Origin of the sequence: Nocardiopsis tropica (assembly GCF_042660575.1) — a bacterium.
GTDB classification, from domain to species: domain Bacteria; phylum Actinomycetota; class Actinomycetes; order Streptosporangiales; family Streptosporangiaceae; genus Nocardiopsis; species Nocardiopsis tropica.
The window spans coordinates 113880-169914 of record NZ_JBHSUF010000008.1 but is presented as its reverse complement, the minus strand read 5'-3'; the positions used below and the strand labels follow the sequence as shown (position 1 = coordinate 169914).

Sequence of the window (56035 nt, the reverse complement as noted above, 5' to 3'; positions counted from 1 at the left end):
GACCACGCTGTTGCGCACGCCCTTGGACCTGGCGAGGCGCACGTAGTCGCTGTTGAGCACCTCCAGCATCGACGTGCGCTGGTAGCGGCTCCACGCCGCGTAGCTGGTCAGCATCAGGGTGACGGTGGGGAGCACGAGGTGACCGGCGGAGTCGAGGAAGTACTCCCAGTTGGTCATGTTGCCCACCCGGGCCGAGTTCGCCCCGATGGTGAAGAAGAACGAGGTGCCCGTGGACCGGTTGAAGACCAGCCCGCCCTCCCGGATCAGCGCGCCCAGCCAGAACGTCGGCATGGCGAGGGCGAGGAACCCGATGAAGGTGAGGGTGTAGTCCAGCTTGGAGTACTGGCGCATGGCGCTGACGACGCCGGAGATGACCGCCAGTCCGAGGGCGAAGACGAGGGCGGCGGAGACGAGGCGGAGGGTGACGGAGATGCCGGAGGCGAGCTGTTCGCCGATGTCGAAGGCGCCGCCCCGGACCGAGGGTCCGAACTCGCCCTGGAGCAGGCCGATGTCTCCGTTGCCGCCGATCCCCGTCATCCAGAGCCAGTACCGTTCCGGGGTCGACCGGTCCAGGTAGTAGCGGGCCTCCGCGGCGGCGATGGCCTCCTCGCTGGGCGGCGGCTGCGCGAGGCGCATGTCCGCCAGCGGGTCGCCGCTGAGGTCGACCATGAGGAACACGAGAACCGACGCCGCCAGGAGCACTGGGATCGCCACGGCGAGGCGACGCGCGGTGTATACGAGCATGGGAAGGTCCTTCGGTGAGCGCTCCCGGAACGGGGAGGCGGCCCCGCCCGCCGCGGGGGACGGCGGGCGGGGCCCGCCCGGGCCGGGCCGCCGCCGGGACTCTCGTCCCGTCGGCGGTCACCGGTCCGGGCGCGTCTCCCCGCTGTCAGGCACGGAGCGATGCGGGCCGGGAGGTGCGCTAGTTGACCGCGGTCCACTCGTGCTGGTTCCACTGGGCTCGGCGCGACTGGGTGTTGTTGTCCGTGACGTTGCCGAGGTAGTTGGTGTCGTAGAAGTAGAACGACGGGGTGTCCACGAACGGCAGGACGTAGGCTTCCTCGGCCACGAGCGCGGCGGCCTCGTTGGCGAACACGGCGGCCTCCTCGGAGGTGGCGACGTTCTGCGCCTGCTCCGTGAGCTCGTCGACCTCGGGGACGTCCAGCTTGCCGTGGTTGCTCAGGCTCGTGCTGTGCCAGTAGTTGTAGGGCGTGCTGGCGAAGGCCGGGGTGGTGCTCCAGCCGTAGATCATCAGGTCGAAGTCCTGCTCGGCGAGGGTGCCGCCCAGGTCGTCGGTGGTCTCGATCTCGGCGGTGACGCCGATCTCGGCCAGGTCGGCCTGGATCAGCTCGGCGATGATCTCGCGGGCGACGTGGCCGGCGGTGTAGCGCAGGCGCAGGGCCGGGACCGCCTCGCCGTCGAGTTCGAGGGTGTCGCCGTTGAGCTCGTAGCCGGCCTCCTCCAGGAGCTCCAGGGCGGCCTCGGTGTCACCGGTGCCCTGCCCGGTGGGGGTGATGACGTCCTCGTGGTACTCGCTCGAGGAGGAGAAGATGTGGTTCGTGCGGGGCTCGACCTCGGGGAACTTCTCGCCGTAGGTGCGGGTCGCGATGTTCTGGACGTCGATGGCGGTGAAGATGCCCTGGCGCAGCGCCCGGTCGGACAGCGCCTCGTTGTCCAGGTTGACGTCGAGGTGCTCCCAGCTGCCGCCGGACTCGATGCCGAACTCGACGTCGGGGGCGTCCTCGAGCTGCGTGATGACGTCGTCGGACCAGGAGGCCGGGGAGCCGCCCTGGACCTCGCCGTTGGTCAGCGCCGGGACCCAGCTGCCCTCCTCGGTGTTGACCTGCTGGATGATCTCCTGGATCTCCGGGGCCGGGCCGTAGTACTCCTCGTTGACGGTCTTGACGATCCGCCCGTCGAGCTCGGGGGTGCCCTCGAAGATGTACGGGCCGCCGGAGACGGTCACGGGGTTCTCGTTGAACCAGTGGGAGGACTCCAGCATGCCCTCGGGCGTGTCGAGGTCGAAGCCCTCGGCCTCGGCGAGGTGCGACGGGTACAGGCCGTCCATGCCGAAGGTGTACCACTCGGGGAACTGCGTCCCCTCCTCGATGGTCACCGTGACGGTCTTGCCGTCCTCGGAGCCCTCGACGCTCTCGATCAGCACGTCCACGTCGGATCCGCGGGAGTTGCAGATCTCGGCGCAGAGCTCCTCCTTGCCGCTGTTCATCTTCCAGGCCCAGATGAAGTCGTCGGCGTCGATGGGCTCGCCGTCGCTCCAGTTGGCGTCCGGGTTGATCTCGTACTCCCAGACCATGGGGTCTTCGCTGAGCAGCTCGGGAGTGTTGACGATGAGGTCGGAGTTCCACTCCCACTGGCCCTCGGGGTTGTAGAACCCGGTCGGGGGCAGGACGCCGTGGAGCATCTGGATGACGTAGACCGAACCGCCCTCGGGGGCGTTGTGGTTCCAGCCGCCGCCGGCCTGGTTGACGATCCAGGTGACGGAGCTTCCATCACCGCCACCGCCACTGTCCTCGGGGGGCGAGCAGGCGCCCAGCACCAGGGCAGCCGAGACGCCGACAGCGGCGGCGGCCAGCAATTTCCTACGATTCTCCATCAGTCACACCCTTGATCACTAATACGAGCCGGACCGCGCGGGTTTGTGTGGTTCGCACACAGCCAGCCGAGCCTAGGCGATTAGTCGATCAGAAGACCATTGAGCGAAATGTCTGTATAGCCCTACTGGCAGATTCGTGACCCATCCGCAACCGGTTCGCGCCCATCGACCTTGGACGTCGACACAAACCCTCAATACAGCGGTAACACGACCAGTTCACGCAGGTCAGAGGCGACCGCACACGACACGCCCCAGACATCAGATTCGGACAAGCCAGAAATGAATTGCTGGACATTGATGCCAGTCAACAATGTTGACGATAAAGTAAACGACGTTTAACTACAACTTGCTCGCGCATGATTACCGAGAGAAAAACGGACACAAGACACCAAAATCCCCATCGAGGACGAAAGACTCACTTTTCTTTCGTCGCAAACGCCACCCCAGTGGACACCCCGGCATCTTCGAGTGATTCGTGGGATGACATGATGTTAATCAGATAAATGCGTCAAAAGGAGCCGGTGACACCAAAGCACGCATACCCGAGACCTAACCCCTCGGCAGAGCTGTCCGAAACCACCGTTCGCATGCCCGCGGAGCCGATAGGGTCGGGAACGGCGACCGCCGTCATCCCACCGCAGCACCCAGCGAGAGAGGCATCTGCCGTGTCCGAAACAGTCCGCATGGTCTGCCCCGTAGGCCGTAAACACGTGGAGCTGTGGGCAGGTTACGCGCTGGTGGTACTCGGCGTCGTGGTGGTCGCGATCGACCCCGGGCACTGGGCCCACATCACCCTCGGCCTGCTCCTCGCCCTCGGGGGCGCCGGCCTGGCCGCGCACGGCCACATGATCAAGGCCCCCGTCCTGGAGGTCTCCGACGGCGAGTTCCGCTACCAGCGGGGCCGCTACATCGTGCGCGTCCCCTTCCACGACATCGGCTCCTACTACGTCCTGCCGGGTCGCATCCGCTCCCTGGGCCTGTGCGACTCCACCGGGCGCCCCAAGCGCTTCCCCTCGCTCCAGAGCCGCCGCGCCGCGCGCACGTACCTGCCGCTCACCGGGATGACCAGCCCCGCCAAGGTCGAGTCGTTCATGGCGGTGGCCGGCATTCCGCCGCGCAAGCGCTCCCTGACGTCCTGACCGTCCGGGTCCCCCTGGGACGACTCTGGACACATCAGACAATTACCCACCACGCGCCCCACAGACATACCGCTGCAAGCCGGTGTCATCTACCCTCGATGACGTGAAGCAGTCCAGAATCACCGCCATCCTGACCGTAGCGGGGATGCTCGCGGCCATGTGGGTTCTCGAGATCCTCGACAGCTTCGTCCTCCGGGGAGCGCTCGACCACGGGTTCGGCCTGCGCGCCTGGAACTTCGACCAGCCCTGGACCGTGCTGACCGCGCCCTTCATGCACGGCAACCTCGAACACCTCATCGGCAACTCGCTGCCGTTCCTGGTGCTCGGCTCCCTCGTGGCGTTCAGCGGCCTGGGCCGGTTCCTGCTCACCACGCTGATCGTCATCGTCGTCAGCGGGGTCGGGGTCTGGCTGTTCAGCTCGCCCTTCTCCCTCACCGTCGGCGCCAGCGGCCTGGTGTTCGGCTACTTCGGCTACACGGTCCTGCGCGGCATCGTCGAGCGCAAGACGGTCGACATCGTCATCATGATCTGCGTGGTCGTCTTCTACGGGACGATGATCTGGGGCGTCCTCCCCCAGTACCCCGGCGTCTCCTGGCAGGCCCACCTCTTCGGCTTCCTCGGCGGCCTGCTCGCGGCGTACCTGCTCCCCAGGAGGGAGCGGGCCCGCCAGCTCAACCAGGGCTACGGCGGCGCCCAGGGCGGCTACTACGCCCCCTGACCCCCCGACGACACGAACGGGCCGCCCCCTCGGGGGCGGCCCGTTCACGCTTCCCGCCGCGGGCGCGGCGCGCGGCCTCGCGCGCCGCCGGCCCGGCGTGCTAGAACTCCAGGCCCTCGGCGGCCTCGCCCAGGGTGCGCTCCAGGAACTCCGGGTTCTCCGACAGCCAGGTGCGGGCGCCCGCCTGCGGGTCGTCGACGTCCTCGCCGACGGTCAGCACCTCGAGGGAGGCCAGCTCGTCGTCGGTCATCTCCCAGTTCCCGATCCACTCGCTGAGCTCCGGGTACTCCTCGGAGAAGCCGTCACGGCCGACCGCGTGGATCTGCTCGGCGTCGCCCATGAGGCCCTCGGGGTCCTCGAGGTCCTTCAGGTCGTGCTGCGCGTAGGCGGGGTGCGGACGCCACAGGGTGACGACGATGGGCTCCTCCTCGGCGATGGCCGAGTCCAGCTCGGCGAGCATGGCCGCGGTGGAGGACTCGACGAGCTCGAAGTCCTCGTCCAGGCCGTAGCCCGGCATCGCCTCCTCCTTGGTGACCCGGGTCAGGCCGGCGCCCGGGTCGATGCCGATGATCTGGCCGCCCAGCTCCTCGGCGTGGTCGGTCAGGTCGGCGATGCTGTTCACGTCCTCCATGTAGGTGGGGACGGTGATCGTCAGGACGGCGTTGTCGTACCAGACGCCCAGGTCCTCCAGCTGGTCGCCGTAGTCCTCCCAGTAGTCCGAGTGGGTGATCGGCAGCCAGGTGTCGAGGAACAGGTCCACGTCGCCGTTGGCGGCGCCCTGGTACATGGGGGCGACGTCGACGTCGGTGACGGTGACGTCGTAGTCCAGCTCCTCCAGGATCACCTCCCACATGGCGGTGGTGGCGATGCCCTCCTCCCAGGCGATCAGCGCGATGTTGATCTCCTTGTTGTCCCCGCCCTCGCCCTCCGCGGGGCCGGTCAGGTCCTCCCCGCCGCCACCGCAGGCGGTCAGGAGGAGTGCGGCGCTCATGCCGGCGGCGGACAGCGCGGTCATGCGCTTGGGGGTGTACATCGTGGGATTCCTTCCCTAGGTAATTCCGTGTGCGGGGCCGGGTCGGCTCAGGACGCCTGGGCGGAGGCGCGGGCCCGGGGCCCCTTGCGGGTGACGGCCGCGGTGAGGCGGTCGAGGAAGATGGCCAGGATGACCACGGCGATGCCGGCCTCGAAGCCGAGCGCTCCGTCGTTGCGCGTGATGCCCTGGTACACCTGGCTCCCCAGGCCGCCCGCGCCGACCATGCCCGCGATGACGACCATCGACAGGCCGAGCATGATGACCTGGTTGACGCCCGCCATGATGTTCGGGAGGGCCAGCGGCAGCTGGATGCCGGTGAGGATCTTGCGGCTCGGCGCACCGAACGCCTCGCCCGCCTCCACCAGCTCTCGGTCGACCTGGCGGATGCCCAGCTCGGTCAGGCGGACGCCGGGGGGCATCGCGAACACGATGGTCGCGACCACGCCCGGGACGGCGCCGATCGAGAAGAAGAAGATCGCGGGGATCAGGTAGACGAACGCGGGCAGCGTCTGCATCAGGTCGAGGACCGGCTTGGCGATCTTGCTGACCGTGTCGTTGTAGGCCGCGAGGACGCCGATGGGGATCGCGACGACGACGGCGATGGCGCTGGCCACGAGGACGAGGCCCAGGGTGTCCATGGCATTCGTCCACTGGCCGACGGACGCGATCAGGGTGAGGGCGACGAGGGCGAACAGGCCCATCCGCCATCCGGCCACCGAGAGCGCGAGCAGGGCGAGCAGCAGGATCATCAGCAGCGACGCCGGGTTCGTGACCAGCGCCGGCAGCACGAGCCAGCCCAGCACGAGGAGGACGAACCAGCCGCCCGCGACGACGGCGGTCCGGACCCTCGTCGACCGGCCCGTCAGGCCCAGCACGGTGACGGCGATCAGGAACAGCAGCGAGATGCACAGGTAGGCGTCCACGTACTGCTGGTCGAAGAGCGTCATCGCCCACCCGAAGAACGGGCGTCCGAGGAGGTTCACGACGGTGTCGCCGAAGCCGAACTGTCCCTGGAGGACGTAGAGCAGCGAGACGGCGCCGACGATCACGGTCAGCGGCAGCCGCCGGGTCCTCAGCAGCGGGGCCGCGACGATGACCGCGGCGATGAACGCGAGCTGGCCCGCACCCGGTTCGACGAAGAACCCGGACAGGGCGTCGACCGCCCAGCGGATGAACGCGCCGAGCGCGTCGAAGAAGAGGCCGAAGTTGGACTTGAGCCAGCTGTTGAACGCCTCGAAGCCCTCGCCGATCGGCAGGCTCGGTGGGAACTCCACGGGTGTCACGGGGTCTCCTTCCCCGCCGCGAGGGCGGCGAGCACGGAGTTGCGCGTCACCGTGCCGAGGACGCTGCCGTCCTCGGCCACCACGCGGAGGCGTTCGGCGGTGGTCATGTCGGCGTACAGGTCGGCCACCGGCGTGCTCGCGGCGACCTGCGGCGCGGACGCGTCGGCCTCGGAGGCGTCGGCGTCCAGGACGGAGGACGCGGTGAGCACGCGGGTCCGGTCGACGTCCTCGATGAACCGCTCGACGTAGTCGTTGGCGGGCTCGCTGAGGATCTCCTGCGCGGTACCGATCTGGGCGACGCGGCCGTCGCGGAGCACGCAGATCCTGTCGCCGAGGCGCATCGCCTCGTTGAGGTCGTGCGTGATGAAGACGATGGTCTTGCCCAGGCTCTCCTGGAGCTCCAGGAGCTGGGTCTGCATGTCCCGCCGGATGAGCGGGTCGAGGGCGCTGAACGCCTCGTCCATGAGGATGATGTCGGTGTCCGCGGCCAGCGCCCTGGCCAGGCCCACGCGCTGCTGCATGCCTCCGGAGAGCTGTTCGGGGAGCTTGTCCTCCCAGCCGCCCAGGCCCACCAGTTCGAGGGTCTCCCGCGCCTTGCGGCCGCGCTCGGCACGCGGGACCCCGCGGAGCTCCAGGCCGTAGGCGGCGTTCTCGAGAACCGTGCGGTGGGGCAGGAGCGCGAAGTGCTGGAAGACCATGCTGATCTTCTCGCCCCGGAGGTTCAGGAGTTCCTTCCTGCTCAGGGCGGTGATGTCCACGCCGCCGACCTCGACCGTCCCCGCGGTGGGTTCCAGGAGGCCGTTGAGCATCCGGATCAGGGTCGACTTCCCTGATCCGGACAGGCCCATGACGACGAAGATCTCGCCCGGTTCGACCTCGAAGGACACGTCGATGACGGCTGCCGTCACGTCGAGGTCGGCGATGGTGTCACGGTGGCTGCCGTCCTGGAGCCGCTCGACGGCGGCTCCGGACTGTTTCCCGAACACCTTGTACAAGTGGTCTGCGCGTACTGCTGGCACGGTCTCCTCTATGGGGCTGTCCTGGCCGCGAGGCACACCAGGGCATACTCAGCCCCACTGCCGACCCGCGGTTCCCGCAGGTAGCTGGCTTGCGCAGGGCCCCCATGCGCCCCCTGGTCGGGGCGGTACCGCTACCTGGTTCACGTCGGGTGCAAACCCTACAGAGATACGTACGCACAGTTCAGACGGTTGGTAACCGGCAAATAACATGTTTAACCGACATAAAAACCGTCCGCCGACCTATGACACCGGATGTCGGCACCGCAAGACGTCTATATGTGATCTATGCCACTCTGCTTTTTATGGTGACCCTTGTCACATATGCGAGACAGATGCGTCGCGCGACGGTACGTGTCGATTCATAACCGTAACGTAAGCGTCCGGCCGATTCCAGAGCCGCCGCCGGTCAGGAGGCGTCGGGGCTGATGGGCGTGCGGACGAAGTTCTGGTGCGACCTGGACGGCGTCGGACCGCGCTGCCCCTGGTACCGGGAGCCGTAGCCCACGGAGCCGTACGGGCGCTCCGCCGGGGAGGACAGGCGGAACATGCAGAGCTGGCCGATCTTCATGCCCGGGTACAGCTTGATCGGCAGGGTCGCCACGTTCGACAGTTCGAGGGTGACGTGCCCCGAGAAGCCCGGGTCGATGAAGCCCGCGGTGGAGTGCGTGAGGAGGCCGAGGCGGCCCAGGGAGCTCTTGCCCTCCAGCCGGCTCGCGATGTCCACCGGCAGGCTGACCACCTCGTAGGTGGACGCCAGCACGAACTCGCCCGGGTGGAGGATGAACGCCTCCTCCCCGTCGGTCTCGACCAGGCGGGTGAGGTCGGGCTGTTCGACCGAGGGGTCGATGTGGGGGTACTTGTGGTTCTCGAAGACCCTGAAGAAACGGTCCAGCCGCACGTCGATGCTGGAGGGCTGGACGAGGCCGGGGTCGTAGGGGTCGATCCGGACCCGCCCGGCATCGATTTCGGACTTGATATCGCGATCGGAGAGCAGCACGGTCCGAACCTACCGCCTGCGACAACGCACCATAGGCGGGACGGCCGGACCGCGGTTGCCGCGCCGAGTTGCCCATGGGGGGCGGAGTTGGGCTAGGATGGCGTGCGTCGACAACCGGACTTCCGGCGGTCACACGCGGATGTAGTTCAATGGCAGAACTTCAGCTTCCCAAGCTGATAGCGCGGGTTCGATTCCCGTCATCCGCTCCAGCACGAGAACGGCCAGGTCGCTCGGTGAGAACCGAACACCTGGCCGTTCCGCTTTCCCGGGGCAGGACCCCCGAGGCCGTGCCACACACGTGCCACACGCCCGTCAGGGCGACTCCGCGGCGAAGTCACCGGACGTCGATCACCTCGATGGCACCGGTGGCTTTGTTCGTGCGTCGAAGGGACACCGGGCGGATGCACACGCCGTGGTCGGCGGCGACCTGTTCGGCCACCTCCCGGGCCAGATGTTGCGCGGGCCGTTCGGCCCTCGTTGATTCACCGGTGGGCGTCGGCACCGGCCCGCCCCGTATCGAAGGAGTTCGAGACGGTATGAGCGCCACACCCAACCCGGAGAGGTTCTTTCTCCCCATGGTCGCCGTCATGTTCACGCTGATGTTGGCGGTCTCGTTGCCGCTCGCACTCCTGACGAGTTGGCCCACGTGGCTCACGACCCTCATCGGGAGCGGCGCCAGCGGTCTGGTGAGCCCCCTCGTCGTCCGCTGGATCCTCGACCGGCGCGAACGCGTCCGGAGCCGCCCCTCACGTAGCGCCGAGGAATAGCCCCCCTGTGCACGGCGACGACGCTCGTCGACCCACGCATCCCCGCGAACTCAGGGCGGGAGACCTCCACCGGATGAGTGCCCCTGCGCAACCGGCCCGCCGACCGGTCGTCTTCACCGCTCTCCTCACCGGAGTCGGAGTGCAATGGGTGGTACTGGAATGGCTGACCGAAGGGCGGGTCAGCGGTGCGGCTCTGGCTTCGACCGCTTTCTGGTCGGTGCTTCTGGCCAGGGCCGTCAGCACCTACAAGCATGAACGCCGCAACGCCCCCGCACCTCAGGTCGCCTCTTCGGCCGAGGAAGACCCTGCCCCATAGACGTCGGCCACGGCGGTGATGCCGTCGTCGGAGACGTGGGCGGCTCGGCCCCGCACCGGCGCCCACGGGCAGGGACACGAACCCGGCCACCAGGTCGCGCCGCGCACCCACACTTCCCACAAGCCCGCCTCGGAGGAGTTCTCCCAGTTCAGAGGCTCTCCTTGAGGTTCGGGAGGCGCCATCCCCGGTCGGCTCCGGAATCGACGTCTACTCTGTCCTTGATTTCGGAGAGTGCTCACACGATTCGGCACCGTGACGCGGCGCCCTCTCGTGGAGCGCTTCGCGGACCGTCGCGCTCACGCGTCCGCCCACGCCCCCTTCCCCGCCGGCCGCGCCGGTCCGGGTGACGGTCGGCGGGCGGCGGCCCCTGCGGCAGGCGTTCCCCCACCAGGAGACGAGGCGGAACCATGCACGAGCGCGTCGAGCACTCGAACACCCGCGGCACCACATCTTCCCCCGGGCGCGGGGGCGCCGCGGGCGGGACCCCTGCCCCGTCCTCGTCCGCCGTCGTCGCCGGGAGCACGCTCCTGGTCGAGCGGGCGCTCTCGGAGGGCCGGAGGAACTTCGACGCCCTCGGCCGTTCCTGGGACCTGCTGCCCGGGGTGTTCTCGCCCGCGCTCACCTCCAGTACCGGGTTCTACACCCGCCACCTCCCCTTCCCGCAGGGGGGCCGCTTCCTGGAGATCGGCTGCGGCGCCGGGGTGACCGCCGTGCAGGCCGCGCTCTCCGGGTGCGCCGGGGTGACCGCGGTCGACATCGGCCCCGCCGCCGCCGCGAACACCGCCCGCAACGCCCGGCGCCACGGCGTCTCCTCCCGGGTCAGGGTGGTGGTCGGCGACGTGTTCGACGCCGTCCCCGACACCGGGTACGACCTCGTCTTCTGGGCCATCCCCTACGTCGCCATGCCCGAGGGCTACGAGCACCCCTGCGATCTGACCCGCGCGGTCTTCGACGTCGGCCACCACTGCTGCCGCTCCTACCTCGCCGGCGCGCGCGCCGTCCTCGCGCCCCGGGGCCGGCTCTTCCTGGGGTTCGGGGACATCGGCTACCGCGACGCGATGGAGGACCTCGCGGCCGCCCACGGCTGGCGGCCCGAACTCCTGGCCGCCGAACGGGCCGAGCCCGACCACCACATCGAGCACCAGATGTTCGAGCTGCACGACACCACCCGCACGGCGGGGGACGCCTGACCGGACGCCGGCTCGCGGCCGTCGGCCGCCGGGGACCGCGTCACCCGTCGGTGCGGCGGAACCGGTACCACTGCGGGGAGGTACGGTCCATAGGCCACCCCAGGCCGGCGGTGTCCGCGTCCTCGGCGGCGAGGAGCTCCCACCCCGGGAACGCCGTCTCGACGTCCGCCCGCGAGACTCCCTCGACGAGTCGGCTGTACCGCGACGGCCCGAACGCGAGCAGCAGCAGGGCGGCCCCCGGCGCGGCGAGCGCCGTCACGCCCCGCCCCTCCGCGGCCCGCTGGTCCGGGTCGAGGCCCTGGAAGCAGCCGACGTCGAGGAAGAGGTCGAACGCGCCCAGGCCGGCCGTCTCCAGGGCGGTCGCGTCGCCCACGGCGTAGGAGACGTCCGCAGGACCCTTGCGCCGGGCCGCCGCGATCGCCGCCGGGACGATGTCGACGCCCACCGCCTCCCACCCGCGCCGGGCGAGCTCGGGGGTGAACTGTCCGCGTCCGCAGCCGATGTCCAGCGCCCGTCCGGGGCCGGTCGGGCGCTCCCGCGCCTCGCGGTCGAGGAGGGAGCCGAGCTGGGCCCCGCCCGCGGCGCCGTAGCGCTCCCAGGGCGTGAGGCCGAGACGATACATCCACGCGTATTTCGTCATGGTCCCAACGTAGGCCTGTCCTCCGGAGCGGTCCGGCCAACCCCCTTGAACCGCCTCCGGGGCAGCGGATCCGCACGTCGGGGGTCCGGGCTCCGCCGCCGGGAGCGGCGGATCCGACCGTTCCGGCGGCGCGAGCGGGGCGGGACCGCTGCTCCCCTGTCAGGGCTGCCGCGCCCGGCCCCGGCAGGAGCGCCGGTGGCCGGTCTCCGGGGCCTGGACCCCGCAGGCCCGGCTCCGCCTTCCCCTGCCTCTTCCGCGCGCCCGTACGCGGCGCCGTGTCGTCTATGGTTGGCGCGAGTAGATCCCTGATGAGACAGGGGTTCCGGGCGCGCCAGCGCCGGTTCCCCCGCTCTGTGGCGTGAACCCCCTTGCAGCGAGGTAGAGACCCCTATGACCGACAACTCGTCCCCGTCCACCCCCGACAGCTCCGGCCGGCCGCCGCAGATCGACACCACGCGGACCCACTCGGCCCGCATCTGGAACTACTGGATGGGCGGCAAGGACAACTACCCGGTCGACCGCGAGGCGGGTGACGCGGTGGCCGAGTTCTTCCCGGAGATCAGGGACCTGGCCCGCACGAGCCGTGACTTCCTGATCCGCGTGGTCACCCACCTGGCGGGGGAGGCGGGGATCCGCCAGTTCCTCGACATCGGCACGGGGATGCCCACCGCCAACAACACCCACGAGGTCGCCCAGGCCGTCGCCCCGGAGTCCCGCGTGGTCTACGTGGACAACGACCCCCTCGTGCTCGCGCACGCGCGGGCGCTCCTCGTCGGAACGCCGGAGGGGGCCACCGACTACATCGACGCCGACCTGCGCGATCCCGACAGGATCCTCGAGCAGGCCGCCCAGACCCTCGACTTCGACAAGCCCGTCGCGCTCATGCTCATGGGCATCCTGGGCCACGTGCCCGAGGACGAGATCATGCCGATCGTGGGCCGGCTCATGGACGCCCTGCCGCCCGGGAGCTACCTGGCGAGCTACGACGGCTCCAACACCAGCGAGGCCTACAACCAGGCCATCGAGGTGGGGAACAAGCAGGGCGACGTCCCCTACCTCCTGCGCAGCCCGGAGGTGATCGCCGCCCGCTTCGAGGGCCTGGAGCTGCTGGAGCCCGGCGTGGTCCCGTGCCCCCTGTGGCGTCCCGGCCCCATCGAGGTCGGCACCCGCCGCGGCATGGACCAGTACGGCGGGGTGGCGCGCAAGCCCTGACCGGGACAGCGGTCCCGGGGGCGCCGTCCCGGGCCGGGGCGGCGCCCCCGCCCCGGCCCGAACAGCGCACTAGTCGGGGCGGGCGAAGCGGCGCGCCCCGACGAGCAGGAACACCGCGCCGAAGGCGGTCAGCGCCATCAGCTCCCCGGAGACCGGCGGCCGCACGCCCCACAGTTCCAGGCCGCGGAACATCCCGTCGGCGGCCCCGGCCGGCAGGTGGGCGGCGAGGACGCGCCTGGCCGCGTCGACCGCGTAGGTCAGGGGGTTGAGGGCGGTGAGGGCGACGAGCCAGGACGGCAGCCCGTTGAGCGGGAAGAACGCCCCCGACAGGAACACGAGGGGCCCCAGGAGCAGGCCCGTGGCGGCCTGGAAGCTCTTGGGGCTGGGCACGCAGACCGCCAGCAGCGCCCCGAGGCAGGTCATGGCGAACGACGCCGGCGCCAGTACCGCGACGAACCCTGCGAAGAGGAGCGGGTCGTAGGGCACGCCCGCGAGCCCGGCGAAGAGGAGCAGGATCCCGCCGTGGCACGTGGCGATGGTGGTGCCCGCCAGGACCTTGCCGAGCAGCAGCGACTCCCGGCGCACGGGCGCCACCAGCATCTCCCGCAGGAAGCCGAACTCCCGGTCCCACAGGATGGAGGCGCCGGTGGCGAACGCCGGCGGCTGGATGGCCATCACGAGGACGCCGGGGAAGAGGAACGTCACGTAGCCGACGCCGGAGCCGTCCTCGGGGACCACCGTCCCCAGCCCCACGCCCAGGGCGACGAGGATCAGCAGGGGTTGCAGCAGGCTGACGACGAGGTGCATCCGCTCGCGCTGGAACGTGATCATCTCGCGCTTCCACACCGCGGCCGCCGCGCGTCCCTCGGAGGCCAGGCGCGCGGCCGTCGGCGCGGGGCTCACGCGTCTCCCCCCTCTGCGGGCTCCGAACCGATGCTGCGGCCCGTGTAGTGCAGGAACACGTCGTCCAGGGTGGGCCGGACCAGGGACACCGACGTGACGGAGCCGCCGAGGGCCGCCATGACCGCCGGGAGCACGGCCGCCCCGTCCTCGACCCGCACGACCAGGGCGCCGTCCTCGACGGAGGGGCTCAGCCCCAGGGAGTCGGCCAGCCGCCGCGAGCACTGCCCGGGGTCGGAGGCGACCAGCACGATGCGGTCGCGGCCGATCCGCGAGCGGAGCTCGGCGGGGGTGCCGAGGGCCACGACCCGCCCCCGGTCCAGGATGGCGATCCGGTCGCAGTTGTCGGCCTCGGACAGATGGTGGGTGGTGAGCAGGACGGTGGCCCCCGTCTCGCTCCGCATCCGGTGGACGTGGCGCCAGACCTCGGCCCGGCTGTGCGGGTCGAGGCCGACCGTGGGCTCGTCCAGGAAGAGCACGTGGGGGCGGTGCAGCAGGCCGCGGGCGATCTCCAGGCGGCGCTTCATCCCGCCGGAGAGCGTGCGGACCAGGCTGCGCCGCCGGTCGAGCAGGTCGGCCAGGGTCAGCATGGCCACGACGCGCTCGCGCACCTGGCGGCGGGGGACCCCGTAGAGGGCGGCGTGGATGGCCAGGTTCTCCTCCGACGTCAGCTTGTCGTCCAGGGTTGAGCCCTGGAAGACCACGCCGATGGACCTGCGGACGGCGTCGGGGGAGACGCGGACGTCGTGCCCGGCCACCCACAGTCCGCCGCTGGTGGGCCGGGTGAGCGCGCAGAGCATCGAGATGGTGGTGGACTTGCCCGCCCCGTTGGGTCCCAGGAACCCGAAGATCTCCCCGGGGTGGACGAGGAGGTCGAGTCCCCGGACCGCTTCCACCCCCGGATAGGTCTTGACCAGTGCCTCTGTCCTGATCGCCGCCGGGGGCGAGGATTCGGTCCGATCCCCTGGCGCCTTTGAGGACGTCACTTCGAGCGGAACTCGGGCCTGTGTTCCTGGTTCCAATTCGCTCCTCATGGGGGCAAAACCATCCGGCTCGGGGGCCGAGCCGGGTCATCCCGTCCCACCGGCGTTTTCGCGGGGGGTGGAGGGGGATCACTACCCCTGGCAAGACTACCCAAGGTAGTCGGCCATTAACAAAAAGTTGCTAGATCTGGAGGACTCATGTCCGCACAGGAACTGCCCCGCGACGCCGGATCGCTCGACACCACCGCTCTGATCTCCCTCGGGGCCGAGACCGAGCTCATCTCCGAGCGGCTCAACCTGGAGTGCCGCAACACCTGCGTCTCCGGCTTCACCATCCGCTGCGACGGCTACTCGCTCTAGTCCGGCCCGGACCCGCCCGGGTACCGCCGACCCCCCGAGACGACCGTGACGCACCCCGTCGGGGCGCCGTGAGCACGAGCGCCGGACCTTCCGACGCGGGCCGTCCGGAGACGATCGCCCTCCTCCACCTGTGCCATGAGGGAGCGCTGCCGACCGGGGTGGACGGCAGCGCGGGGCGGCGGTACCGGGACCGGGCCCCCTTCACCCCGCCGCACGCCGGGTTCACCGTGTGACCCCGGCGCGCCGGCCGCGGGGCGGTCGGCCGCTCAGCCGGCCGCCCCGTCTTCGACACCGACGACCACGAGGGAGACCAGGGTGCGGGAGCACACCGGCACACGCACGTGCACGGTCGGCATACGGGAGCGGGCCGTCGAGGCGGGCCGGGTGGTCTCCGACTACGGCCCATGGACCGACGTGGCGCTTCCCGGACTCGACCTTCCGCCCCAGGGGTGGAAGATCCACGTGTCGGCCCGGCCGGTCACCCTCCTGTCCACCGTCGAGCGCGTGCTCCCCCTGCTGCTGCGCACGCCGTGCAGGTTCAAGTTCGCGCGCACCACGGAGGCCATGCGCGAGCTCAACTCCCACCACAACCGCCCCGGGGCCGTCGGCAAGGGCGTCACCGTCTACACCCGCCCGGACGACTTCGCCGGCCTGGCCGAGAAGCTCGCCGCCGAACTCGTCGGGGTGGAGGGGCCCGGGATCCCCAGCGACCGCAGGCTGCGGCCGGACGCGCCGGTCTACTACCGCTACGCGCCGTTCGCCGGCGTCTACGGCATCGACGGCAACGGCGACTTCCAGCTGGTCCTCCACGACGCCGAGGGACGCGAGCGCCCCGGCGCCGCGGACGGGCGCTACCAGCCGCCGGACTGGCTTCCCGATCCGTTCACGGGACACCCCCCCTCCCCCGGCGGGGCCGACCGGGAGCCGGTCCTGCTCGGCGGCCGCTTCCTGGTGCCCGGCGCCATCGCCCACACCGCGGTGGGCGGCGTCTACCGGGGCTCCGACCGGGAGTCGGGCGCGGGGGTGGTCGTCAAGGAGCGCCGCGCGTACACGGGCGAGGACCTCGACGGGTCCCGCGACGCGCGCCACCGGCTGCGCGGCGAGGCCGCCGTGCTGCGCCGCCTGGAGGACGTCGCGGGGGTCCCCCGCGTGGTGGACCACTTCCGGCACGGCGCCGACGAGTTCCTCGTCACCACGGACGTCGGCCCCCGGGACCTGCGCACCGACGTGGCCGAGAACGGCACGTACACCACCCCGGAACGCGACCTGGAGCGCCTGGGCCGCGACCTGCTCGGGCTGCTGGACGCGGTCCACGGGCGCGGCGTCCTCGTGCGCGACCTCGCCCCCAAGAACATCGTGCTGGCCGACGACGGCGCCCCCTCCCTGGTGGACTTCGAGATCAGCAGCCTCGACGGCGACCAGGTGCACGGCTGGACCCCGGGGTACTCCTCCCCCGCCCAGGAACGCGGCGAACCGGCGTGCGAGGAGGACGACCTCTACTCGCTGGGGGCCACCCTGCTGTACGCCGCCACCGGCACCGAGCCGGCCGCCCGCTCCACCCGGGCGGTGCCCGACGACGGGCGCGCCCGCACCCTCCTGGCCTCGCTGGGCGACGGCGTCCCGCCCTGCGCCCGCGCGGTGCCGGGGCTGATGTCCCCCGACCCCGCCGAGCGCAGGGCGGCGGCCGACCTGCTCCGCAGGGGCGGGGACCATCCGCCGCTCCGGGCCGAACCGCGCTACACCGTCACCCCGCACTCCCTTCCCGCACTGGTCGCGAGCGCCCTGGAGCAGACACGCGGTGTGGCGCGCGACCTGCTGTCCGGACGCGGCGGCTCGCCGGGAGGACGTCCCAGCCCCACCAACCTGTACCGGGGCGCGGCGGGCGTGGGCACGGAGCTGCTGCGCCAGGGGGACGCCGAGTCCCGCGGCCTGGCCCGCGCACTGGCGCACTGGACCGCGGGTTTCCTCACGCTGCGCCGGTCGCTGCCCGGCCTCCAGGACGGCGAGGCGGGCACCGCCCTCTTCCTGGCCGCGGCGGCCCGCGAACTGGACGAGCCGACCCTGGCCGACGCGGTGCGCCCCCTGGCGCGGACCGCCCCGGAGTCGGTCCCCGAGACCGACTACTCGTCGGGGCTGGCGGGGATCGGCCTGGCCCAGCTCCAGCTGTGGCGTCTCTGCGGGGACGGGTCCCGGCTCGACCTGGCGCAGGGCTGCGCGGAGCGGCTCGTGGCCTCGGCCCCCGCGGAGGGGCTGCGCGCCTGCCCGCCCGACCTGCGCGACCACGAGGAGGTGACGACGCGGCTGGGGTTCGCGCACGGCGTCGCGGGCGTCGCCCACTTCCTCCTGTGCCTGGAGGCCGCCACCGGCGACACGGCCGCGGGTGCGGAGGCCGCGGCCTGCCTGGAGGTGCTGGCCGGGTTCGTCCCGGGGCTGGTCTCGGCCGCCTCCGCGCCCGAGGCCCGGCCCATGGCCGCCTCCTTCTGCCAGGGGCTCACCGGGATCGGCGGGGTGCTGCTCCGGGCCGGCGCGGTGCGGGGCGAGCCCCGCTACACCGGGCTCGCGGAGACGACCGCGTCGCACTGCCGCGCCCTCGCCCCGAAGATGCAGGTCGCCTGCCAGTGCTGTGGGCTGGCGGGGGTCGGTGAGTTCCTCCTCGACACCGCCGGGCTCACGGGCGGGGCGGCGTACCGGGACGCGGCCGTGGACGTCGCCGGGCTGGTGCTGGTGCGCTCCGCCGGGACCCCGGAGGCCCCGGTCTTCCTCGACCACACCCGTGAGCCGGGCGGCGGGTGGGCGACGGGGGTCTCCGGGGTCCTGTCCTTCCTGCGCCGGCTCGACCGTGGCGGTCCCCGGGACTGGCTCGGGGACGAACTCCTGGCCGCCCGCCGCTGACCGCCCGGTCCGCGCGGCGTCCCGGCCCCGCACCCCCGCGGGGGTCGTCGCCGGCGGCGGCGCGGTGCGGCCCCTCGGCCACGCGCGGTAAGCGGCCGACGGGGGCCGACGGGGGCCGACGGCCACGGTGTCCGCGGTTCCTCTGCGGCACCGGCTCCCGTGTGTGGCACACGGTGCCCGGGAGGGGTGGGAACACCCTCCTCGGACGAGACGGCCCCGCGGCGACCGACCGCCCCGGGCGCTGTCGGCGCTCTCACCTGCGACGGTTCCGTTACCTTCCCGTGACCGTGTTTTGGGCGTGGTCACCGGGGCAGGGCAGGACGACCCGACGACAGGAGGTGCCCCCAGTGGAAACCGGAACCGTTGTCATCATCGTCATCGCGGCAATCGTCATCATCGCCGTGGGAGTCGCGCTCGCCGCGCGCTCCTCGATCCTCCCGGCCCGGCGCACCGCCCGGCTCAAGAAGCGCTTCGGCGCGGAGTACTACCGCGCCGTGGAGGCCCACGGCGGCAGGGCGGCCGCGGAACGCGAGCTGTCCGAGCGGCTCGACCGCCACAAGGGCATGAGGCTCCGCAGGCTCACCGAGCGCGAGCGCGAGGCGCACGCCGGCACGTGGGCCGCGGTGCAGCAGGAGTTCGTGGACGACCCCGTCAGCGCCGTCCGCAACGCCCGCGGGCTGGTCGAGGGGATCATGTCCGACGTCGGCTACGCCGACCGCGCCCCGGCCGGGGACCGGGGCTTCGAGCAGCGCGCGGGAGACCTGTCGGTGGACCACCCCGCAGCCGTGGCCGAGTTCCACCGCGTGCGCGGCGCCGTGCGCCCGGCCGGGGCCGACCGGGTCGGCACCGAGGGCCTGCGCGAGGAGCTGGTGGCCTTCCGGGGCCTCGTGGAGGCCCTGCTGGGCGGGCTGCCCGAGTCCCCCGGCACGACCCCGACCGAGGCTCCGGGCAGGACCGTGACCGGTCCGGCGCGGAGCGGGACCGATACGGAGGTGGACCGGTGAGAGAGCACGACGAGACCGCCGCACCGGCGGACAGGAAGCAGAGCGGCGTCCGCCGGACCCCGCGGACGCAGGAGCGCGAGGACGCCGGCCGCCGGACGACGCCCGGGACCGCCGGGGTCCAGCGGCCCCCGGCCGAGGAGGTGCCGGAGCAGCGGCGACGCAGCGGGGTCCACGCGGACCCGGCACGGGCGGCGGGGCCCGCCCCGACCGCGCCCCCGCCCCCTGCCCCGGACACAACGCCCGGCGCCGCGCGGGCGGTGGCGGTCGACGCCGAGGTGTCCGACCCCGCCTCCGCCCCCTCTCCCCCTGACGCGCCGGCCCCGGCTCCCGCCGGGTCCGCCGCGCCCTCCGGCCCGCGCGGCGCGGAGGACCCGGCAAGGCGGCTCGGGCCACGCGGCATGGACCCGGGCGACGTGCGGAAGCGCTGGCAGGAGACGCAGGGCGGGTTCGTCGACGATCCGCGGGGAACCGTGCGCGAGGCGGACGTGCTGGCGGCCGAGGTCGCCGACGCCGTGATCGCCGGGATCGAGACGCGCCGGGCCGCGCTCCGCTCCGCGTGGAGCGAGGGCGACGGCTCGGACACCGAGTCCCTGCGCCTGGCCCTGCGCGACTACCGCTCCTTCGTCGAGCACCTGGTCGACGCGGGCAGGTGACGCGGACACGACACGCGGGCCGTGCGGCACCGGGCCGCACGGCCCGCGTGTCCCGACCGTTCCGCTGTACTCGCCCCGGGGCCGGGTCTACCGTCACTGTCATGGGCACCAGGGGAACGGTCACACGGACACGGCTCGTCGACCGCGCACGCGAGCTGCTCGAGGCCCACGGTTACGCCGGAACGGGTCTGGAGCAGGTCCTGGCCGCCAGCGGCGCCCCCCGCGGCTCCCTCTACTTCCACTTCCCGGGAGGGAAGGACGAACTGGTCGCGGCGGCCCTGGAGTCCGCCGGGGCCGAGATCGGGTCCCGCATCCGGGAGCTCTCCGAGGAGGCTCCCGACGCGGCCGCCCTCGTCCGGGGGGTGGTCGACCTCTTCACCGCCAGGATGGAGGGGTCGGCGTTCACCAGGGGCTGTCCCCTGGCCGCCACCGCCCTGGACGTCTCGGCCACCAACGACCTGGTGCACACCGTGTGCAGGAGGGTGTACTCCTCCTGGCAGGCCACACTCGCGCAGCGCCTGGTGGCCGAGGGGCGCGGGGCCGAGGAGGCGGACGCCGACGCCTGGTCCGCGCTCTCCCTCGTGGAGGGGGCGCTCCTGCTCTCCCGCGCCACGCGCGACCGCGGGCCGCTCGACCGGGCCCGGGGCACGGCCTCCCGGCTCTTCGGCGGGGAGTGACCCCCGCCCGCGGCGGCCCGGGTCAGGAACGCGTCCAGACCCCCGAGGTCCCCCTGCGGTGGCTGTCCACCAGGTGGGTGTCGACCATGCCGATCGCCTCCATGAGGGCGAACACGGTCGTCGGACCGGTGAAGGAGAACCCCGCGCGGCGCAGGGCGCCGGCGAGGGCGGCCGACTCCGGCGACTCGGTGGGGATGTCCTCGACCCGCGCGGGGGCCGGGGTCCGCTCGGGCCGGAAGGACCACACCAGGTCGACCAGCCCTCCCGCGCCGCGCAGGGCGACCGCGGCCCGCGCGTTGCGGACCGTGGCGCGGATCTTCCTCTCGTTGCGCACGATGGAGGCATCCCCCATCAGCCTCTCCACGTCCTCCTCGCCGTACCCGGCCACGGTGTCGGGGTCGAAGCCGTCGAAGGCGGTGCGGAAGGCCGGCCTCTTGCGCAGGATGGTGGCCCAGGAGAGTCCCGCCTGGAACGCCTCCAGGCTGATCCGCTCGAAGACGCCGCGCTCGTCGCGGACGGGCATCCCCCACTCGGTGTCGTAGTAGTCGCGCAGCAGCGGGTCCGCCGCCGCCCAGGGCGGCCGCACCAGCCCGTCCTCGCACACCAGCGCGCCGCTCTCCGTGGCGGCGAACCGCGTCTTCCCCGGTTTCTCCGGCATCTCGGATGTCCTCTCCACGGCCTCGGCGCCGACCGGCCCGCCGCGTCCCGTCCGCCACCCCTCGCGCTCCCCCGGCGCGGTCGGGGCGGTCCCCTTGCGCCCTCGACGGTACGCGGTCCGCGCCGCGTGAATCCACGGGAACGCCGCACACGGAAGACGGCCCCGGCCCCCGACGACACGCCGAGGACACCCCGCCGCCACCTTCCGGACACCTTCCGCGCACTCCTGGTGACCGGGCAATGCCACAGCGCCATGGCGGGAGGTCCGACCGGGCCGAGTTCTTTTCGCGGCCGTGCGCACCGGAACCCCGACAGGACAGGGGAACCCGAAAAAAACGGACAACAGCAACGGAGACACCAGCAACAACGGGGATTGACACACGTCACACGGTGATCCAATCTGGTTAACAGTTAACAGTTAACCGAAGGGAAGACATGTCGGAGATCCTGCCCATCAAGCAGCGGGCACTCGGCGAGAAGGTCGCCGGAGAACTCCGGCGCCTGATCGTCACCGGGCGCTACGCGCCCGGGACGTCGCTGGTCGAGGGGCACCTCGCCGAGCAGTTCGACCTGAGCCGCGGACCGATCCGCGACGCCCTCAAGCTCCTCGCCTCCGAGGGGCTCATCGACACCAACCGCCGCAGCGCCACCGTCGTCGGCCTGGGCGGGGACGACATCGACGAGCTCTTCTCCCTGCGCGGATCCCTCGAACAGCTCGCCCTGGAGATCGGCCTGAACCGCGACCGGGCCGGGCTCGCCGAAGGCCTCCGCGCCCCCCTGGAGCAGATGCGCAGGGCCCGCGAGGAGCGCGACCCCGACGCCTTCACCGCCGCCGACGTGCGCTTCCACTCGGTCTTCTACGACGTCGCCGGCCACCGCCGCCTCGCCGACGTGTGGGCGCAGTACCGGCCCACCATCGAGGTGCTCCTCCTGGCCTCCAACGAGCGCTACGAGGACCTCGGCCCCTCCGTCCGCGCCCACGAGGTCCTCGCCGGGCTGGTCGAGTCCGGCGAGCCCGAGGCCGTCCTGGAAGAGCTCCGCGGCCACCTGGACAACGCCAGGCTCAGGCTCAGGGCCCCCTACACCCAGCCCGCGACCCACTGACCCGACGGGACCGCACCGCGTCCCGTCGTCCCTCGGCTCATGTCCCGCGACCGACCCACGGAGCCGATTCCACCGAAACACCGGAGAGCACCATGCGTTCCACCACCTTCCGCCTGACCGCGGCCGCACTCGCGGTCACCGCCCTCACGGCCGGCTGCGCCGACCGGGGCGGCGTCAGCGAGGACGCCGCGGACTACCCCAGCCAGGACATCACCCTCGTCGTCCCCTACGACGCCGGAGGCGCGTCCGACCTCGCGGCCCGCACCCTGGCCGCCCGGATGGAGGACTCCCTGGGGCAGAGCATCATCGTGGAGAACCGCAGCGGCGGCGCCGGCTCCGTGGGACTGGAGAACCTCGCCGGGCGGGCGGCCGACGGCTACAGCATCGGCTACCTGCCGGTCGAGACCGTCATGCTCGGCTACCAGGGCTACGACGTCGACCCGGGCGCCTACGACCTCGTCGGCCAGATGGTGTCGGTCCCCGCCACCATCGCCGTCCCCGAGGACAGCCCCTACGAGACCCTCGACGACCTGGTCGAGGCCGCCCGCTCCGAGCCCGGGGCCCTCTCGGTGTCCAACTCCGGCGCGGGCTCCATCTGGGAGGCCGCCACCACCGAGCTGGGGCGCGCCACGGAGACCGAGTTCCAGCCGGTGCCCTTCGACGGCGGCGCCCCCGCCGTCACCGCCGCCGTCGGCGGCCAGGTGGACGCCGTGGTCGCGGGCATCTCCGAGACCGCCCCCGCCCACGCGGACGGCCGGCTCCGGGTCCTCGCCCTCTTCGACTCCCAGCCCTCCGACTCGCTCCCCGGCGTGGAGACGGCGGCCGAACAGGGCGTGGACGTCGTGATCGGCGGCTGGGGCGGCATCGGCGCGCCGGCCGGCCTCCCCGACGAGGTGCGCACGAAGCTGGAGGAGGCGTTCTCCGAGGCGGCCGACTCCGACGAGTTCAGGACGATCATCGCCGACTCGGGGAACATCCCGGTCAACGTGCCCTCGGAGGAGTTCTCCGAGTTCGTCGACCAGGAGCACACCCGCTTCGGCGCACTGCTCGAGGGCCAGGACTGAGCACCGTGGCCGACACGAGCACGACCCCGGACGCGCCCGCCCCCGGCGGGCCGCGTCCGGGACGCAGACCACGGGACCTGGTCCCCGCCGCCGTCGGCGCCGCGCTCGCCGCGGGCGCCTTCGCCCTGGCCGCACAGATCCCCGAAGGGGCCCGGCTCACCCAGTTCAGCCCGAGGTGGTGGCCGGAGACGCTGGCCGTCCTCCTGCTGGTGCTGAGCGCGTGGCTGGCCGCGGGGGCGCTGTTCCGCCGCTCCGCGACCGCGGAGGAGGACGGGCCCGAGGCCGCGACCCGCCAGGGGGCGTGGCGGCTCACCGCGATGCTCGCGTCGATCGCGGGCTACGGCGTCCTCTGGTACTTCGTCGACTTCCGGGTCTCCACGGCTGTCCTGTTCGCGGCCCTCACCTGGCTCGGCGGAGGCCGCGGGTGGAAGGCGCTGATCCTCTTCCCGATCGCCGTGACGGCGGTCCTCTACCTTCTGTTCGGCGTCCTCCTGAGAGTGCCACTATGAGTCCGATCGTCGAGGGCTTCAGCGCCCTCCTGGACCCCATGGTCCTGCTGTGCATCGCCGCGGGCGCCCTCCTGGGCATGCTCGTCGGCGCCTTCCCCGGCGTGACGGCCACCATGGCGGTCGCCCTGGCCAGCGGTTTCACGCTCTCCCTCGAACCGCTTCCCGGCCTCGCGGTCCTGCTCACGATCTACGTGGCGGCGAACTTCGGCGACCGGGTCCCGGCGATCCTCGTCAACACCCCGGGGACGCCCGCGTCGATCGCCACGACCTTCGACGGCTACGCCATGGCCCGCCAGGGCAGGGCGGGCCTGGCCCTGACCTCGTCCGCCTTCGCCTCCGCGTGGGGGACGCTCGTCGGCGTCGTCCTGCTCATGGTCGCCGCGATCCCGCTGTCCCGGCTGGCCCTGAACTTCGGCCCCGCCGAGATGTTCGCGCTGGTCGTGTTCGGCCTGACGATGATGATCGGGGTGTCGGGCGGCCGGATCGTCAAGGGCCTCATGGCGGGCGGCCTGGGCCTGCTCCTCGGGGCCGTCGGCCGGGACCCCATCACGGGCACGCCGCGGTTCACGTTCGGCCTCCCCGAACTGTCCGACGGCATCCCCTTCATCGCCGCGATCATCGGCCTCTTCGGCATCGCGGAGGTCATGAACCAGATCCTCGTGCACCGCCGGGGCCGGGAGGCGGAGCCGATCAAGGAGTTCGGCCGCTGGTTCCCCAGGCGCTCGGACTGGCGCACCATGCTCAAGCCGATGGCGATCGGCAGCGGCGTCGGCGGCGTGGTCGGCATCGTGCCCGCCACCGGCGGGGACATCGCCGGCATCCTCGGCTGGGACCAGGCCCGCAGGGCGTCCAAGCGGCCCGAGGAGTTCGGCAAGGGGTCGCTGGAGGGCATCACCGCCGCGGACACCTCGTCCAACGCCACCCTCGGCGGGTCCGTGACCACCACCCTGGCGCTGGGTCTGCCCGGCGACTCCGTGATGGCCGTGATGATCGGCTCGATGGTCGTCTGGGGCATCCAGCCGGGCCCGTCGCTGTTCGCGAACCAGCCCGACCTGGTCTACAGCATCGCCGGGATCATGCTCATCGCGACGGTGGTCGCCCTCGTGATCAGCGTGCTGCGCATGCGCGGCGTCGCCAAGCTCCTGGAGCTCCCGCAGCACTTCCTGTGGGCGGTCATCCTCGTGTTCTGCATGGTCGGCACCTACGCCGTGAACAACAGCGTCCTCGACGTCGCCGTGATGCTCGTGTTCGGCCTCGTCGGGCTGTTCCTGAAGCGCTTCGGGATCCCGCCGGGGCCCGTCGTCCTCGGCCTGATCCTGGGCGGCCTGGCCGAGGGCAACCTCCGCCGCGCCCTGGAGATCGGCGGCCCGGAGAACATCCTGACCAGCCCCATCGCACTCGGACTCCTGGCGGTGAGCGCGCTCGCCCTCGTCGTGCCGCCGCTGCGCACGGCGTGGGGCGCCCGCCGCGCCCGCGCCGCCTCCGAGAACACCACCACCCCGGCGCCCTGACCCGGATCCGCCGGCAGCCGCCCCTTCCCCACCCGAGGAGAACCACGCATGTCCGTCCACGCGAAGGTGATCACCGCCCTCCCGACCCCGTTCACCAGGGACGAGGCCCTCGACCCCGACGCCGCCACCGCGCTGTTCACGGCGGTCCGCGACCGGGGCGTCGACGGGGTGTTCGTCGCAGGGACCACCGGAGAGTTCACCGCCCTCGGCGACGACGAGCGGACCGGGGTGATCGGGCTGGCCCTGGACGTCTTCGGCCCGGAGCGGGTCTACGCCCACGTGGGCGCGGCCGCACCCCGACAGGCCGAGTCGCTGGTCCGCGCCGCCGTCGGCGCGGGGGCCACCCGGCTCGCCGCCGTCACGCCCTACTTCCTGCCCGCCCCCGAGGACGCGCTGGTGCGCTACTACGAGCGCCTGGTGGCGGCGGCCGGCGGCGCGGAGGTGCACGCCTACCTGTTCCAGGTGCGCTCCACCACCCCGGCCGCGCCCTCGGTGCTGCGCCGCCTCGCCGACGCCGGCGTCCGCGGGGTGAAGATCAGCGGTGAGAGCGACGCCTCGGTGTCGGCGTACCTGGCCGCGGCGCCCGCGGGGTTCGACGTCCTGTCCGGCAACGACATCGCCTTCGAGGAGTTCGTCCGCGCGGGCGGCCTCGGCGTGGTCTCCGGCGTCTCCTCCGTCTTCCCCCGGCCGTTCGTGGCACTGCGCGACGCCCTGAACAGCGGGGACACCGAAGGCGTGCGCGCGGCCCAGCCCCTGGTGGCCCGCGCGGTGGCCGCGGTCCGCAGCGGCAGCATCCCGCACCTCAAGGCCGGGCTGGAGGTCCAGGGGCTCCCCGCCGGACCCGCGAGGGTCTGCGGCGACGCCGTCTCCGAGGCCGACCTGGAGGTCCTCAGGGAGACCGCGGAGGCCCTGGCCTGACCCCGCGGCCCGGGTCCCGGACCCGGCCGCCCGACGCCCCCGTGGCGTACACACGACCCGCCCCAGGGGGCGGCGGACCGAGAGGCGAGTGAGCGCGGATGGCGCTGAAGAAGATCATCAACCGACCCGAGGACTTCGTCGACGAGGTCACCGAGTCACTGCTCATGGCGCACCCCGACCGCCTGCGGGCGGCGTCCGGCGACCGCAGGGCGCTGGTGCGCGCCGACGCGCCGGTCGAGGGCCGCGTCGGCATCGTGACCGGGGGCGGGTCCGGACACCTGCCGCTGTTCCTCGGCTACGTGGGCCGGGGACTGGCCACGGGCGTGGCCGTGGGGAACGTGTTCTCCTCCCCCTCCGCCGAACAGATCGCCGCGGCGACGCGCGCCTCCCACGGGGGCGCGGGCGTGCTGTACCTGTACGGCAACTACGGCGGGGACGTCTACAACTTCGACCTGGCCGCCGACGTCGTCGCGGCAGAGGGCATCGCGACGGCGACCGTGCTCGGCACCGACGACATCCTCTCCGCGCCCCGCGGCAGGGAGGCCACCCGGCGGGGTGTGGCCGGGCTGTTCTTCGCCTACAAGACGGCGGGAGCCTCCGCCGAGCGCGGCGACGACCTGGAGGCGGTGCGGTCGGTGGCCCGGCGCACGGTGGACGCCACGCGCACGATGGGGGTCGGCCTGTCCCCCACCATCCTCCCCGCCGCGGGCGAACCCACGTTCACGCTCGCCGAGGGGGAGATGGAGGTCGGCATCGGCATCCACGGCGAGCCGGGCAGCCACCGGGGGAAGCTGGAGACGGCCGACGAGATCACCGACCGCTTCCTCGCCGAGATCCTCGGCGAACTGGAGCCCGCGCCCGGCGACCGTGTCGCGGTCCTGGTGAACGGCCTGGGCGCCACCCCCCTGGAGGAGCTGTACCTGGTGTACCGCCGGGTCCACCAGGTGCTGGGCGAGCGCGGCGTGGTCATCCACCGGCGCTACGTGGGCGAGTTCGCGACGAGCCTGGAGATGGCGGGGGCCTCGGTCTCCGTGCTCCTGCTCGACGACGAGCTGGCCGAGCTGATCGACGCCCCCGCCGCGTCCCCGTTCTTCGGCCAGGGGAACACGGAGGCGCCGGAGCCCCGCGCCGCCGGGGTCGGGGCGCCCGGCTCCGCGGCCGTCCGGGGCCCGGCCCCCGCCGTCCGCCGTACCGGCGCCGCCGGTGCGCTGCGCGGCGCGCTGGTCGCGGCCATGGAGCGCATGCCCGCGCACGCGGAGGAGCTGCGGCTGCTGGACTCGCGCCTCGGCGACGGCGACCTGGGCATCACGGTCTCCTCGGGGGCGGAGGCCGTGCGCGAGGCGCTGCTCGCGCTGCCGGAGGACGCCCACCACGCCGACGTGCTGCGCGCGGCGGCGACGGCGTTCGCGTCGGCCAACCCCTCCACGTTCGCCGCGCTGACCGGCGCGGGCGTGCTCGCCGCCGCGGCCGAGTCGGAGGAGCTCGCGTCCGTCTCGGTCCGCGACGCCGCTCGCCTCACCTCCGCCGTGTCCCGCCGGGTGCGGGAGCGGGGCGGTGCCGAGCCCGGCGACAAGACGTTCGTGGACGGGCTCCTCCTGGTGGAGGAGGCCCTGGAAGGGGCCGACGACCCGGTCGCCGCCGTGCGCGCCGCCGCCTCCGCGGCCGGGCGCGCCGTCGAGGAGACCAGCGGGCTGACGTCGGCGAAGGGCCGCGCCGCCTGGGTGGGCGAGCGCGGGGCGGGCGAGCGCGACCCGGGCTCGGTCGCCCTCCTGCGGTTCCTGGAGGAGCTGCGCGACGTCCTCTCCTGAGCGCGGCCCCGTGGCGCCTCTGTGGGGGTCGCGCCACGGGCGCCCCGGCGGACGGGGAGAGGACGGCCGCCGGCGCCGCGGTGCGTACGCGCCGCGGCGCCGGGCCGGGGGCCCGCGAGGTCCGGAAGGACCCGGCCGCCCCCGTGACCGGGGGCGACGTCGGGGGCACGGGCGCCGCGGTGGACACTGGAGGTCCGTCGAGGCAGTCCGCACAGGGGGTAACCGTGTCACGTCCGCTCACAGTCGTCACCGGCGGCAGCCGGGGCATCGGCGCCGCCACCTGCGTCAGGCTGGCCTCCGACGGCCACGACCTGGTACTGGGCTACGCGAGCGACGAGGGGGCGGCCGCCCGGACCGCGGCCGCGGTGCGGGCGGCCGGCGCGCGCTGCGTCACCGTGCGCGCGGACACCTCCTCGGAGGAGGACGTCGAGCGGCTCTTCGACTCGGCCGCCCCGCTGGGGCGGGTCACCGGCCTGGTCAACAACGCCGGTGTCACCGGCCCGCTGGGCAGGCTCGCGGACGCCTCGGCCGACGTCCTGCGCAGGGTGGTCGACGTCAACCTGCTCGGCTACCTGCTGTGCTGCCGCCGGGCCGCCCGGGACATGGCCGCGCACGGCTCGGGTTCCATCGTCAACGTGTCCTCCGCGGCCGCCACGCTCGGCAGCCCCGGCGAGTACGTGCACTACGCCGCGACCAAGGCTGCGGTGGACGCCCTCACCGTGGGCCTGTCGAAGGAGCTGGGCCCCGACGGGGTCCGCGTCAACGCCGTGGCGCCCGGCGTGATCGAGACCGGCATGCACGCGGCGATGGGCGACCCCGACCGCCCGGCCAAGGCCGCCGCCACGCGCATCCCCCTGGGCCGGCCCGGGCAGGACTTCGAGATCGCCGCCGCGGTCTCGTGGCTGCTGTCCCCCGAGGCCGCCTACGCGACGGGCACGGTGCTGCGCGTCTCCGGGGGCCTCTGAGGCGCCCGGCGGCGATCGCGCCCGGCGCGTGCCCGGCAGCGCGCGGCCGGACGGGCGGGCCGACGGCGGGCGCCCGGCGCGAGGGGGTCTGCGGGCGGCGTGCCGGCCCCCGGTTCCGCCGGTGGCAAGGCGAACCCGCGGCCCGCGGCCCGCCCCGTGAGCTGTACCATCGGGGCCGGATTCTCCCCCTCGTCCGCGTGCTCCCCCGGTCCCGGAGAAAGCCGTGCGACAGGGCTTTCACCACAGACGGAAACGGACGTTCATGGACGCTGACGACACCCAGGTCATGACCAGGACCGGCGAGTTCACCACCACCGTGAGCTGGGAGACCCCGGTCCGCGGTCGGGTCGCCGCGGCGGTGGACCGCCTCTCCGGCCCCCTGGCCGACCTGCTGGAGCGCGACGCCAACGACGGCGACACCCGCATGCTCGTCGCCGACTTCTTCAGTGTCGGACTGAATTTCAGCAAGTACCAGGACATGACCACCGAGTACCGCACGAGCGGCGACTCGATCGACTACGCGATCATGCTGGAGGGCAAGCTGTTCGCCCCCGTCGAGGTGCGGCGGATCGGCCAGGAGCTCGACCAGCGCAACATCCAGATGTCGCGGCGCCTGGCGGCGGACGAGGGCGCCGAGTGGGTGATCCTCACCAACGGCCGCCGCTGGCGGGTCTACCACCTGCGCCCCGACGGCGAGGGCGGCAACACCCCGGTCGAGGTCCTCGACGTGGACCTCTTGGACGCGGACGCCTACCACCGCAACATCGACGCCCTGTTCCACCTCACCCGCGAGTCCGTCGACCACGGCCGGCTGGACGCGCTGCGCCAGTGGAAGGAGGCCGTCGAGGCGGCCCCGCTGGCCGAGGTGCTGCGCGGGGACGCCGTGGTCGCGGCGATCCGCGACCAGCTGCTCGCCGCCACGGGGCACCGGGGCCACGCCGGCGACGCCGAGGAGATCCGCCGCGCCCTGACCGACACCGTCGTCGCACGGGGCCTGCTCCCCTCCGGGGAGTGACTCCCCCGGGGCTCCCCGGGACCGGAGGGGTCCCGGGGAGCCCCGGTCACGGCCTTCGTCCGGTTCGCGCCATACTGTCCCCGAACGCATCCGGACGACAGGCGGACCCGGACGGCCCGTGAGCCGGGGCCCGCCGGAGGACCCGTGAACGAGACTCCCCCGACGACCCCGCTCGTGGCCGGCGACCCCGCACAGGTCGGCCCGTATCCCCTGCACGGCCGGATGAACACCGGGGGCTCCGGTGTCACCTACGCCGCCCCGGACGGGCACGGCGGCTGGGCCGCGCTCACCGTGGTCCGCGAGGAGCACGTGGCCGTCCCCGGCTTCCGGTCCCGGTTCGCCCACCACGCCGGCCTGGTCCAGCGGGTGCGCTCACCCCGTGTGGCCCCGCTGCTCGCCGCGGACGGCTCCGCCCCGCGCCCGTGGTTCGCGACCGCGTACGTCCCCGGGCCGACCGTGCGCGACATGGTCGCCACGCACGGGCCGATGCCCGGCGGCCAGGTCCGCGAACTCGCCGCCGGCATCGCGGCGGCGCTGGCCGACGTCCACGCCGCCGGGGCCGTCTACCCGAACCTGACCCCGGCCGGCGTGGTCCTGGGGCCGGACGGCCCGGTGCTGACCGGTTTCGAGGCGCACGTTGCCGCGGCCGACTCGGCGGGCTGGGTCGACCCGGAGTGCTTCACCGGCCGCCTGTCCTCCTCGATCGACATGTTCTCCTGGGGGTCGGTGGTGGCCTTCGCCGCGACCGGCAGGGCTCCGTTCGGCACCGGCGACCCGGACGCGGTGGCGCACCGGCACGAGAACGGACGCCCGGACCTGTTCGGGGTGCCCCGGGACCTGGCCGGCCCGGTCTCGGCCGCGCTGGTGCCGCTGGCGGAGGACCGCCCGGACGCGGCGGGCCTGGCCCGCGCGCTGACCGGTTCCGGCGGGCCCCCGCCGCCCCCCGAGCGGAAGCGGTCCGGGACGGGGCCGGCCGTCGCGCTGGCCGCGGCGGCGCTGGTCCTGGTTCTGCTGGGCGCGGCCCTGGCCCTGTGGGCGCTGGGTCGCGAAGGCGGGCCGGCCGGGGCCGGGGGCTCCGCCGCCGGCGTGGAGCGGGCGGGGACGCAGGTGTCCGGGGCCGGGGGCTGAGCCCGGGCGGGCCGCCCGCCACGCCGGAGGGCTCCCTCCGCCGCGGCGGGGAGACCGCGCCCTCCGGTGCCGTTTACCCCCATTGACAGCAGTGAGCCACGACACAACAATGAGTTTGGGAGCGCTCCCAGACGTGTCGACCGCTCACCCCCCGGCGGAAGGACCCCCACAGTGAGACCGGTACGAAGAAACGCTGCACCGGCCCTCGGCGCCGCCCTGGCGCTCTCGGCGACCCTCCTCGCGGCCTCCCCCGTTCAGGCCGACGAGGAACCCACCGAACACATCGTCAACGGAGGCTTCGACGACGGCGCCACCGGATGGTGGGGCAGCCCCTCCATCGCGCCCGAGGTCACGGAGGACGGGCGGCTGTGCGCCGACATCCCCGGCGGAACCGCCGATCCGTGGGACGTGATCATCGGCCAGGACGGCGTCCCCCTGCGTGCGGGCGAGTCCTACACCTTCTCCTTCACCGCCTCCGGGACCGGGTCGCGGCCCGTCCGCGCGCTCGTCCAGGAACCCGTCGACCCCTGGCGCACCGAACTCGACGAACGCGCGTTCCTCACCGAGGAGGCCTCCGCCCACGCGTTCGTCTTCACGGCGGACGAGGACCGCGACGACGCCCAGGTGGCCTTCCAGGTCGGCGGCGCGGCCGAGCCCTGGACGCTCTGCCTGGACGACGTGTCCCTGCTCGACGGCGCCGAACCCCCCGTGTACGTGCCCGACACCGGCCCGCGCGTGCGCGTCAACCAGCTCGGCTACCTGCCCGAGGGCCCCAAGAACGCCACCGTCGTCACCGACGCCGCCGATCCCCTCCCCTGGACGCTGGCCGACGCGGACGGCGCGGTCGTCGCCGACGGCGACACCGTCCCCCGCGGCCCCGACGCCTCGTCCGGCCAGAGTGTCCACACCGTCGACTTCGGCGGCTTCACCGAACCCGGTGAGGGGTACACGCTGACCGCCGACGGCGAGACGAGCCATCCCTTCGCCGTCTCCGCCGACCTCTACGAGGACCTGGCCGCGGACGCCCTGTCCTTCTACTACCCCCAGCGCAGCGGCATCGGGATCTCGGACGCGATCGCCCCCGGCTACGGACGCGGGGCCGGACACGTCGGCGTCGCGCCCAACCAGGGCGACACCGAGGTCCCCTGCCATCCCGCGACCCCCTGCGACTACACACTGGACGTGTCCGGCGGCTGGTACGACGCGGGCGACCACGGCAAGTACGTGGTCAACGGCGGCATCTCCGTCCATCAGCTGATGAGCGTCCACGAGCGCGCCCTGCACGCGCCGACCGGCAACCCCGATCGCGCGGGCGACTCCACCCTGCGCCTGCCCGAGCGGGACAACGGCGTCCCCGACGTCCTGGACGAGGCCCGCTGGGAGATGGAGTTCCTGATGGCCATGCAGGTGCCCGGGGGAGAACCCCTGGCCGGCATGGCCCACCACAAGGTCCACGACGCGGCGTGGACGGCGATCCCGATGCTGCCCGCCGACGACCCCCAGCCCCGTTACCTGCACCCGCCGTCGACGGCCGCCACCCTCAACCTCGCGGCGACCGCAGCCCAGTGCTCCCGGGTCTTCGAGCCCTACGACGCGGAGTTCGCCGCCTCCTGCCTGGAGTCGGCGGAGACCGCCTGGGCCGCCGCCGCGGCCCACCCCGAGGAGTACGCCCCACCGACCGGCGAGGGCGGCGGCCCCTACGACGACACCGACGTCTCCGACGAGTTCTACTGGGCGGCCGCGGAGCTGTACCTGGCCACGGGCGACGACGGGTACGAGGACGCCGTCACCTCGTCCGGCCTGCACGCCGACCCCGGGGTGTTCGGACCCGGCGGGTTCGACTGGCGCTACACGGCGCCACTGGGGGTCCTCCAGCTGGCCTCGGTGCCCAACGACCTGTCCGACGGGGCCCGGGACGCGCTGGTCGAGGGCGCCGGGCAGTACCTGGACAACATCGGGTCCCACCCGTACGGCCTGGCCTACGCGCCCGAGGACGGGGTCTTCGCCTGGGGCTCCAACAACCTCGTGCTGAACAACCTGGTGGTGCTGTCGACCGCCTACGACGTCAGCGGGGACGCGGCCTTCCGGGACGCGGTCCTGGAGGGGATGGACTACGTGCTGGGCCGCAACGCCCTCAACCAGTCCTACGTCACCGGGCACGGCACCAACGACGCGGTCAACCAGCACAGCCGCTGGTACGCCCACCAGCTCGACCCGTCGCTGCCCGCCCCGCCCCCCGGCTCGCTCGCCGGAGGGCCCAACTCGGACACGGCCACCTGGGACCCGGTGACCGAGGCCGACCTGGCGGGGTGCGCCCCCCAGTTCTGCTACATCGACGACATCGGCTCCTACGCCACCAACGAGCTGACCGTCAACTGGAACTCGACGCTGGCGTGGGTGTCCGCGTTCGCCGTCGAACAGCTCCGGTAGCCGCCCGGTCCGGGACCCGGTGACCGGGCCCGGACCGGCCACAGATCCATCCGGGAGGACGGGGCCCCTCAGGAGAGCGTGGGGCCCCGTCCGACATCCTCCCCCGGGACGTCCGGGGAGGGCCCGGCCGCCGGGGCCGCTCCCCCGCCCGGGCCGGCGGGAGCAGCGCGTTCCCGGACCGCCTACTCCAGGGGCAGCCGCAGGATCCGGTCGTCGCCGTCGCGCGGTTCGCCCCGGCCGTCCAGGTTGCTGGTGCCCAGCCACAGCCCGTCCCCGCCGGGGACGGCCACCACCGTGCGCAGGCGGCCGTACTCCCCCTCCAGGTGGGCGACCGGCTCGCCCGCTCCGCCGTCACCGGTGAGCGGCACCTCCCAGAGCCGCTCGCCGCGCAGGCCCGCCACCCACAGGGAGCCGCCCGCGAAGGCGGCGCCGCTCGGGGAGGCCTCCGCGGTGGTCCACGTGACCAGCGGGTCGACGTACTCGTCCCCGCCCCCGGGCCCCTCCACCTCGGGCCACCCGTAGTTGTCGCCCGGCTCGATCAGGTTGACCTCGTCCAGCCGGTTCTGGCCGAACTCGGTGGCGTAGAGGCTGCCGTCCCCGTCCCAGGCCAGGCCCTGCACGTTGCGGTGCCCGTAGCTGTACGTGTGGTTGCCGAACGGGTTGTCCGGGGCGGGCTCCCCGTCCGGGGTGAGGCGCAGGACCTTGCCCCCGAGGGAGCCGGTGTCCTGGGAGTTCCGCGGGTCCCCGGCATCGCCGGTCCCCGCGTAGAGGAGGCCGTCGGGGCCGAATTCGATCCGGCCGCCGTTGTGGGTGGACGCCGAGGGGATCCCGTCGAGGACCGTCTCCGGCTCGCCCAGGCCGCCCCCGTCCGGGTCGTACTCCATCCGGCCGATCCGGTTGTCGGAGTCCGTCGTGTAGTAGGCGTACACGTAGGGCTCCTCGGGGAAACCGGGGTCGACGGCCAGTCCCAGCAGGCCGCCCTCCCCGGACGGGGACACCCCGGGGACGGTCCCGGCGCCGGTGACGGTGCCGTCGTCCGCCACGCGGACGACCTCGGCGGAGTCGCGCTGGGCGACCAGAGCCGAGCCGTCGGGGAGGAACGCGACGCCCCACGGCACCTCCAGGCCGGTGGCGACGTCCTCGGGCTGTCCGGGCTCGGACTCGGTCGTCCCGGGGTCGGTCTCACCGTTTCCGGTGGTCACGCCCTCGGGGGTGCTGCAGGCGGAGAGCAGGAGGAGGGCGCCGAGGGCGGAGAGGGTACGCAACGCGGGTCCCGCGGTCGATGTGTGCACCATGTCCGCTCCCTTCCCCGTGACGGCCCGTGTACGCCCGGTTCCTCACCCGCGGTCGCGCGCGCTGTTCTCGTGCCCCTCGCGGAGCTCCTCGAACAGGCGGTCCACGTCGGTGAGCAGCGCGCTGTACACGGGCCAGCGGTCCCGGTCCCGGTCCTCCCCGAGCTCCTGCCGCACCCGCTCCACCCCGCTCGCGCCGGCGTCCAGGCAGGCGCGCAGGTCGGCGGAGACGGAGGAGCGCTCCGGCTCCCCGGCGTCGCGGACCGCCCGGAACGCGTCGGCCGCGCCGTCCATGAGCGGCGCGAACCTCCGCAGGAAGGCGTCGTCCGGTGCGGGGAACCTCCCCCCGGAGCCGGTCGAGTACCTCAGGGTGCGCACGACCGACTGGAGGTGCCGCGAGGACCGGCCCAGGGCGGAGATCCAGGCCCGGTACGCGTCCGGGTCGCCCTGGGGTCCCCGACCGCCCAGGACCCTGCGCGGGTTGAGGCGCGCCCGCTCCTCCTGCTCGGCGACCGCGGACCGCGCGTTGCGCGCGGTGTCGTCGAACCCGTCCGCGACGCGCGCCCAGTGGGTGAGGTCGGCCAGGCCGTCGTTCCCCCGCCCGAGCCCCTCGGCCATCTCGTGCGACAGCTGGCGCAGGCCGTCGGCGAAGTCGAGTACCGCGTTCTCGGCGTCGCGGAAGCGGATGGCGGGGGCGAGGACCGTGTTCGTCACCACGGCCGCGCCCGCGCCCACCATGACCATGGCCAGGAGCGAGCCGAGGTCGCCGGGGCTGGCCGCCGTGCCCCCGGCCAGGGCGAACGCGGCGACGACGGGGATCTGGGAGCCCTGCGAGCCGAAGACGGCGGCCTGGCCCAGGACGAGGGCGAACAGGACGAGCAGGGCGAAGATCCACAGCTCGGGTCCCACGGTGAGACCGCCCAGGCCCGCGATCAGCGCGCCCGTCACGACCGCGGCCACGTAGCGGCCGGACTGGAGCACCGACCCGTAGACGCTGGGGCGCACGACCAGGAGGGCGGAGAACGGCGCGAACCCGATCTGCTGCGTGTCCATCAGCAGGGTGCCCACCCCCAGGGCGAGGGTCGCGGCCACGGCGCACTTGAGGATGAGGACGGCGGTCTCGCGCTCGTGTCCCCGCCGTTCGAAGGCCCTGCGCCCCCACCGGCGCCAACGCTCCCCGGGTCCCGTCCGATGCCGCTGCGCCACCCCGTCCCCTCCTGTCCTCGTCCGCCGCCGGGGAGGGGCCCGTTCCCGTGCCCCCGGCCCGGCGGAGCCGTCCCGCCGCGGGCCGTCCCCGCTGTCACCGTCGCTTCCCCCTCCTGCGCTTCCGACACGTCGCGGGGCCCCTCGGCACCGCGGCGTCCCCGTCCTCGCGGCTCAGGCCCCGGGGGCGGTCCCCAGGTAGACGGTGTTCGACGCGGGCGCCTCCTGGTAGGGGCTGGCGAAGGTCACCACCTCGCTGCGCACCCCGCCGAAGGCGAGCCGCAGGACGTCCTCGTAGCCGGCGTCCGGCGGGTCGTTGGACCAGAGCGCGAACACCCCGCCGGGGTGCAGGCTCCCGGCGAGGCGGCGCACCCCCTCCGGCTCGTAGAAGGGTGCGTGGGACGGGTGGAGCAGGTGTCGGGGCGAGTGGTCGATGTCGACCACGACCGCGTGGAACCGGCTGCCCGGGGCCTCCGGGTCCAGCCCCTCCGAGCCCAGGGCCCGTGCGAAGAAGTCGCCGCGCGCCAGCCGGCAGCGGGGGTCGGCGGACAGCACGGCCCCCGCCGGGACGAGCCCCTCCCGGTGCCAGTCGACCACCTCGCCCAGCGCCTCCACCACCAGGAGCGAGCGCACACCGGGGTCGTCGAGCACGGTGAGGGCGGTGTGGCCGAGCCCGAGCCCGCCCACGACCACGTCGTACCCGTCCGGCGGCTCCGCGCCGGGGCCCGCGCGCAGTTCGGCCAGGGCGAGGCGGGCCACCTCCACCTCCGCGGCGGTGAAGGCGCTGGACATCAGGAAGTCGTCGTCGAGCTTGATCTCGTAGACGTCGTCGCCCACGAGGGGGTCCCAGCGGCGGCGCAGGCTGATCACCCCCATCGGGGTGGGCCGGTGGTCGAGTTCCCGGAAACGTGGGCTCAAGGTCGGTGCTCCAGACAGGAGAGGGCGGGTGTCCCGCCCACCGTAGGGGGCGCCGCCCGCCCGGGGGCCGGTTCCGCGCCGGACACGCCTCAGCGGCGGACCATCACGAGCACCCCGCAGGACCAGCCCAGCAGCGGGATCCGCTCCCAGCCCGAACGCGACTCCAGGTCGCCGATCAGCCCCTCCACCTCCAGCCGGTGGCCCTCGGGGTCCGTGCCCCCCGCGTGCCGGGCGAGGTCGGCGACGACGTAGAAGCCGCCCCGGTCCACGAGCGACAGCGCCTCGTCCAGGTGGGTGAACTTGCCCGGCCACGCGTCCGCGAACACCAGGTCGTAGCCGGGGCCGGCGTCGTCCGCCCGACCGGTCAGCCACTCGCCGCCGTCGGCCTCGTAGACCGTCACGCGCGGGTCCACGGTGTGGTGGCGGCGGGCCACGCCGAGGCACTCGGGGTCGTTGTCGACGGTCTCCAGGACGGACTCCCGGTCCATCCCGGCGAGCAGCCACGCGGTACCCGCCCCGGTGCCGGTGCCCAGTTCGAGCAACCGCCCTCCGGGCTTGGACGCCGCCAGGGCCCGGAGCAGGCGGCCGACACCCTCCTCGCAGGACATGGTGAAGCCGATGGCCTCGGTGTCGGCCTCGATCGCGGCCAGGGACGCGGGTCGCCGGTCCGGCGCTGTGGTCGCCATGTGGCGGGGCTCCTCGCTGTTCGCCTTGCCCGTCGGGTCGAGGCTACGGCGGCGGGGAGGGCCGGTCCAGCACCCGGACGGGGCGCACGGCCCGCGTCGTCCCCGGCGCGCCGGTCCGGACGACCCCCTGCCGCTCCGGCCGGTGCGACGGATTCGCGTCCCGACGTGTGGGCGGACCGCGGAACGGCTAGGGGGTGGGGAACCGGAAGGCACCGAGCAATTGGGAGGCAGCGATGGTCGACGAAACCGGTGCTCCTCCCCGCCGCCCCTGGTTCCGGGGGGCTCTGCGGGGGGTCGTGGGCGCGATGGCCATGAGCGGGATGCGGCAGGTGGCGGTCGGCGTGGGGGCCATCGAGAGGACGCCGCCCGACGCCGTCCTCAAGGAGGGCGTGCCCCTCCTGCTGGAGAGCGTGCCCGAGCACCGCAGGTCGGCCGCCGTGGAACTGGCCCACTGGGGGTACGGCGCGACGGCGGGGGCGGCGTTCGCCCTCCTGCCCGCCCGGCTGCGCCGTTCGCGGCTGACCGGGCCGGTGTACGGCGTCGCGGTCTGGGGCCTGTTCGAGGTGGCCGTCGCGCCGGTGCTGGGACTGGCCCACGCGCGCGGGTCCAGGCCGCGCGAACGGTGGGCGCTGCTGATCGACCACGTCGTCTTCGGGTTCGTCGTCGGCACGCCCCCCGAGGCGGGCATCGCCGGCTCCGACGGCCCGGACGGGGAGCCGGGCGGTGAGCCCCGCGGGGACGGCTCCGGCGCCGGGGGGACCGGGCCGGAGGACCGCCGCCGCGGCGCCTGACCGGGCGGACCGGGCCCGGCCGGGAGAGTTTGGGTTCCAGCGGCCGGGCCCTACTCCTGCGCCTTCTGGAGGCGCACATAGGCGAGTTGCAGCCAGTCGGACACCGCCACGGCGCTGAACACCGCTCCCGCGCTCCGGGTGAGGGCGGGCGCGAACACCAGCCCGAAGGCGTAGCCGGTGGCCACCCACTGGGCCAGGCAGAAGGGGCAGGTGACCAGCTCGCCGACCGCCTTGCGCCCGCCCTCGCCGCGCACCTCCTCGTCGAGCTCGGCCGGCGCGGACGCCCCCCGGAAGCGCGTGAAGAACGACCGCAGCGGGCTGGTCACCGGGTCCTTGGCCAGCAGCCGCGACAGCTTGTGGGTGGTGAGCCCCATCAGCGCCAGGTCCCAGGGCCCCACCGAGGCGGCGGCCCCGCTCCGGCGGGAGCGGCTCGCGACGAGCGCCCCCGCCGCCACCAGGGCCGCGTAGCCGGACGCCACCGCGGCGTAGCCGACGAGCGGCTGGTCGCTGCCCCCGCGGTAGGCCTCCGCCTCCTGCCGGACGGTCTCCTTGACGCTCTCCGCGCCGGAGGTGTCGTCAGTCATCGTCCCCGTTCCTCCTTCGTCTCGTTCCGCCTCCGTTGCCGGACCTGGTGCGGGCCCAGTCGTGCAGCGCCTCCCTGTCGGCCGCCCCGTCGACGTTGACGGCGGCCTCGATCAGCGCGAGGTGCGTGAAGGCCTGGGGGAAGTTGCCCAGCTGGGTGCCGTCCGCGGTCATCTCCTCGGCAAGGAGCCCCAGTTCGCCCCCGCTCCCGCACAGCCGCTCGAACCTCTCCCTCGCCTCGTCGGTCCGCCCGGCGAGGACGAGCGCGGACACCATGTCGAACGAGCAGAGGAGGAAGGCGCCCTCCGGGGTGCCGATCCCGTCGCCGGTCTCCTCGGGGTCGTACCTGCGGATCAGGCCGCCGCCCTCGCCCAGTTCGGCCTCCACGCGCTCCAGGGTGCGAAGCACACGCGGGTCGGTGCCGTCGAGGAAGCCCAGGAGCGGGATCCGCAGCAGCGAGCCGTCCACGTTGGCCGCGCCGTAGGACTGGACGAAAGAACCCGTGGACGGGTCGTAGCCGTGGTCGAGGACGTCCCGGCGGATCGCGCGGGCCTCCTCGCGCCATGCCTCCAGCGGCACCTCGTCCTCCCCGCCGGTCATCTCCGCGAGCTGGACCGCGCGGTCGAGGCACACCCAGGCGTAGACCTTGGAGCTGGTCCAGTGCCGGGGGTCCGTCCTGACCTCCCACATGCCCTCGTCCGGCTCCCGCCACAGCTCGCGCGCCGACTCGACCACGGTGGCGAGCCGGGCCAGCTCGTCCGGCGGCAGGCTCCCGGTGGCGTCCTCGTAGGAGAGGGCCGCGTCGAGGATGTGCCCGTAGACGTCCAGCTGGTGCTGCGAGTACGCCGCGTTGCCGGTCCGGACCGGCCGCGCCCCGCCGTACCCGGACAGGTGGTCCAGGACCTCCTCCTCGGGGGGCGGTTCCTCGTCGACCGTCTCCACGGGCGGGAGCCATCCCTTCGGGCGACCGCACACCCGCAGCAGGAAGCTCAGGTAGCTCCCCGCCTCGGCCTCGTGCCCGAGGCGGAGGAAGGCCAGCACCACGAGGGCCGCGTCGCGGTGCCACACGTAGCGGTAGTCCCAGTTCCTGGTCCCTCCCGGCCACTCCGGCAGGGAGGTGGTGGGCGCGGCGATCAGGGCTCCGCTCTCCTCGTGGAGCAGCCCGCGCAGGGTGAGCGCGCTGCGGCGCACGTGGGTGGCCCCCGCGCCGTCGTAGTCGGTCCGCGCCGACCACGCCCGCCACGCGTCCACCGTCCCCCGGAGCAGGGCGCGCCCCTCCCCCAGGTCGACGCGGCGCTCGCCGTGGAGATAGTCCAGCGCGAAGACCGCGGTGTCCCCCTCGGAGAGCTCCACCAGGAACTCGGGGTCGCCGTCCCCGGTGAGGCCGGGGCCGGGAGCGCCCGACAGCAGCGGGCCCGACGCCTCCCTCAGGCCCCCGTCCACGCTCTCCCACCGCGGCTCCGAGCGTCCGAAGTCGGGACGGGCACGCAGTCGGGAGCGCACGGAGGTGGTGCCCGCCCTGCACTCGACGAGCCGCACGAGGACGCCCTCGCGGTACAGGCCCTCCTTCCCCTCGGGGGTCCGCACCGCGAGCAGGTCGCGGACCGCGACCTCCACCCCGTCGCCCCGCCACAGGGTCTCCAGGACGAGTGTCTCGTCCACGTAGGCGCGGTCCGCCGGCCGCGCCCCCTGGACCTCCAGGGTCCACTCTCCGCCGCGGTCCGGGTCGAGGATCCCGGACAGGAACGCGGGCCCGTCGAACCTCGGCGCGCACAGCCACGTGACCGTGCCGTCCGGTGTGGTGAGCGCCGCGGTGTGGCAGTCCGAGAGGAAGCCGTGGTCCCCGATGCCCGTCGTCCCCTGCCCCATCGGCCCCTCCCCGTGGTCCTCCCGCGAGCGCTTCCTCTCCGCCTGCCCTGGGAAGGACGGGACGAAACGGCACTTCAGCACCCTGGTGTGCACATAAGGAACCACTGCCCCGGGTAGCGCAGGGGGAAGGACCGAGTTCGTGACGGAGGTCGGTATGGAGACGGGGAACGGGGGACGCCGGGTGGCCGTCGTCAGCGGCGCCAGCGCGGGCGTCGGCCGGGCGACCGCGCGGGAGTTCGCCCGCCGAGGCTACGCGGTGGCCCTCCTCGCGCGCGGCGCGAAGGGGCTGGCCGCCGCCGAGCGGGAGGCGCACGAGGCCGGGGTCCCCTCGCTGGCCGTCCGCACGGACGTCGCGGACGCCGCGGCGGTGCGCGAGGCGGCGGCCCGGATCGAGGCCGCGCTCGGCCCGGTGGACGTGTGGGTGAACGCGGCCTTCGCCTCGGTCATCGCCCCCTTCGGGGAGGTGGAGCCCGAGGAGTACCACCGGGTCACCGACGTCTGCTACCACGGCTACGTCCACGGCACGCGGACCGCGCTGGAGCTGATGGCGCCCCGGAACCGGGGCGTGGTCGTGCAGGTCGGATCGGCCCTGGCCTACCGGGGCATCCCCTTCCAGGCCGCGTACTGCGGGGCCAAGCACGCGGTGCGCGGGTTCACCGACTCCGTGCGCGCCGAACTGGTGCACGCCCGGTCGCGGATCAGGGTGACGGAGGTCCACCTGCCGGCGGTCAACACCCCGCAGTTCTCGTGGGTCCGCTCGCGGATGGGGGCGCGGACCAGGCCCGTGCCGCCGGTCTACCAGCCGGAGGTGGCGGCGCGCGCGATCGTGTGGGCCGCCGAGCACCCCCGGCGCCGCCGGTACTGGGTGGGCGCGTCGACCGTGGGCACCGTGCTGGCGCAGCGCCTCGCCCCGAGGGCGCTCGACCTCCAGCTGGGCCTCTCCGGCAGGGACAGCCAGGTCCGGGACGAGCCCGCGCCCGAACGGGACAACCTGTTCGAGCCCGTGGACGACGTGCAGGACTTCGGCGCGCACGGGGAGTTCGACGACGAGGCGTGGGGCGTCAGCCCCCTCGACGAGCTGAACCGCAGGCGCCGTCCCGCGGCCCTGGCCGGCGCCGCCGCGCTGGCGGCGGGGGCCGCGGTCTACGCGTCCCGCCGGCTCCGGCGGTGAGGGGTTCGACCGGCACGGCGGCCGGGGAGCCGGGGTGTCCCGGCCGGGGCCGCGGGGCCGGAGGCGGGGGCAGGCGAACGGTCCCGGCCGGAGACGGGGCGGGGGCGCGGGGGCCGGCGAACGGGTCCGACAGGACATGTCCGAGAGCGAGGAGGAAGAAGATGACCGAGCACGATCCGGCCGTGGACGACGCGTGGGAGGACTTCCACTCGGCGGTGAACATGACCGGTGAGGAGCTGCGCGAGTGGCTGCTGACCAACGCCTCCGGCGAGGAGGGCTTCCGGCCGGAGCCCGGCCACACGGTGTCCCGCCGGGGCGAGGCGGTCGTGAACCTGCTGTCCAAGCGCCGTGTCGACGTGACGGGGGCCGACGTCGAGCTGATGCGCGAGGTGTCGGATCTCGTGCGGCGCGAACTGGCCGACCCGCACCGCGAGGATCCCCGGTGGCGGCACCGCCTGATGTCGGTGGGGCACGACCCGCTCAGCCCCGACTCGGCGCGGCCCGACGAGGAGGACCTCGCGTAGCCGGGGCCGGGCCCGCCGGTGCGGGGCCGCCCGACGGGAAGCCCGTCCGGCGGCCCCGGCCCGGTCCGGTCCGGTCCTGTGTCCGCCACCACCCGGCACACTCTCGTCCGACCGGATACGAGCCCCGGCAGAGCGGCGGCCGGCGGACCGGCGAGGGGCCGGGGACACGGAAAGTGACGAAGGGCGGGAAGGCGGAGGGGCGGCGCCCGGTGCGGGCTCCGCCCCTCCGCCCCTCCCCGCTTACCCTCGGCCCTCGCCGTCGGTCTCGCGCTGCCCCCGGTACTGGGAGGCCTGGCGGGCGATCTCGTCCTCCAGGACGGCACGCTGCCTGACCTTGTCGCTGCGCATCCGCCGGTCGTTCTCGTTGCGGTCGGCTTGCTGCTGGGCGTCCAGGCGCCCCACGTCCCGATCCGTGTCCACCTGGAGCTGCTTGCGCCGGATCCGCAGCTTCTCCCCGTGGCGCTCCCGGTGGAAGTCGGCCCGGGCGGTGTACAGCTCGTCGTACTTGCTCGCCCCTCCGAGCACCTTGGTCAGGACCGGGAACAGGTCCACGGCAACCAGCAGGAGCCTCAACAACAGCACAGCCGCCATCACGTAGAAGTTCCCCCTGGCCAGCTCGCCCAGGGCCTCCATCTCGTCGATGATCCCGTGCTCCCCCTCCGCGGCGGTCCGGTCCGCGACCTTCTCGTCGATCAGCTCGCCGCGCGCGGAGGCGAAATCCGCGGTCGACACCCCCGAGGCGGAAGTGAGGTCCTCCACCTGGGAGTCGAGTTCCAGCAGGTTGGCCTGGTAGGAGGAGAGCCGACTGTCCTCCTCGAACGCGTCGGCCTCGCCGCGCAGCCGCCGACAGTTGACGCCCTCACCCGCTCGGCCGGTCAGCCCGTCTCCAGGACTGCCGTTGCACTCCAGACGGGCCAGCTCCTGCTTCTCCTCCAGCTGACTCTGGAGGGAGTCGACGTGCTCCTGCACACGGTCGCGTTCGGCGACCGTCGCGGCCAGCGCGGACCGGTCGGCGGTGAGAGTGCTGCCGCCTACCGTCAACAGGAACTCCTCCGTGCAGGACGGATCGGCGCTCTGTTCCCCCGACACCGGGTTGCAGCGCTCCAGCGACGACCGGAAGGCCGCCTCCTCCTGCTGCCGGTCGACCCGGATCTCCTGTTCGACGGACGGTCGGAAGACATAGAGGAGCAGGGGCTCGGCGACGACCACGCTGACCAGCACGGCCAGGATGATCCGTCCCGTGTAGTCGCGGAACCGATGGCCCTTCTTCACACCGTGCATGGTCGAGAGCATCCAACAGTCGAAGACCAGGATGAGCCCGGCCCAGAACGCGGCGGCGGGGACCAGGAGCGGCCACGGGGTGTCGGTGAACCGGCCGAGCGCGACGAAGACGGCGATCCCGGCCAGGAGGGAGGTGCAGACGACCACCAGCCCCTGGAGGGTGTAGCGGGGGCGTTCCTCGGGGACCTCTTCCAGGAGGTCCTCGTCGACGCCGGTCAGTCGGCGCAGCCCACGGCTTGTCCAGGCGCGGAATCTGTACGGACGGCTCTCGGAAGGGAGCCGGGGCTCCTCCGCGGTCTCCGGACGGGGGCCCGCCTCCGGTGGGGCGACGGTGCTATGCGTCATGGTCGTCCTCGCTCAGACCCTCCGAGTAGGAGCGCCGCCCCCTCACTCCGCTCTCGGGGCCGTCACCGACGGCGGCCTCGCGGGGCAGGCCGCGGTCTCCCTCCGTCGTCCCTCCCCCGGAGCGCGGCTCCTCACCGGTCTGCGCGACGATCTCGCCGGTGTCCACGGCGGGCTCCGCAACAGTCGTGGTCCGCTCACCGCTGCCGATCGACTGGGTGCGCATCGGGAACATCTCGGGATCGACGAAGTCGACGACCTCGGCTGGGGTCATGGCGCCGTCCACGTAGTTCTCCCGGATCGCCGTCTGGGCCAATTGGGAGCGGACCTGCATACGGCGGTGTTCGTCCTCACGTGCCCAGGTCTCCCTGCGCAGGGCGAGATCGCGCTCCCAGTCCCCCTGGCGCTGCCGTTCCTGCCGTTCGGCCTCCTCACGTTCCCTTTCCCGGTTGAGGGCCCGCTCGCGCTCGGCGGTGATGCGGTGCGCGACCTCGGTCGGGTCGATGCGGCCCTCGGCCAGCGCCAGCATGACCGCGTTGATGGTGTCGTTCTGGACGGCCTCGCTGAGCCCGGCCATGATCGAACGGGTGTGGTTCGTGACCTTCTCCTTCATCAGGTGGTCGTGCTCGGTGCGAGCCACCTCGACCTCCTGCTCGTGGCGGGTGGTACGCCATGTCCCCCGGGTCTCACGGAGGCTGTTCGGGGTGAGCACCTCCGTACCGACGTACTCGATCCGCATTCCCCGGACCTCGGGCGGCGACAGGTCGATGAACGCCTTGACGTGGCTCCACACCAGCTCGCGGACGTCGTTGATGTCGGCCAGCCTGCGGTTCTGGGCGATCTGCGGCAGCTTGTCGTAGCGCCTCATGTAGCCGGTCAGGAAGCGGTCGGCGTCGCCCCGGCCCTCGCTGACCACGGTCACGGGGTCGAGGACCGTACAGGCAAAGGTCGTCCGAACCTCGAACTCGTCGTCCTCCGCGGAGGGGATCGAGAGGACCACCACGACCGCGACGTCGTGTCCGACGTCGACCAGGCTCACGTGGTCCGCCTCGACGACGCGGTTGTCGTCGAGGGCGAGACCGCCCCTGTCCACGTGGAACGCGCCGCCGCTGCGGTAGACGCGCACCTGGTGGGCGGTGGGCTGGGGTAGTTCGGAGGCCTCGCGGCGACGGCCGCGCAGGTTGAGGAATCCCTGCCGGGCCGGAGCGCCCAGAGCGCGTTCCTCCACGACCGGATAGGTGGCGGGTTTCATGTCGTCGTCACTTTCGTGAGAGGGTCCGGGCCCGGGGCTGCGCCCGCGCCGGTCGGGGTGTCGGTGCCGTCCCCGAAGACCCCGGCGAGGATCTCCAGGACGGCGTCGGTGGAGGGGTCGCTGCCCTCGCAGCGGCGGACCGCGCTGACGAAGCTGGTCCGGAACCCGGTGCGTTCGTCCGGTCGCAGCATCGGTACGAGGGCGAGGAGCAGGTCGCGCGCCGTGCCCTGCGCGTCTGCACCGTTGCGCTGGAGCGCCCTCAGGGTGCGCCACAGGGCTTCGATCGACAGGCGCCGCACAGGGCGATGACGGACCGTCTCCACCCACAGGCAGGCCACGGTGGGGATCTGGTCCGGGGCGAGCATGAGGTGGCGGGCTATCGCCGGGTCGGCGCCGAGGGCTTCCCTCGCCTGTCCGTCCTCCGCTGCGAGAGGTCCCGCTGTGCCGTCCGGGCCGTCGCCGGGTTCGGCCGGGGAACGGCCGTCGTCGTCCAGGGCCTCTCCGGTACCCGTGTCGTCGGGCCCGTCGCCCTCGTGGGCCGGGGGCGGCCCCCCGGTGACGGGTTCGCTGGTGGAGACCGTGAGGGCGGAGAAGACGGCGATGATCAGCAGTGTCCGGTTGATCCGGTCGGAACCGAAGCGGCGGATGTCGAGCAACCCGTCGTCGAGCCTGCGCAGCACCGCTCGCCCGTTGCCGCCCCTGTCCACCAGGCTGCCGAAGAGCGTGCCGATGGACTGGGCCGCGCCCAGCCGTCGCTCCACCGCATCCTCTTCGAGCATCCGGGACCACAGCCGGTTGAAGGCCTCGGTCGGATAGGTCACGCCCAGCTCGCCGCTCCACACGTGGAGTGCCGTCTCGGCCTGCGCCGGCGTGCCGTGGGAGAGCCAGCGGTCCGCGGTCCGCAGGACCACGGGGGCGAGCCCCTCGTCCATGCACATGGACCACAGGACGAAGACGCACGTGTCGCGGCCGTCGCCGCCTCCCCTTCTCGACCACCGGTCCAGGTAGAGATCGTGGACCTCCTCGAAAGCGATGCCGGCCAGGGCCGCCAGGCCGCGGGCGAGGAACACCCTCCGGGTCTCGTGGCCGACGACCGTCCTGGTCCAGGACTCGACGGCGTTCCAGAAGTCCGCGTCGTAGCGCTCCCACAGCTGACGCAGGACCTCGGCCCGGTCACCGTTCTCGGCGAACCCGGGGAAGCGCCGGACCAACCAGCCGTCGTCGCGGAGCCTGACCCGGATCAGGCTGCGCTTTCCCTCACCTCGCCGCCGCCGGAGCATAGGCAGGCGGTCCGGTTCCTTCTCGGTGTCGCCCCCGGCCATGCGCCCCGAAGCGCCTTCCGGGGGAGCCGGTGAGGGAAAGGCCCTGTTCAGGCGGTGGTGCAGTCGTTTGGCAAGGATCTCGTAGTCGCGTTCGTGCACACCGTGGAGGAGCGCGAGCGCGGTGGCGTCGGCGACGTCACGCCTTTCCGGGTCGGCGTCGAACCACTCCTGGACCCGGGTACGGGAGGAGGACCGCAGGACGTCCTCGACCGCCGCCTGTGGGTCCTCCCCGGCTGCGATCCCCTCCGCGACTGCTACGACGTCGGCGAGTGACCGGTCGTCCGGGAGGGCGGCGGCGGCCTTCTGGGCCGCCCCCGGCACGCCGGGTGCGCCACCAGGGTCCGTGCCCTCCTCCCCCGGGGCCCGTGCCCGCAGGTGTTCGTGGAGGACGTCGACCACGCGGGGGCGGGTCCAGGGGACGGAGGGCGCCGTCCTCCCGGTGGGAACACCCCGGTCGCAGGTGAGGACGAGGTGTGCCCCCGCGTTCGCGACGCACCCGGACAGCACCGACCACTGGTACTCGTGCTCCGCCGGTGAGTCCCACCGGTCCACGCCGAACCAGTCCAGGACGATGTAGCCGCGACCGGACATGAAGTCGCGGTCCGCCAGGGACTCCAGGGTCTGGCTCGGTGGGAGCACGGTGATCCCCTCGTCGGAGATCTTCGAGAGGAGGGAGATCGCGCCGGTCCTCTTGCCGGTTCCCGCCTCCCCTGTGAGGACGAGAACGGCCCTGTCCGCCAGAAGCTCGGCGGCGGCCGTGTAGCCCTCAGGGGTGGCGAAGGCCCGGACGGCCTCGCTGATCTCGTGGTCCCGCATGGGACCGGTGACCGATGGGCGTGGGGAGCCCGGTCCCCCGGGCTCCCCCGCCGCGCCGAAGGTACCGTTCTGGGCGTTGACCATGCCGTAGAACACGTTGGTGACCCGGCTGGGGATCTCTGTCCACGGATCGGTTCGGTCGCGGGGCCCGTCGTCGAGCCCGGTTCCCTCGCGCTCTCCGGGGCCCGGCGGGGCGTCGCCGGGGGGACCGTCACCGGGAGGCGCCTTGCCCGGGGCCTCGGAAGCACCGGCCTCCCGGTCCGCCTCCCCCGGCCGCCTCCGGTCGGCCGCCTCTTCCTCACGCTCGGGGCCCTTCCCGCGCGGTGGCCGCCCGGACCCGGCGGAGCGGGCGGCCCGACGCTCTTCGCGCGGCCGCTCCGCCGCATCGTCCGGCCGTCGACGGCGGGCGTCGTCGGGGTGTTCGTCCACGTGCCCCCCTAGTAGCGGACGCCGAAGACGGCGTTGGAGGCATCGACGTCACCGTGCATGACGTTGGTGACCGCTGGGGAGTCTCGTGGCTCCGGTCCGGCCCCCGGCTCCCCGGGCCGGTCGGACCGCGCCGCCTCCGGGGCCGGGGAGGGAGCCGGGCCCATTCCGGAGGTGATCGGGGAGAGGGCGGTGGCACCGCCCCCGAAGCCCCCGGGCCTGCGCGGGTGGTGGCCGGGCACGTGCACCCAGACCGGCTCCTCGTACTCCTTGTTGCGGACGGTCGTGAGGACGAAGTCCTCGGGGCGCAGGCGTGTGTGGCCCTGGGCGACGACGTCCTGGTGGACGGGGGCGGTGACAGCGACGACGAGGTCGGCGCCCGAGCCTGCGAGGACGTCGCGCAGGGCGTCGCTGTCCACGACCCGGGCAGCGGTGACGATCCCGTTGCCCGAGTAGCCGGCGGTCGGCGAGGACACGGCGGACCCGTGGTGGATGACCATGCGCAGTCGCAGGCGCCCCGCCTCGGTCCGGTTGTGGTTGTGGCGGCGCAGGACGTAAGCGACCTCGGGAACGTAGAGGTCGAGCAGACGGGGCTCCTCCACCGTGGTCGGCAGGACCGCCATCTCTCCGTCGCCCGTGGTCGAGACGTGCCATGTCCCCCGGTCGAGGCCCACGCGCTCGGCCGCCGCGGTGAGCAGGACGGGGATGGCCTCCTGGATCTGGTGCTGGGTGAGCTCGTCCGAACTCCCGTAGCCCTTGGCGTCGACCGTGACGATGAGACGCCGACCGAAATCGGGTGTCTGTGTCATTTCCTCACTACTTCCTCATGTGAAATCTCGGAACGCTGCCAGTGTGGTCCGCAGCGCGCAGGCGAATCCCTGACCAGTCGGCAATCCACCCGCTCCACCGGCGTGAGAACCGGCACACAGCGGAACACGGACCAGTCGGCCATCCGAACCACCAGGGGGGAGTGCAATGGAGGTCGTTTCTCGCACCGAAGAAGGGATGGCAATGGAATCTCGCAGGGAGGACGTTATCGACTCAGCCCTGGCCGCAGTGGCGTTTTTCCAGAACAACGTCTCCCAGGCCGACACGAAGATCGGTTTCCTGTGCGCCGCCCAGGCGGGGTTCGCCATGGCGCTCGTGAACGGCGAGGGCGTGTCCGAAGGACATCCGATCACCTCGGCTTTATCTCTCCTGGCCTGCGCGTTCGCCTTCCTGGCATCGGGCTATCACCTGGTTTTGGCACTGCGTCCGAGAACGCTTTTCCGCGGTGGCGGGAGGATGGTCATCGGTTTTCCCCGCCCGAACTCCGAGCGCCCGTTGACCGCGGACGAGGTGTGGCGCATGGCAGAGGTCTTCTCCACCATTTCCAGGGCCAAGAACCAGCACATCCGGAGGTGCATCCCGTGGCTGGCGTTCATGCTCGTCCTGGTCGTGGCGAATGGTCTGGCGGGAAGACTCACCCCCTGATGCGCTTCATCCCTTTTCGTACACCGCGTGCAGTCTGTCCATATCGATAATCACGACGTGGCGGTAGCGCGTCAGCAGCAACCCCTCGTCGCGGAACCGCCTCATGGCGTTGCCGACGGCGTCCGTGCGGGCCCCGATGAGCTTGCCCAGGTCGGTCTGCGACAACCGCACCCCCAACTCGACGCCCTCGGGGGAGCGGATTCCGTGCCGCCCGCCCAGGTCCACGAGAACCCGGGCGAGGCGGGCGTCCACCTCGTAGCCGACGAACTCGGCGCGGTGCCGGTCAGCGGATTCCAGACGGTCGCCCATGACCGCACCGACCGCCTCCCAGGCGTCGCGGTGCCCGTCCAAGAAATCCCGGAAGACCTTGTACGTGTAGGAACGGACGGTCATCGGCGTGCACGCCATGACGGTGGCGCTGGCCCCGCTGGCGCGAAACATGCCCATCTCGCCCACGACGTCGCCGTGCACCCGAATGCCGAGCATCACCTCGGTACCGTTGCGCAGTACCGAGGTGACCTTGGCGAAGGCGGGCTCACCGACCTCGGGAGGGCTCAGGAGCAGGATCATCTCCCTGTTCTCGCCCTGACCGATCAGCACGTCGTCGGCGGACAGGCGGCGGGGCGGGGCCAGAGCCAGCAGCCTGGTCGCCGTGTCGGCCCCCACCCTCGCCATGAATGTCCCGGCAGGCCAGTGGTTCGTCGTCATCGTGGCTCCTCCCAGGACCCATGATGCCCGCCCGCCTCTCAGGAGAGGGGTGATTTCTCCGGTTCCTTCTCCCCGCGCCCGCCCAGGACGAGGACCCCCGCCGCCGCCAGGGCGGCGACCCCGGCCAGGGCGAGGGCCACGACGTGGAACGCTTCCGTGAACCCCTCGCCCTCCAGCCGGCCCCCGGTGAGCGCCGCGAGGAGGGCCCCGCAGAGGCGAGGGCGACCGTCTCCACGGTGATGCGGGTCGCGTTGAACACCCCGGCGGCGACCCCGGTCCGCTCGACGCCCACCATTCTACGAAACTAGACACAACAAGGAATACTTCTGTGGCCGCGAAGCAAGGAGACCCGAAGGAGGCCCTGGGAAGGGGAGGGGTCAGGCGTGCTCGCGCGTCAGTTCCGCGAGGAAGGCGCGCGCCTCGTCGCCGTAGATCGCGGCGTCCGCGAAGTACGCGAACATGCGCAGATGGAAATCGATGTCCCTGGCGTCCGTGAGCACCCGGTGCGTCGTGAAGTTCTCCACCGCGACCTCGCGCTCGTCACGGATGTCGAAGCCGTTGTTGGGAAACTCGGGAACCTCGACCCTCCACGGAAGCAGGCCGAGGCGCACGTTCGACAGGGTGGAGAGGTTGGCGAGGCGGTCCATCTGGGCGGTCAGGGTCTCCGTCCCACCCATGCGCCAACGAAGCGCAGCCTCTGTGATGACGAAGTGGAAGCTCCTCTCGGGCTGGAACAGCGCCGACTGCCGGTCGAGCCTGGCAGCCACGGCCCGGGCGACGTCGACTCCGGCACAGGAGAGGGGGCGGCTGAATACGGCCCGGGCGTACTCGGCCGTCTGGAGCAGTCCCGGAACGGTGCTCGGCTCGAAGACCCGGAGGAGGGTCGTCGAGGACTCGACGCGTTTGATGCCCCGCTGCTCGTGCTCCAGTCCGCGCTTTCGCAGCATGCGCAGCGAGCGGTAACGGTCGTTCAGCTCCGTGACCCGCGTTTCGAGCGCGAGACGCTCCTCCCGGCCCGGTCGATACAGCCCGACCAGCTGCCGCACGTCGTCCGAGGAGGGGGTGGCTCTGCCCGTCTCGATCTTGGAGATCTTGGACTGGCTCCAGCCGAGGCGCGTCGCCGCCGTCACACCGGACATGCCGACATCCGTGCGGAGTCGGCGGAGGTCCTCCGCCAACTCCGCACGGATGCGTTCAAAGGATTCAGGTGTGGTCATCAGTCCCTGTGGTACTGCGGATGCGCGCTCCAATACTCCCTGAAGGGTACGGCCTGGCCGACAGCCAGGTCGCGTTGGGCGCGGTAGTGATCCAGATAGGGCCCCACCAGGAGTTCCTTGCCGAGGAATTCGCCGTCGTCCCGGTAGTCCATGCGGACCACATGGGTCTCGTCGAAGAACCAGAAGTCTTCGTCGAGCAGCCCTTCGGGCCGACCGTGTTCGGCGGTGTCGAGGATGAGGATCTCCTCGCCGGCCTGGGAGGTGAAGGTGTACCCCCACTCCATCTCGTAGCGGAGGTAGTCCGTCAGGGGGCTGTGGACGACATGGACCCGGTAATGCCGGATGCCACGGCTCGTCTGGTCCTTGACCTCCTGCATGTAGGGAGTGGTGACGCCCACCCTCGGACAGGGTTCCCCTGCGAGGTAGGACTCCAGCGTCGAGGCTTCGGACACCGGGTTGTAGACCGGCAGGGTCTCCAACCTGAAGACGCTCTTGGTCGTCCCGTCGAACAGTTCGTCGAAGCCCGCGTTAGTCAGAGACGGCATGGACCCCCCTCAACAACTCGGTGGTCACCTCGACCGCGGACTCGCCCTCAGGAAGGCCGATCTGCTTCAGGGCTTCGGGGTCGGAGAGTACGTAGCCCTGGACGACGAGGGTTCCGTGATCGGTTTCATAGACAGCCGGACAGTTCTTGTTCTCGCATCCGTCGGTGATCTTCGTGAGCTTCAAGGGGTCTCCTCGCTCGAAGGGAGCCGACACGGAGAGAGTATTCCTGCAAGCAGGCAATGAAAAGGAATACTCCACACCAACGCGACTGCCTGTGACGAACGGGTCACCGCGTCCCACCCAAGACGAGTAACAGGCGGGCGGGGACCGCCACGGCCCCGCCCGCCCGGATCAGGCGTCCTGGTGCTTCTCTACCCAGGACGTGAGGGGTTGTCCCTGGATCGCGGCCGCCATCAGCTCCGGGAACACGTCCGGCGTGCAGGCGAACGCGGGGACTCCCATCTCCGCGAGTGCCGACGCGTTCTCGCGATCGTAGAACGGCGCGCCCTCGTCCGACAGGGCCAGGAGGACCACCACCTGGACCCCGGCGGCCTGCATGGCGGCCACCCTCTTCAGCATCTCTGCTCGGACACCGCCCTCGTACAGGTCGCTGATCAGCACGAAGATCGAGTCCGCGGGCTTGGTGATGAGCCCCTGGCAGTACGCGATCGCCTTGTTGATGTGCGTGCCGCCGCCGAGCTGCGTGCCGAAGAGCACCTCCACCGGGTCGGTGAGCTGTTCGGTCAGGTCGACCACGGCGGTGTCGAACACGACCAGCGACGTGCGCAGGGTGCTCATGGACGCCAGGACGGCGCCGAACACGCTCGCGTACACCACCGAGGAGGCCATCGACCCGCTCTGGTCGATCGCCAGGACGACGTCCTTCTGCACGCCCCGGCTGCGGCGCCCGTACCCCACCAGGGTCTCCGGCACGATCGTGTTGTGCTCGGGCAGGTAGTTGGCGAGGTTGCGGCGGATCGTGGCGTTCCAGTCGATGTCCGCCACCCGGCGCGGCCGGTGGGTGCGCGCCGACCGGTCGATCGCCCCCTGCACCACGGAGCGGGTCTTCTGCGCGACCCGGCGCTCCAGGTCGTCCACCACCCGGCGCACCACGGCGCGGGCGGACTCGCGCGCCTCGTCGGGCATGACCCGGTTGAGGGACAGCAGGGTGCCCACCAGGTGCACGTCGGGTTCGACGGCCTCCATCATCTCCGGCTCCAGGAGCAGCTGGTGCAGGCCCAGCCGGTCCATGGCGTCCTTCTGCATCACCTGCACGACGGAGGTCGGGAAGTACTCCCGGATGTCGCCGAGCCACCGTGCGACCCGGGGCGCCGAGCCGCCGAGGCCGGCGCTGCGCCGGCCGTCCCCGGCCCCCCGGTCCGCGTCGCCCCGGTTGTACAGCGCCTCCAGCGCGCTGTCCATGCCCTGGTCGGCGGCGCTCAGGCCGCCCGCGCACTGCGCCTCGCGGCCGAGGACCAGCCGCCAGCGGCGCTCCCGCTCGTCCGTGACGCTCACGTGTGGCTCCTTCCGGTGGTGAGGATGGCCAGGGCCGCGGCCAGTGCGGGGGCGGCGCGTTCGACGTCCACGTCCGCGCGGACCGCCGCGGGGCCGGCGGCCGGGGCCGCCCTGCCGATCCGGGCGGCGGCGGCCCCGATCTCCCGCCGCTCCGGCCCCTGGAAGGACCCGAAGGTGCGCCTCAGCAGCGGCAGCACGACGGTGAAGCGCTCCTCGGGCAGGCCGAGCAGCCAGGTGTCGATCAGCCCCAGCAGGTGGTCGTCGTGCACCAGGATCAGGCCGCTGCCCCGGAGGAACCCCTCCAGCCACGCGGCGGCCGTCGCGGGCTCCTCGCCCGGGGACATCGCCAGCCCGAGGCGGCGGCGCAGCTCGTCGTCGTCCACCAGGCCGGCGTCCGACAGCATCCGGTTGACGCGGCCGGCGATCCGGCCGGGCAGGGTGTCCCGCCGTGCGAGGGCGACGAGGGCCGCCGTCCAGGCGGCGGCGCCCTCCCCGCCCAGCAGGGTCGCCGCCGTGTGCGTCTCGTCGATCCGCCCGACGAACCGCTCCGCCGCGTCGTCGTCCAGGCCGTGCACGGCGGGGGCCAGCCCGACGCAGACGCGGCGCAGGATCTGCTCGGCGACGGTGCGCAGGTGTCCGCTCTCGGTCCCGCGCACGTCGCCGTAGCGGGCCGACCGGGCGAGCGGGGGCAGCGCGCCCATCAGGTGGGTGACGTCGCTGTCGGTGGCCGCCCGGTCGGTGAGCAGGGCCAGGACCCGGGGCAGGGCCTCGCCCAGCTCAGCGAACAGGCACTGCTCGGTGAGCGAGGTCAGCTCCGGCAGCGTCGCCTCCCCGGCGAGGTCGACCGCCCGGGCCGCGGCGGCCGAGGCCACGGTGGTCCCCCACCGGCTGGCCTCGATCAGCGCCACGTCCATCTCCGGTTCCCAGCGCAGCCGCCACGACTCCCGGAAGGTCCCCTTGTGCCCGCCGTCGGGCGTGCGCGGAACGCCCCACTCCACGCCGAGCATCCGCAGCCGGTGCAGCAGCACGCCGCGCCGGCGCTCGTTGTCCTTGCGCAGGTCGAGGTCGAGGTCGCGGTCGAAGGGCTCCGGCTTGAGCCGCAGCCGCTTCTGGGCGGCGACCAGGTCCCGCTGGAGCGGGACCATGGGCGTGGACGGGGGCACCGCGCCCATCCGCTCGCCGATCGCCATCCGCCGGTGGACGAGGGCGGCCCGGGTGGGCTCGCCCTCGCACAGGACGGCGGTGAGCGCCTCGGACACCTCGTCGAGTCCGGCGAGGGGGCGGCCCCGCAGCACGGCGAGGCTCTCGGCGAGCCGCACGCCCTCGATGACGTGCGAGGACGATACCCCCTGCCCCTCGTCGCGCAGCATGCGGGCGGCGTCGGTGAGCCAGCGGTGCACCGGCCGGTCCGCGACGGTGAACAGGTGGTGGTACCAGCCGGGCGCGGACACGCCCGCGCCGTAGCCGCTGTCCGAGGCCAGGCGGCCGTGGGTCCACGGCACCCAGGTCGCGGTGACCTTGACCTTGGGCAGGCCCTTGAGCAGGGCGGCGTCGTCCTTGACCGGGTGGTCGGCCAGGTCGCGCAGGGCGGGGGCGTGCCAGGCGCCGCAGACCACGGCGACGCGCTCGTGGCCCTGTTTGAGGGTGGCGCGCAGGGTCTGGCGCATGTACGCCTCGCGGCGGGCGTTGCGCGGTTCCTCGGGGCCCGACTCCGCGCGGACGGCGGCCATGGCGTCGGCGATCGCGGGGAACGGGGAGGGCTCCCCGTCGCCGCGCTGCTCGACGACGTCGTCCCACCAGCGTTCGGCGTCGTCGTAGCCCGCGGCCTCGGCGAGGACGCCGAGCGGGTCCAGGCGGACCCGCTCGGGCTCGCCGACGGCCTCCTCGACCCCGGCGCGGTCGGCGCCCCCACCCGGCTCCCCGGCGCCGGCCTCCGTGTCCGTCCCGGCGCCGTGGTCCTCCGCCTCTGCCATACGCTCGGCGAGGGTGTGCGCGGCGGGCAGGTCGCAGAAGCGCACCGGGACGTCGTTGGCCACCGCGTAGCGCAGGGCCTCCCACTCGGGGGAGAAGCTCGCGAACGGCCAGAAAGCCCACCCGTCCCTCGACCGGCGGTCCTCGACCGCGGCCCTCTCCTCCCCGTCGCCCCCGGCCGGGGCCTTCCCGCCGCCCGCGGGGGCGTCGGCCACGTAGGCCAGCAGCGCCACCGGCGGCTCCAGCTCACCGACGAGGGCGGTGAGCGCGTCCGCCTCCGGCGGCCCCTCGATCAGCACGGCGTCCGGCTTGATCTCCTCCAGGGCCGCCCGGACGGCCCGGGCCGAACCCGGGCCGTGGTGCCGCACGCCGAGGACGTGCAGCCCGCTCGTGTCCAGTCGGGGTCGGCCCATCAGGCGCCCACCTCACGGCACGCGCGGTAGAACTCGCCCCAGCCGTCGCGGCCGCGCGCGACGGTCTCCAGGTACTCGCGCCACACCACGCCGTCGGACACGCGGTCCTGGACGACGGCGCCCTGGATGCCCGCGGCGACGTCGGCGGCGCGCAGCTTCCCGTCGCCGAAGTGCGCGGCCAGGGCGATGCCGTTGGTGATCACCGAGATGG

General features: G+C 73.0%; 53 protein-coding genes and 1 tRNA gene (2 of these 54 only partly in view). 27 read left to right on the top strand and 27 right to left on the bottom strand.

All coding sequences use genetic code 11. The annotated features are described in order from the left end of the window. On the bottom strand, window positions 1-744 hold the 5' portion of the coding sequence (locus tag ACFQBR_RS14865) for an ABC transporter permease (protein WP_344183564.1). Its footprint begins 267 nt before the window's first position; only the first 744 of its 1011 coding nucleotides appear in the window; it begins with the start codon at window positions 742-744; its stop codon lies beyond the left edge, outside the window. Window positions 745-922: 178 nt separating this feature from the next. Further along, complete coding sequence (locus ACFQBR_RS14860) at window positions 923-2614, bottom strand: ABC transporter family substrate-binding protein (RefSeq protein ID WP_267947063.1); 1692 nt, start codon at window positions 2612-2614, stop codon at window positions 923-925. 665 nt (window positions 2615-3279) lie between these two features. On the opposite strand from ACFQBR_RS14860, the gene ACFQBR_RS14855 reads away from it, so the two are divergent. Both ACFQBR_RS14855 and ACFQBR_RS14850 read left to right on the top strand, forming a co-directional pair. Then, complete coding sequence (locus ACFQBR_RS14855) at window positions 3280-3753, top strand: hypothetical protein (protein WP_344183566.1); 474 nt, start codon at window positions 3280-3282, stop codon at window positions 3751-3753. 103 nt (window positions 3754-3856) lie between these two features. Then, the gene (locus ACFQBR_RS14850) at window positions 3857-4471 is read left to right on the top strand and encodes a rhomboid family intramembrane serine protease (RefSeq protein ID WP_267947065.1); all 615 of its coding nucleotides are present in this window, start codon (window positions 3857-3859) and stop codon (window positions 4469-4471) included. A gap of 100 nt (window positions 4472-4571) precedes the next feature. Here ACFQBR_RS14850 and ACFQBR_RS14845 read toward each other — a convergent pair whose 3' ends face one another. The 4 genes from ACFQBR_RS14845 to dcd form a co-directional block, all read right to left on the bottom strand. Next, window positions 4572-5504: a glycine betaine ABC transporter substrate-binding protein gene (locus ACFQBR_RS14845; RefSeq protein ID WP_267947066.1), complete on the bottom strand. Its 933-nt coding sequence runs from the start codon at window positions 5502-5504 to the stop codon at window positions 4572-4574. A gap of 47 nt (window positions 5505-5551) precedes the next feature. After that, window positions 5552-6787, bottom strand: coding sequence for an ABC transporter permease (locus ACFQBR_RS14840; protein WP_344183568.1), 1236 nt, complete (start codon window positions 6785-6787; stop codon window positions 5552-5554). Continuing rightward, complete coding sequence (locus ACFQBR_RS14835; protein ID WP_344183598.1) at window positions 6784-7782, bottom strand: quaternary amine ABC transporter ATP-binding protein; 999 nt, start codon at window positions 7780-7782, stop codon at window positions 6784-6786. The genes ACFQBR_RS14840 and ACFQBR_RS14835 overlap by 4 nt, the downstream gene beginning before the upstream one ends. Before the next feature lie 430 nt (window positions 7783-8212). Continuing rightward, window positions 8213-8803: a dCTP deaminase gene (dcd, locus tag ACFQBR_RS14830; protein WP_344183570.1), complete on the bottom strand. Its 591-nt coding sequence runs from the start codon at window positions 8801-8803 to the stop codon at window positions 8213-8215. Window positions 8804-8938: 135 nt separating this feature from the next. On the opposite strand from dcd, the gene ACFQBR_RS14825 reads away from it, so the two are divergent. From ACFQBR_RS14825 to ACFQBR_RS14815, 3 genes are all read left to right on the top strand, one after another. Further along, a tRNA-Gly gene (locus ACFQBR_RS14825) sits at window positions 8939-9012 on the top strand. A 327-nt stretch (window positions 9013-9339) separates the two neighbouring features. Beyond that, window positions 9340-9570, top strand: coding sequence for a hypothetical protein (locus tag ACFQBR_RS14820; RefSeq protein ID WP_344183574.1), 231 nt, complete (start codon window positions 9340-9342; stop codon window positions 9568-9570). A gap of 723 nt (window positions 9571-10293) precedes the next feature. Next, window positions 10294-11076, top strand: a complete 783-nt coding sequence (locus ACFQBR_RS14815; protein WP_344183576.1) for a methyltransferase — start codon at window positions 10294-10296, stop codon at window positions 11074-11076. A gap of 40 nt (window positions 11077-11116) precedes the next feature. Here ACFQBR_RS14815 and ACFQBR_RS14810 read toward each other — a convergent pair whose 3' ends face one another. After that, a complete protein-coding gene (locus ACFQBR_RS14810) occupies window positions 11117-11716 on the bottom strand; it encodes a class I SAM-dependent methyltransferase (protein ID WP_344183578.1) in 600 nt (199 codons plus the stop codon). A gap of 390 nt (window positions 11717-12106) precedes the next feature. Here ACFQBR_RS14810 and ACFQBR_RS14805 point away from each other — a divergent pair, with 390 nt between their 5' ends. Beyond that, complete coding sequence (locus ACFQBR_RS14805) at window positions 12107-12928, top strand: SAM-dependent methyltransferase (RefSeq protein ID WP_344183580.1); 822 nt, start codon at window positions 12107-12109, stop codon at window positions 12926-12928. Between the two features lie 69 nt (window positions 12929-12997). Here ACFQBR_RS14805 and ACFQBR_RS14800 read toward each other — a convergent pair whose 3' ends face one another. Then, entirely contained in the window at window positions 12998-13831 is an 834-nt protein-coding gene (locus ACFQBR_RS14800; RefSeq protein ID WP_344183582.1) for an ABC transporter permease, read from the bottom strand. Continuing rightward, window positions 13828-14724 (bottom strand): ATP-binding cassette domain-containing protein, encoded by an 897-nt coding sequence (locus ACFQBR_RS14795; protein WP_344183584.1) that lies wholly within the window; start codon window positions 14722-14724, stop codon window positions 13828-13830. The genes ACFQBR_RS14800 and ACFQBR_RS14795 overlap by 4 nt, the downstream gene beginning before the upstream one ends. Window positions 14725-15009: 285 nt before the next feature. On the opposite strand from ACFQBR_RS14795, the gene ACFQBR_RS14790 reads away from it, so the two are divergent. The 6 genes from ACFQBR_RS14790 to ACFQBR_RS14765 all read left to right on the top strand — a co-directional run bounded on the left by ACFQBR_RS14790 (window position 15010) and on the right by ACFQBR_RS14765 (window position 20397). Continuing rightward, window positions 15010-15171 (top strand): cinnamycin family lantibiotic, encoded by a 162-nt coding sequence (locus tag ACFQBR_RS14790; RefSeq protein WP_267947077.1) that lies wholly within the window; start codon window positions 15010-15012, stop codon window positions 15169-15171. A gap of 68 nt (window positions 15172-15239) precedes the next feature. After that, window positions 15240-15404 (top strand): hypothetical protein, encoded by a 165-nt coding sequence (locus ACFQBR_RS14785; RefSeq protein ID WP_344183586.1) that lies wholly within the window; start codon window positions 15240-15242, stop codon window positions 15402-15404. An 82-nt stretch (window positions 15405-15486) separates the two neighbouring features. Continuing rightward, window positions 15487-18063, top strand: a complete 2577-nt coding sequence (gene lanL / locus ACFQBR_RS14780) for a class IV lanthionine synthetase LanL (protein ID WP_344183588.1) — start codon at window positions 15487-15489, stop codon at window positions 18061-18063. Between the two features lie 347 nt (window positions 18064-18410). Continuing rightward, the gene (locus ACFQBR_RS14775) at window positions 18411-19067 is read left to right on the top strand and encodes a hypothetical protein (protein WP_344183590.1); all 657 of its coding nucleotides are present in this window, start codon (window positions 18411-18413) and stop codon (window positions 19065-19067) included. Beyond that, window positions 19064-19720, top strand: coding sequence for a hypothetical protein (locus ACFQBR_RS14770; RefSeq protein ID WP_352982302.1), 657 nt, complete (start codon window positions 19064-19066; stop codon window positions 19718-19720). The genes ACFQBR_RS14775 and ACFQBR_RS14770 overlap by 4 nt, the downstream gene beginning before the upstream one ends. Before the next feature lie 101 nt (window positions 19721-19821). Beyond that, window positions 19822-20397: a TetR/AcrR family transcriptional regulator gene (locus ACFQBR_RS14765; protein ID WP_267947082.1), complete on the top strand. Its 576-nt coding sequence runs from the start codon at window positions 19822-19824 to the stop codon at window positions 20395-20397. A gap of 22 nt (window positions 20398-20419) precedes the next feature. On the opposite strand, the gene ACFQBR_RS14760 is transcribed toward ACFQBR_RS14765, so the two are convergent. Next, a complete protein-coding gene (locus ACFQBR_RS14760) occupies window positions 20420-21055 on the bottom strand; it encodes a DNA-3-methyladenine glycosylase I (protein ID WP_344179606.1) in 636 nt (211 codons plus the stop codon). Between the two features lie 434 nt (window positions 21056-21489). On the opposite strand from ACFQBR_RS14760, the gene ACFQBR_RS14755 reads away from it, so the two are divergent. From ACFQBR_RS14755 to ACFQBR_RS14710, 10 genes are all read left to right on the top strand, one after another. Further along, window positions 21490-22158, top strand: a complete 669-nt coding sequence (locus ACFQBR_RS14755; protein ID WP_344179604.1) for a GntR family transcriptional regulator — start codon at window positions 21490-21492, stop codon at window positions 22156-22158. Between the two features lie 92 nt (window positions 22159-22250). Further along, a complete protein-coding gene (locus ACFQBR_RS14750) occupies window positions 22251-23222 on the top strand; it encodes a tripartite tricarboxylate transporter substrate binding protein (RefSeq protein WP_267947085.1) in 972 nt (323 codons plus the stop codon). A gap of 5 nt (window positions 23223-23227) precedes the next feature. Further along, window positions 23228-23731, top strand: a complete 504-nt coding sequence (locus tag ACFQBR_RS14745) for a tripartite tricarboxylate transporter TctB family protein (protein ID WP_344179601.1) — start codon at window positions 23228-23230, stop codon at window positions 23729-23731. Beyond that, entirely contained in the window at window positions 23728-25242 is a 1515-nt protein-coding gene (locus tag ACFQBR_RS14740; RefSeq protein ID WP_344179599.1) for a tripartite tricarboxylate transporter permease, read from the top strand. The genes ACFQBR_RS14745 and ACFQBR_RS14740 overlap by 4 nt, the downstream gene beginning before the upstream one ends. A gap of 48 nt (window positions 25243-25290) precedes the next feature. Then, window positions 25291-26160, top strand: coding sequence for a dihydrodipicolinate synthase family protein (locus tag ACFQBR_RS14735; RefSeq protein WP_344179596.1), 870 nt, complete (start codon window positions 25291-25293; stop codon window positions 26158-26160). A 98-nt stretch (window positions 26161-26258) separates the two neighbouring features. Beyond that, window positions 26259-27968 (top strand): dihydroxyacetone kinase family protein, encoded by a 1710-nt coding sequence (locus ACFQBR_RS14730; protein WP_352982298.1) that lies wholly within the window; start codon window positions 26259-26261, stop codon window positions 27966-27968. 224 nt (window positions 27969-28192) lie between these two features. Beyond that, window positions 28193-28933: an SDR family NAD(P)-dependent oxidoreductase gene (locus ACFQBR_RS14725; protein WP_378553599.1), complete on the top strand. Its 741-nt coding sequence runs from the start codon at window positions 28193-28195 to the stop codon at window positions 28931-28933. A gap of 262 nt (window positions 28934-29195) precedes the next feature. Further along, complete coding sequence (locus tag ACFQBR_RS14720; RefSeq protein WP_267947091.1) at window positions 29196-29948, top strand: hypothetical protein; 753 nt, start codon at window positions 29196-29198, stop codon at window positions 29946-29948. A 144-nt stretch (window positions 29949-30092) separates the two neighbouring features. After that, entirely contained in the window at window positions 30093-31076 is a 984-nt protein-coding gene (locus ACFQBR_RS14715; protein WP_344179590.1) for a protein kinase family protein, read from the top strand. 171 nt (window positions 31077-31247) lie between these two features. Then, complete coding sequence (locus ACFQBR_RS14710) at window positions 31248-33506, top strand: glycoside hydrolase family 9 protein (protein WP_344179588.1); 2259 nt, start codon at window positions 31248-31250, stop codon at window positions 33504-33506. A 182-nt stretch (window positions 33507-33688) separates the two neighbouring features. Here the strand turns inward: ACFQBR_RS14710 and ACFQBR_RS14705 are convergent, their stop codons facing one another. The 4 genes from ACFQBR_RS14705 to ACFQBR_RS14690 all read right to left on the bottom strand — a co-directional run bounded on the left by ACFQBR_RS14705 (window position 33689) and on the right by ACFQBR_RS14690 (window position 37605). Next, complete coding sequence (locus tag ACFQBR_RS14705) at window positions 33689-34801, bottom strand: PQQ-dependent sugar dehydrogenase (RefSeq protein ID WP_344179585.1); 1113 nt, start codon at window positions 34799-34801, stop codon at window positions 33689-33691. A 42-nt stretch (window positions 34802-34843) separates the two neighbouring features. Then, window positions 34844-36004 carry an FUSC family protein gene (locus tag ACFQBR_RS14700; protein ID WP_344179582.1) on the bottom strand — a complete coding sequence of 387 codons (1161 nt, stop codon included), beginning with the start codon at window positions 36002-36004 and terminating at the stop codon, window positions 34844-34846. Window positions 36005-36175: 171 nt separating this feature from the next. Beyond that, window positions 36176-36919, bottom strand: coding sequence for a polyamine aminopropyltransferase (locus tag ACFQBR_RS14695; protein WP_267947096.1), 744 nt, complete (start codon window positions 36917-36919; stop codon window positions 36176-36178). An 89-nt stretch (window positions 36920-37008) separates the two neighbouring features. Then, window positions 37009-37605 carry an O-methyltransferase gene (locus ACFQBR_RS14690; protein ID WP_344179580.1) on the bottom strand — a complete coding sequence of 199 codons (597 nt, stop codon included), beginning with the start codon at window positions 37603-37605 and terminating at the stop codon, window positions 37009-37011. 233 nt (window positions 37606-37838) lie between these two features. Between ACFQBR_RS14690 and ACFQBR_RS14685 the strand changes: the two genes are divergently transcribed. After that, the gene (locus ACFQBR_RS14685; protein ID WP_378553595.1) at window positions 37839-38396 is read left to right on the top strand and encodes a hypothetical protein; all 558 of its coding nucleotides are present in this window, start codon (window positions 37839-37841) and stop codon (window positions 38394-38396) included. Window positions 38397-38446: 50 nt separating this feature from the next. Here ACFQBR_RS14685 and ACFQBR_RS14680 read toward each other — a convergent pair whose 3' ends face one another. Both ACFQBR_RS14680 and ACFQBR_RS14675 read right to left on the bottom strand, forming a co-directional pair. After that, complete coding sequence (locus ACFQBR_RS14680) at window positions 38447-38980, bottom strand: DUF1360 domain-containing protein (RefSeq protein WP_267947098.1); 534 nt, start codon at window positions 38978-38980, stop codon at window positions 38447-38449. After that, window positions 38973-40847 carry a glycoside hydrolase family 15 protein gene (locus ACFQBR_RS14675; RefSeq protein ID WP_344179577.1) on the bottom strand — a complete coding sequence of 625 codons (1875 nt, stop codon included), beginning with the start codon at window positions 40845-40847 and terminating at the stop codon, window positions 38973-38975. Before ACFQBR_RS14675 ends, ACFQBR_RS14680 begins: the two co-directional genes overlap by 8 nt. A 154-nt stretch (window positions 40848-41001) precedes the next feature. On the opposite strand from ACFQBR_RS14675, the gene ACFQBR_RS14670 reads away from it, so the two are divergent. Continuing rightward, on the top strand, window positions 41002-42018 hold the full coding sequence (locus ACFQBR_RS14670) for an SDR family oxidoreductase (RefSeq protein WP_344179618.1): 1017 nt from the start codon (window positions 41002-41004) through the stop codon (window positions 42016-42018). A gap of 161 nt (window positions 42019-42179) precedes the next feature. Beyond that, window positions 42180-42542 carry a DUF3140 domain-containing protein gene (locus tag ACFQBR_RS14665; protein WP_344179575.1) on the top strand — a complete coding sequence of 121 codons (363 nt, stop codon included), beginning with the start codon at window positions 42180-42182 and terminating at the stop codon, window positions 42540-42542. A gap of 240 nt (window positions 42543-42782) precedes the next feature. Here the strand turns inward: ACFQBR_RS14665 and ACFQBR_RS14660 are convergent, their stop codons facing one another. The 4 genes from ACFQBR_RS14660 to ACFQBR_RS14645 are packed head-to-tail and all read right to left on the bottom strand — an operon-like array spanning window position 42783 to window position 48790. Beyond that, a complete protein-coding gene (locus ACFQBR_RS14660; RefSeq protein ID WP_344179573.1) occupies window positions 42783-44168 on the bottom strand; it encodes a DUF4407 domain-containing protein in 1386 nt (461 codons plus the stop codon). Continuing rightward, window positions 44158-45417, bottom strand: coding sequence for a hypothetical protein (locus tag ACFQBR_RS14655; protein WP_344179571.1), 1260 nt, complete (start codon window positions 45415-45417; stop codon window positions 44158-44160). Before ACFQBR_RS14655 ends, ACFQBR_RS14660 begins: the two co-directional genes overlap by 11 nt. Continuing rightward, on the bottom strand, window positions 45414-47984 hold the full coding sequence (locus ACFQBR_RS14650) for a hypothetical protein (protein ID WP_344179569.1): 2571 nt from the start codon (window positions 47982-47984) through the stop codon (window positions 45414-45416). Before ACFQBR_RS14650 ends, ACFQBR_RS14655 begins: the two co-directional genes overlap by 4 nt. An 8-nt stretch (window positions 47985-47992) precedes the next feature. Then, entirely contained in the window at window positions 47993-48790 is a 798-nt protein-coding gene (locus tag ACFQBR_RS14645) for a hypothetical protein (RefSeq protein WP_344179567.1), read from the bottom strand. A gap of 202 nt (window positions 48791-48992) precedes the next feature. Between ACFQBR_RS14645 and ACFQBR_RS14640 the strand changes: the two genes are divergently transcribed. Beyond that, complete coding sequence (locus ACFQBR_RS14640) at window positions 48993-49454, top strand: Pycsar system effector family protein (protein ID WP_378553590.1); 462 nt, start codon at window positions 48993-48995, stop codon at window positions 49452-49454. A 6-nt stretch (window positions 49455-49460) separates the two neighbouring features. On the opposite strand, the gene ACFQBR_RS14635 is transcribed toward ACFQBR_RS14640, so the two are convergent. Next, window positions 49461-50162 carry a Crp/Fnr family transcriptional regulator gene (locus ACFQBR_RS14635; RefSeq protein ID WP_344179563.1) on the bottom strand — a complete coding sequence of 234 codons (702 nt, stop codon included), beginning with the start codon at window positions 50160-50162 and terminating at the stop codon, window positions 49461-49463. Window positions 50163-50305: 143 nt separating this feature from the next. Between ACFQBR_RS14635 and ACFQBR_RS14630 the strand changes: the two genes are divergently transcribed. Continuing rightward, window positions 50306-50470 (top strand): hypothetical protein, encoded by a 165-nt coding sequence (locus tag ACFQBR_RS14630; protein WP_378553588.1) that lies wholly within the window; start codon window positions 50306-50308, stop codon window positions 50468-50470. 69 nt (window positions 50471-50539) lie between these two features. Here ACFQBR_RS14630 and ACFQBR_RS14625 read toward each other — a convergent pair whose 3' ends face one another. The 6 genes from ACFQBR_RS14625 to ACFQBR_RS14600 form a co-directional block, all read right to left on the bottom strand. After that, window positions 50540-51379 (bottom strand): helix-turn-helix domain-containing protein, encoded by an 840-nt coding sequence (locus tag ACFQBR_RS14625; protein ID WP_344179561.1) that lies wholly within the window; start codon window positions 51377-51379, stop codon window positions 50540-50542. Then, on the bottom strand, window positions 51379-51924 hold the full coding sequence (locus ACFQBR_RS14620; RefSeq protein WP_344179559.1) for a DUF6879 family protein: 546 nt from the start codon (window positions 51922-51924) through the stop codon (window positions 51379-51381). The genes ACFQBR_RS14625 and ACFQBR_RS14620 overlap by 1 nt, the downstream gene beginning before the upstream one ends. Then, the gene (locus ACFQBR_RS14615) at window positions 51908-52108 is read right to left on the bottom strand and encodes a hypothetical protein (protein WP_344179557.1); all 201 of its coding nucleotides are present in this window, start codon (window positions 52106-52108) and stop codon (window positions 51908-51910) included. Before ACFQBR_RS14615 ends, ACFQBR_RS14620 begins: the two co-directional genes overlap by 17 nt. Window positions 52109-52276: 168 nt before the next feature. After that, entirely contained in the window at window positions 52277-53440 is a 1164-nt protein-coding gene (locus ACFQBR_RS14610) for a VWA domain-containing protein (RefSeq protein ID WP_344179555.1), read from the bottom strand. Beyond that, entirely contained in the window at window positions 53437-55824 is a 2388-nt protein-coding gene (locus ACFQBR_RS14605) for a DUF5682 family protein (RefSeq protein ID WP_344179553.1), read from the bottom strand. Before ACFQBR_RS14605 ends, ACFQBR_RS14610 begins: the two co-directional genes overlap by 4 nt. Beyond that, on the bottom strand, window positions 55824-56035 hold the final stretch of the coding sequence (locus ACFQBR_RS14600) for an ATP-binding protein (protein ID WP_267947120.1). 898 nt of this gene lie beyond the right edge of the window; the window shows 212 of its 1110 coding nt (coding positions 899-1110); its start codon lies beyond the right edge, outside the window; its stop codon occupies window positions 55824-55826. The genes ACFQBR_RS14605 and ACFQBR_RS14600 overlap by 1 nt, the downstream gene beginning before the upstream one ends.

Bases quoted from the DNA above. Each gene is read 5' to 3' on its own strand.
- ACFQBR_RS14635 (WP_344179563.1), bottom strand. From the start codon at position 50,162: ATGACGACGAACCACTGGCCTGCCGGGACATTCATGGCGAGGGTGGGG.
- ACFQBR_RS14625 (WP_344179561.1), bottom strand. From the start codon at position 51,379: ATGACCACACCTGAATCCTTTGAACGCATCCGTGCGGAGTTGGCGGAG.
- ACFQBR_RS14845 (WP_267947066.1), bottom strand. From the start codon at position 5,504: ATGTACACCCCCAAGCGCATGACCGCGCTGTCCGCCGCCGGCATGAGC.
- ACFQBR_RS14670 (WP_344179618.1), top strand. From the start codon at position 41,002: ATGGAGACGGGGAACGGGGGACGCCGGGTGGCCGTCGTCAGCGGCGCC.
- ACFQBR_RS14820 (WP_344183574.1), top strand. From the start codon at position 9,340: ATGAGCGCCACACCCAACCCGGAGAGGTTCTTTCTCCCCATGGTCGCC.
- ACFQBR_RS14690 (WP_344179580.1), bottom strand. From the start codon at position 37,605: ATGGCGACCACAGCGCCGGACCGGCGACCCGCGTCCCTGGCCGCGATC.
- ACFQBR_RS14655 (WP_344179571.1), bottom strand. From the start codon at position 45,417: ATGAAACCCGCCACCTATCCGGTCGTGGAGGAACGCGCTCTGGGCGCT.
- ACFQBR_RS14640 (WP_378553590.1), top strand. From the start codon at position 48,993: ATGGAATCTCGCAGGGAGGACGTTATCGACTCAGCCCTGGCCGCAGTG.
- ACFQBR_RS14660 (WP_344179573.1), bottom strand. From the start codon at position 44,168: ATGACGCATAGCACCGTCGCCCCACCGGAGGCGGGCCCCCGTCCGGAG.
- ACFQBR_RS14720 (WP_267947091.1), top strand. From the start codon at position 29,196: ATGGACGCTGACGACACCCAGGTCATGACCAGGACCGGCGAGTTCACC.
- ACFQBR_RS14860 (WP_267947063.1), bottom strand. From the start codon at position 2,614: ATGGAGAATCGTAGGAAATTGCTGGCCGCCGCCGCTGTCGGCGTCTCG.
- ACFQBR_RS14755 (WP_344179604.1), top strand. From the start codon at position 21,490: ATGTCGGAGATCCTGCCCATCAAGCAGCGGGCACTCGGCGAGAAGGTC.
- ACFQBR_RS14665 (WP_344179575.1), top strand. From the start codon at position 42,180: ATGACCGAGCACGATCCGGCCGTGGACGACGCGTGGGAGGACTTCCAC.
- ACFQBR_RS14730 (WP_352982298.1), top strand. From the start codon at position 26,259: ATGGCGCTGAAGAAGATCATCAACCGACCCGAGGACTTCGTCGACGAG.
- ACFQBR_RS14735 (WP_344179596.1), top strand. From the start codon at position 25,291: ATGTCCGTCCACGCGAAGGTGATCACCGCCCTCCCGACCCCGTTCACC.
- ACFQBR_RS14750 (WP_267947085.1), top strand. From the start codon at position 22,251: ATGCGTTCCACCACCTTCCGCCTGACCGCGGCCGCACTCGCGGTCACC.
- ACFQBR_RS14815 (WP_344183576.1), top strand. From the start codon at position 10,294: ATGCACGAGCGCGTCGAGCACTCGAACACCCGCGGCACCACATCTTCC.
- ACFQBR_RS14810 (WP_344183578.1), bottom strand. From the start codon at position 11,716: ATGACGAAATACGCGTGGATGTATCGTCTCGGCCTCACGCCCTGGGAG.
- ACFQBR_RS14605 (WP_344179553.1), bottom strand. From the start codon at position 55,824: ATGGGCCGACCCCGACTGGACACGAGCGGGCTGCACGTCCTCGGCGTG.
- ACFQBR_RS14760 (WP_344179606.1), bottom strand. From the start codon at position 21,055: ATGCCGGAGAAACCGGGGAAGACGCGGTTCGCCGCCACGGAGAGCGGC.
- ACFQBR_RS14620 (WP_344179559.1), bottom strand. From the start codon at position 51,924: ATGCCGTCTCTGACTAACGCGGGCTTCGACGAACTGTTCGACGGGACG.
- ACFQBR_RS14680 (WP_267947098.1), bottom strand. From the start codon at position 38,980: ATGACTGACGACACCTCCGGCGCGGAGAGCGTCAAGGAGACCGTCCGG.
- ACFQBR_RS14685 (WP_378553595.1), top strand. From the start codon at position 37,839: ATGGTCGACGAAACCGGTGCTCCTCCCCGCCGCCCCTGGTTCCGGGGG.
- ACFQBR_RS14675 (WP_344179577.1), bottom strand. From the start codon at position 40,847: ATGGGGCAGGGGACGACGGGCATCGGGGACCACGGCTTCCTCTCGGAC.
- ACFQBR_RS14790 (WP_267947077.1), top strand. From the start codon at position 15,010: ATGTCCGCACAGGAACTGCCCCGCGACGCCGGATCGCTCGACACCACC.
- ACFQBR_RS14705 (WP_344179585.1), bottom strand. From the start codon at position 34,801: ATGGTGCACACATCGACCGCGGGACCCGCGTTGCGTACCCTCTCCGCC.
- ACFQBR_RS14805 (WP_344183580.1), top strand. From the start codon at position 12,107: ATGACCGACAACTCGTCCCCGTCCACCCCCGACAGCTCCGGCCGGCCG.
- ACFQBR_RS14765 (WP_267947082.1), top strand. From the start codon at position 19,822: ATGGGCACCAGGGGAACGGTCACACGGACACGGCTCGTCGACCGCGCA.
- ACFQBR_RS14645 (WP_344179567.1), bottom strand. From the start codon at position 48,790: ATGACACAGACACCCGATTTCGGTCGGCGTCTCATCGTCACGGTCGAC.
- ACFQBR_RS14740 (WP_344179599.1), top strand. From the start codon at position 23,728: ATGAGTCCGATCGTCGAGGGCTTCAGCGCCCTCCTGGACCCCATGGTC.